General features: G+C 35.3%; 40 protein-coding genes, 1 tRNA gene and 1 pseudogene. 23 read left to right on the top strand and 19 right to left on the bottom strand.

The features are described from left to right. Nucleotides 1-120: 120 nt before the first annotated feature. Nucleotides 121-1,047 (bottom strand): 50S ribosomal protein L3 N(5)-glutamine methyltransferase, encoded by a 927-nt coding sequence (gene prmB, locus ERCILAFE3058_RS00205; protein WP_157989498.1) that lies wholly within the window; start codon nt 1,045-1,047, stop codon nt 121-123. A 1,538-nt stretch (nt 1,048-2,585) separates the two neighbouring features. On the opposite strand from prmB, the gene rsxA reads away from it, so the two are divergent. From rsxA to rsxG, 5 genes and pseudogenes are all read left to right on the top strand, one after another. After that, nucleotides 2,586-3,167: an electron transport complex subunit RsxA gene (gene rsxA, locus ERCILAFE3058_RS00200; RefSeq protein ID WP_157989497.1), complete on the top strand. Its 582-nt coding sequence runs from the start codon at nt 2,586-2,588 to the stop codon at nt 3,165-3,167. Further along, complete coding sequence (gene rsxB, locus ERCILAFE3058_RS00195) at nt 3,167-3,754, top strand: electron transport complex subunit RsxB (RefSeq protein WP_157989496.1); 588 nt, start codon at nt 3,167-3,169, stop codon at nt 3,752-3,754. The genes rsxA and rsxB overlap by 1 nt, the downstream gene beginning before the upstream one ends. After that, nucleotides 3,738-5,141 (top strand): annotated as a pseudogene (rsxC, locus tag ERCILAFE3058_RS00190) (electron transport complex subunit RsxC); the annotation flags it as partial. The gene rsxB and the pseudogene rsxC, both read left to right, overlap by 17 nt. Before the next feature lie 463 nt (nt 5,142-5,604). Then, nucleotides 5,605-6,675, top strand: a complete 1,071-nt coding sequence (gene rsxD / locus ERCILAFE3058_RS00185) for an electron transport complex subunit RsxD (protein ID WP_157989494.1) — start codon at nt 5,605-5,607, stop codon at nt 6,673-6,675. Next, nucleotides 6,675-7,307, top strand: a complete 633-nt coding sequence (rsxG, locus tag ERCILAFE3058_RS00180; RefSeq protein WP_157989493.1) for an electron transport complex subunit RsxG — start codon at nt 6,675-6,677, stop codon at nt 7,305-7,307. The genes rsxD and rsxG overlap by 1 nt, the downstream gene beginning before the upstream one ends. 580 nt (nt 7,308-7,887) lie before the next feature. Here the strand turns inward: rsxG and gntU are convergent. Together gntU and gntK are read right to left on the bottom strand one after the other, a co-directional pair. Next, nucleotides 7,888-9,228 carry a gluconate transporter gene (gntU, locus tag ERCILAFE3058_RS00175; RefSeq protein ID WP_157989492.1) on the bottom strand — a complete coding sequence of 447 codons (1,341 nt, stop codon included), beginning with the start codon at nt 9,226-9,228 and terminating at the stop codon, nt 7,888-7,890. Next, complete coding sequence (gene gntK / locus ERCILAFE3058_RS00170; protein ID WP_157989491.1) at nt 9,225-9,773, bottom strand: gluconokinase; 549 nt, start codon at nt 9,771-9,773, stop codon at nt 9,225-9,227. The genes gntU and gntK overlap by 4 nt, the downstream gene beginning before the upstream one ends. Nucleotides 9,774-10,627: 854 nt before the next feature. On the opposite strand from gntK, the gene atpB reads away from it, so the two are divergent. From atpB to ERCILAFE3058_RS00130, 8 genes are all read left to right on the top strand, one after another. Then, the gene (gene atpB, locus ERCILAFE3058_RS00165) at nt 10,628-11,452 is read left to right on the top strand and encodes a F0F1 ATP synthase subunit A (RefSeq protein WP_157989490.1); all 825 of its coding nucleotides are present in this window, start codon (nt 10,628-10,630) and stop codon (nt 11,450-11,452) included. A gap of 96 nt (nt 11,453-11,548) precedes the next feature. Further along, nucleotides 11,549-11,791, top strand: a complete 243-nt coding sequence (gene atpE / locus ERCILAFE3058_RS00160) for a F0F1 ATP synthase subunit C (protein ID WP_157988749.1) — start codon at nt 11,549-11,551, stop codon at nt 11,789-11,791. Nucleotides 11,792-11,909: 118 nt separating this feature from the next. Next, a complete protein-coding gene (atpF, locus tag ERCILAFE3058_RS00155; protein WP_157989489.1) occupies nt 11,910-12,398 on the top strand; it encodes a F0F1 ATP synthase subunit B in 489 nt (162 codons plus the stop codon). Further along, complete coding sequence (gene atpH / locus ERCILAFE3058_RS00150; RefSeq protein WP_157989488.1) at nt 12,398-12,931, top strand: F0F1 ATP synthase subunit delta; 534 nt, start codon at nt 12,398-12,400, stop codon at nt 12,929-12,931. Before atpF ends, atpH begins: the two co-directional genes overlap by 1 nt. Nucleotides 12,932-12,944: 13 nt before the next feature. Next, complete coding sequence (gene atpA / locus ERCILAFE3058_RS00145) at nt 12,945-14,483, top strand: F0F1 ATP synthase subunit alpha (RefSeq protein ID WP_157990031.1); 1,539 nt, start codon at nt 12,945-12,947, stop codon at nt 14,481-14,483. A gap of 63 nt (nt 14,484-14,546) precedes the next feature. After that, nucleotides 14,547-15,416 carry a F0F1 ATP synthase subunit gamma gene (gene atpG, locus ERCILAFE3058_RS00140; RefSeq protein WP_157989487.1) on the top strand — a complete coding sequence of 290 codons (870 nt, stop codon included), beginning with the start codon at nt 14,547-14,549 and terminating at the stop codon, nt 15,414-15,416. Nucleotides 15,417-15,577: 161 nt separating this feature from the next. Continuing rightward, on the top strand, nt 15,578-16,963 hold the full coding sequence (gene atpD, locus ERCILAFE3058_RS00135; RefSeq protein WP_157989486.1) for a F0F1 ATP synthase subunit beta: 1,386 nt from the start codon (nt 15,578-15,580) through the stop codon (nt 16,961-16,963). Between the two features lie 73 nt (nt 16,964-17,036). Further along, complete coding sequence (locus ERCILAFE3058_RS00130; RefSeq protein ID WP_157989485.1) at nt 17,037-17,450, top strand: F0F1 ATP synthase subunit epsilon; 414 nt, start codon at nt 17,037-17,039, stop codon at nt 17,448-17,450. Between the two features lie 625 nt (nt 17,451-18,075). On the opposite strand, the gene ERCILAFE3058_RS03540 is transcribed toward ERCILAFE3058_RS00130, so the two are convergent. Then, nucleotides 18,076-18,207, bottom strand: a complete 132-nt coding sequence (locus ERCILAFE3058_RS03540) for a hypothetical protein (protein ID WP_269472439.1) — start codon at nt 18,205-18,207, stop codon at nt 18,076-18,078. A gap of 3,651 nt (nt 18,208-21,858) precedes the next feature. Here ERCILAFE3058_RS03540 and ERCILAFE3058_RS00125 point away from each other — a divergent pair. After that, entirely contained in the window at nt 21,859-22,161 is a 303-nt protein-coding gene (locus ERCILAFE3058_RS00125; protein ID WP_157989484.1) for a chorismate mutase, read from the top strand. A gap of 108 nt (nt 22,162-22,269) precedes the next feature. On the opposite strand, the gene ansA is transcribed toward ERCILAFE3058_RS00125, so the two are convergent. Next, entirely contained in the window at nt 22,270-23,301 is a 1,032-nt protein-coding gene (ansA, locus tag ERCILAFE3058_RS00120) for an asparaginase (RefSeq protein ID WP_157989483.1), read from the bottom strand. Nucleotides 23,302-23,431: 130 nt separating this feature from the next. Further along, entirely contained in the window at nt 23,432-25,294 is a 1,863-nt protein-coding gene (gene sppA, locus ERCILAFE3058_RS00115; RefSeq protein WP_157989482.1) for a signal peptide peptidase SppA, read from the bottom strand. A gap of 773 nt (nt 25,295-26,067) precedes the next feature. Here sppA and ERCILAFE3058_RS00110 point away from each other — a divergent pair. Beyond that, nucleotides 26,068-26,144 (top strand) — tRNA-Met (locus ERCILAFE3058_RS00110). Nucleotides 26,145-26,689: 545 nt separating this feature from the next. Here the strand turns inward: ERCILAFE3058_RS00110 and ERCILAFE3058_RS00105 are convergent. Continuing rightward, nucleotides 26,690-26,848 carry a hypothetical protein gene (locus ERCILAFE3058_RS00105; protein ID WP_157989481.1) on the bottom strand — a complete coding sequence of 53 codons (159 nt, stop codon included), beginning with the start codon at nt 26,846-26,848 and terminating at the stop codon, nt 26,690-26,692. A gap of 1,050 nt (nt 26,849-27,898) precedes the next feature. On the opposite strand from ERCILAFE3058_RS00105, the gene tcdA reads away from it, so the two are divergent. Next, a complete protein-coding gene (gene tcdA / locus ERCILAFE3058_RS00100; protein WP_157989480.1) occupies nt 27,899-28,693 on the top strand; it encodes a tRNA cyclic N6-threonylcarbamoyladenosine(37) synthase TcdA in 795 nt (264 codons plus the stop codon). A 742-nt stretch (nt 28,694-29,435) separates the two neighbouring features. On the opposite strand, the gene purN is transcribed toward tcdA, so the two are convergent. From purN to rpiA, 5 genes are all read right to left on the bottom strand, one after another. Continuing rightward, the gene (gene purN / locus ERCILAFE3058_RS00095; protein WP_157989479.1) at nt 29,436-30,092 is read right to left on the bottom strand and encodes a phosphoribosylglycinamide formyltransferase; all 657 of its coding nucleotides are present in this window, start codon (nt 30,090-30,092) and stop codon (nt 29,436-29,438) included. Continuing rightward, entirely contained in the window at nt 30,089-31,129 is a 1,041-nt protein-coding gene (gene purM, locus ERCILAFE3058_RS00090) for a phosphoribosylformylglycinamidine cyclo-ligase (RefSeq protein ID WP_157989478.1), read from the bottom strand. The genes purN and purM overlap by 4 nt, the downstream gene beginning before the upstream one ends. Before the next feature lie 261 nt (nt 31,130-31,390). Then, entirely contained in the window at nt 31,391-34,186 is a 2,796-nt protein-coding gene (gene polA, locus ERCILAFE3058_RS00085; protein WP_157989477.1) for a DNA polymerase I, read from the bottom strand. 1,050 nt (nt 34,187-35,236) lie between these two features. After that, nucleotides 35,237-36,112, bottom strand: a complete 876-nt coding sequence (lgt, locus tag ERCILAFE3058_RS00080; protein ID WP_157989476.1) for a prolipoprotein diacylglyceryl transferase — start codon at nt 36,110-36,112, stop codon at nt 35,237-35,239. A 221-nt stretch (nt 36,113-36,333) separates the two neighbouring features. Beyond that, entirely contained in the window at nt 36,334-37,026 is a 693-nt protein-coding gene (rpiA, locus tag ERCILAFE3058_RS00075; RefSeq protein ID WP_157990030.1) for a ribose-5-phosphate isomerase RpiA, read from the bottom strand. A gap of 1,218 nt (nt 37,027-38,244) precedes the next feature. Here rpiA and tadA point away from each other — a divergent pair. The 7 genes from tadA (at nt 38,245) to apaH (ending at nt 47,958) form a co-directional block, all read left to right on the top strand. Continuing rightward, entirely contained in the window at nt 38,245-38,736 is a 492-nt protein-coding gene (gene tadA / locus ERCILAFE3058_RS00070; RefSeq protein ID WP_157989475.1) for a tRNA adenosine(34) deaminase TadA, read from the top strand. A gap of 1,386 nt (nt 38,737-40,122) precedes the next feature. Next, nucleotides 40,123-44,013, top strand: a complete 3,891-nt coding sequence (gene purL / locus ERCILAFE3058_RS00065; protein WP_157990029.1) for a phosphoribosylformylglycinamidine synthase — start codon at nt 40,123-40,125, stop codon at nt 44,011-44,013. Nucleotides 44,014-44,269: 256 nt separating this feature from the next. Beyond that, nucleotides 44,270-44,539 (top strand): 30S ribosomal protein S16, encoded by a 270-nt coding sequence (gene rpsP, locus ERCILAFE3058_RS00060; RefSeq protein ID WP_157989474.1) that lies wholly within the window; start codon nt 44,270-44,272, stop codon nt 44,537-44,539. Further along, the gene (rimM, locus tag ERCILAFE3058_RS00055; RefSeq protein ID WP_157989473.1) at nt 44,536-45,081 is read left to right on the top strand and encodes a ribosome maturation factor RimM; all 546 of its coding nucleotides are present in this window, start codon (nt 44,536-44,538) and stop codon (nt 45,079-45,081) included. Before rpsP ends, rimM begins: the two co-directional genes overlap by 4 nt. 54 nt (nt 45,082-45,135) lie before the next feature. Then, nucleotides 45,136-45,918, top strand: coding sequence for a tRNA (guanosine(37)-N1)-methyltransferase TrmD (gene trmD / locus ERCILAFE3058_RS00050; RefSeq protein ID WP_157989472.1), 783 nt, complete (start codon nt 45,136-45,138; stop codon nt 45,916-45,918). Between the two features lie 29 nt (nt 45,919-45,947). Beyond that, on the top strand, nt 45,948-46,292 hold the full coding sequence (gene rplS, locus ERCILAFE3058_RS00045) for a 50S ribosomal protein L19 (RefSeq protein WP_157989471.1): 345 nt from the start codon (nt 45,948-45,950) through the stop codon (nt 46,290-46,292). Between the two features lie 847 nt (nt 46,293-47,139). After that, the gene (gene apaH / locus ERCILAFE3058_RS00040) at nt 47,140-47,958 is read left to right on the top strand and encodes a bis(5'-nucleosyl)-tetraphosphatase (symmetrical) ApaH (protein ID WP_157989470.1); all 819 of its coding nucleotides are present in this window, start codon (nt 47,140-47,142) and stop codon (nt 47,956-47,958) included. Between the two features lie 986 nt (nt 47,959-48,944). On the opposite strand, the gene rho is transcribed toward apaH, so the two are convergent. The 7 genes from rho to ERCILAFE3058_RS00005 all read right to left on the bottom strand — a co-directional run bounded on the left by rho (nt 48,945) and on the right by ERCILAFE3058_RS00005 (nt 57,590). Further along, a complete protein-coding gene (rho, locus tag ERCILAFE3058_RS00035) occupies nt 48,945-50,204 on the bottom strand; it encodes a transcription termination factor Rho (RefSeq protein ID WP_157989469.1) in 1,260 nt (419 codons plus the stop codon). 389 nt (nt 50,205-50,593) lie between these two features. Then, nucleotides 50,594-50,911: a thioredoxin TrxA gene (gene trxA / locus ERCILAFE3058_RS00030; RefSeq protein ID WP_157989468.1), complete on the bottom strand. Its 318-nt coding sequence runs from the start codon at nt 50,909-50,911 to the stop codon at nt 50,594-50,596. Nucleotides 50,912-50,957: 46 nt separating this feature from the next. Continuing rightward, nucleotides 50,958-51,098: a hypothetical protein gene (locus ERCILAFE3058_RS00025; RefSeq protein WP_162297979.1), complete on the bottom strand. Its 141-nt coding sequence runs from the start codon at nt 51,096-51,098 to the stop codon at nt 50,958-50,960. 247 nt (nt 51,099-51,345) lie between these two features. After that, the gene (gene eno, locus ERCILAFE3058_RS00020) at nt 51,346-52,644 is read right to left on the bottom strand and encodes a phosphopyruvate hydratase (RefSeq protein WP_157989467.1); all 1,299 of its coding nucleotides are present in this window, start codon (nt 52,642-52,644) and stop codon (nt 51,346-51,348) included. Nucleotides 52,645-52,736: 92 nt separating this feature from the next. Continuing rightward, nucleotides 52,737-54,380 (bottom strand): CTP synthase, encoded by a 1,644-nt coding sequence (locus ERCILAFE3058_RS00015; protein ID WP_157989466.1) that lies wholly within the window; start codon nt 54,378-54,380, stop codon nt 52,737-52,739. A 984-nt stretch (nt 54,381-55,364) separates the two neighbouring features. Beyond that, nucleotides 55,365-57,269, bottom strand: a complete 1,905-nt coding sequence (gene mnmG, locus ERCILAFE3058_RS00010) for a tRNA uridine-5-carboxymethylaminomethyl(34) synthesis enzyme MnmG (RefSeq protein ID WP_157989465.1) — start codon at nt 57,267-57,269, stop codon at nt 55,365-55,367. A gap of 144 nt (nt 57,270-57,413) precedes the next feature. Further along, entirely contained in the window at nt 57,414-57,590 is a 177-nt protein-coding gene (locus tag ERCILAFE3058_RS00005) for a hypothetical protein (protein WP_197730474.1), read from the bottom strand. Nucleotides 57,591-57,671 lie beyond the last annotated feature (81 nt).

The raw sequence follows: 57,671 nt of genomic DNA, 5'->3' as shown, positions 1-57,671 counted from the left end.
AACACAGATTGTTACAATGATAATCTTAATACAACAATCAATAAAAAGTATATTGTCTAGCCTTAGAGAGATCTTCTGAAAGGTTTCATTAGTTATATTTCATATAATATATATATCAATCTACTGAGAGTTTTTTAACAAGTAAACCTCCATCATTTGCTTTTTAGTCATCATAAATACTCCCTCTCCACCTTGATCTAATTGTAGCCAAGTAAAAGGTATCGTTGGATGATTTTTAATCAAATTGACCATACTATCGCCCACTTCGCAAATCAGCACGCCATGCTCACTAAGATAATTAACTGCTTGATTGATAATCAGTAAAGATATTGCTAAACCATCCTTACCACCTGCTAAGCCTAATCTAGGTTCATGATGATATTCATGTGGTAAATTATTGATATCATCATCACTAACATATGGCGGGTTTGCAACAATTAAGTCATACTTTTTGTGGAGTAAAGCACTAAATAAATCAGAGCAAACAGAGTGCACCCTTTTCTCTAGACCATACGTACATATATTTTTATTACTGACCTCCAATGCAGCGCTAGAAATATCTACTGCATCAACCGCTGCGTTTGGAAAAACAAGAGCACAGGCAATGGCTATGCATCCGCTACCTGTACACATATCAAGGATATACCGAGGTTCACTCTGAAGAATTCCAGAAAATTTATGACTAATTAACTCACCAATAGGTGAACGAGGCACCAAAACACGCTCATCAACATATAATTCACAACCACAAAACCAAGACACGTTTGTTAAATACGCTACAGGAATACGCTCACGTACACGACGATGAACACGTGCAATAATACGATGCCTTTCGCTAGGTGTCAGTCTAGAAGCTAGTATACTTTCTGGACTCTCCATTGGCAGATAGAGGGTAGGCAAAATTAATTGTATAGCTTCGTCCCAGTGATTATTACTACCGTGGCCATAATATAAATTAGAGGAAGCAAAGAAGCTCACAGACCATCGTAACACATCATTAATTGTCTTTAATTCATTGACTAACTCGTTAATAATACTTTTATCCACACCCCCCCCCACCAGGTATACTATTAGCTATCTTGAATTATCAGCTCCTATTTTTGCAAAAGTATAACACTAAATACCGTGCGTGTACTGATACTTCATGCAGTCTAATCACTACTGAATAATCACACATATGAAACGCTTGAGTGAACCCTTATACATATCTAAAACTACCACTATTCCATCATTAGCCCCTAATATTAGAGATATAAATATTAAGTATATCCTTTGTCGGCATCAATCACTTGAATGTTTTAATCACTAATAACTCTACATGCTATCACATGATAACTAATAGCATTATGATTTGTTGCTATGTATTTTAATATATTAAAATTACTTGATATATTTTAGATACACGTACAATTGCAAGAAAAAATAACATCTCCATGCGATAAAAACGATCAGCATGAAGAGTATAAAATATACTACATATATTCTACTGTATAACGACTGCGTAACGTTACAATATCTTTAACATACAATGACCTTCATCTGTACAGTTAGCAAAAAATCCCACTTCTATGATCCACAAACAAAGAGTACAAATTATATATATACAGTAACTGTTAAAGATATCTTTACTTATCCGCACTATAACTTTAAAATATTTGATATGACGCAAGTCTGCAATACCAGCTTTTAGTGCGCAATAAGAAACAAAAGAGAGAAAAATAGCATCATTGTAATGAATATATTAAAGAGTGGTGATTTACATGAAAAAGCCTCGCAAAAAGACACAAGATTCTATTCCCTTAAATAGAAATTTCTAATCTAAGCATATACTGCAGCACATCTATAGCTATAATGCAAACCCTTTACCGCCATGAAAATTAGCACAATATGATTTCATCCTATATGATTATATAGGGTGCTACCAAACATCTTTTCACAAGACATATACATTTTCAGTTCATAAAAATGCACGTAAAACATACAATATCACACCTTAGCTTTTGCAAAGTCAAATTAATGAAAAACCGCACCTACAAAAATGATATAATTTATCTTTTGAGGAACATAGCATGATAAAGATAGGTGTCACTATTATCAGTCAACAAAATACTGTTAGATACCGCATATATACATATAATGTATAATCCATATTAATTTAATTATAACTCAATTAGCCAGCATGCATATAGCATATATGTTTATCTATGTCTATGCTCTATTCATTTTATGTCATATCACTCTCAATAGACTAAATGTTCTACAAACTACTATGCATAGAAAATATTGCAATGACAAAGCAAGCATACACACACTCTCTCGAAATATGTACTAACTCTCCGACTGCCATTAATCTTTTGAATACATTCAAATACCAGACTTATACGCTAAATCACTAAACACAAAACCTAATACACGCTCATGTGCATCCCTCGACCACAATAGCGCTACTGTAGTATCTAAATACTATGTTCAATGAAACTATTAAGATCATAATATAGGTGTGGTACCATGTAATACATAAGTCGCTCCTGTTATGTAAGAATATTAAATATACTAGCTTCATCTTTCTCTTTCTGGTTCACATAATGACTAACTACTTGCTACTGTTTATAAGTACTGTACTAATAAATAATTTTGTATTGGTAAAATTTCTTGGTCTCTGCCCTTTTATGGGAGTCTCTAAAAAACTGGAGACAGCAATTAGTATGGGTTTTGCTACAACATTTGTAATTACCCTCGCTTCCATCTGTTCTTGGTGCGTAAATATTTTAATTCTAGTACCGCTAGATCTAGTTTATTTGCGTACTACGACATATATTCTATTGATTGCTTCTGTAGTTCAATTTACTGAACTAGTAGTACACAAAACTAGCCCACATCTTTATCGACTGCTTGGTATTTTCCTTCCACTCATTACTACTAACTGCGCAGTGCTAGGAGTACCTCTATTAAGTGTACACCTTCATCATACGTTTATGCAGGCAGCTCTCTATGGATTTAGCGCCTCGATGAGTTTTTTACTAGTTATAGTGCTGTTTTCCGGTATGCGAGAACATTTAGCGCTTGCGAACGTACCAGCACCATTTAAAGGGTCATCGATTACCCTCATTACTGCTGGTTTAATGGCAATGGCATTTATGGGTTTTACTGGACTTATTAAAGCTTGATGAATACTATCTGGACGGCTATTACTATTTTAAGCATCATTAGTTTAATTTGCGGAGGTTTATTAGGGTATGCCTCGCACACGTTTATGGTAAAAGATGATCTTCTTATTGATCAACTTGATACCGTTTTACCACAAAGTCAGTGTGGACAATGCGGATATCCAGGATGTAGACCATATGCACATGCTATTAGTAAACACAATGAAATGATCAATAAATGCGTCCCTGGTGGGGAGCCAACCATGCTCAAAATAGCAGAAATTCTCAATATTGAGCCACAATCCCTTCGTGACACATCTATGCGCACACCTAAGCATAAAATCGCATGGATCCGTGAAGAGCACTGCATTGGTTGCATGAAATGTGTTCATGTTTGTCCGGTAGATGCTATTGTTGGTGCCAAACGCACGATGCATACAGTAGTCAGTGACATCTGTACCGGATGTGATTTATGCGTGTCTTCTTGTCCCACCCACTGTATTGAGATGCACATCACATCTACTACAACTGTTATACCTCACGGAAATTTCAACTACATTCCTATAGAACGAGTGATCATGGTACCCCCCGATGTTAAAAATATTTAATAAAGTAAAACAAAATAAGATCTGGAAGTTTAAGGGCGGAATTCATCCACTAGATATGAAATCTCAATCTAATAACACGCCACTACGACGATTACCGCTACCAATAAGTTTTATTTTACCCATTCAACAACATGTAGGACCAGAAAGTGAAATTAGCGTTCAACCAGGTGATAAAGTCTTAAGGGGTCAAGCTCTTACCTTTGGTAATGACCAGATGTTACCAATTCATGCCCCAACTTCTGGTACTATTACCAAAATAGATAAACATATGACAGCTAGTGCCTCTATGTTAGAAACATGCTTATTTATTACACCAGACGGAAAAGATGAATGGCAAAAGACACCACGATTAAGTAACTATCGTAATATCGCCCACTCTCAACTTATAGACATAATACATCAAGCTGGTATAGCAGGTCTTGGTGGGGCGGGGTTCCCAACCGCGCGTAAGATTCAGTACGGGATTCATAAGGTAGACACATTAATTATTAATGCCGCTGAGTCTGAGCCCTATGTAACAGCCGATGATCGATTAATGCAGGAGTGCGCTGAGGAAATTGTAGAAGGAGCTCGTATTTTAGCCTGGGTCTTACAAGTACGTGAAATATTTATTGGCATTGAAGATAATAAGAAAAAAGCTATTCGAGCGCTCCAGAAAGCCCTCAGTTTCTCTTCAGATATTTGTATTCGTATAATACCAACAAAGTACCCCTCGGGGGGGGCTCAACAGCTAATATACATACTTACTGGTAAAGAGATACCTCACGGTAAACACGCTTCTGACATTGGTATAATCATGCAAAATATCGGTACTACTTTTGCAGTCAAGCGTGCGATAATGAATGGCGAATCACTCACTGAACGCGTGGTAACAATCACTGGTGCGTCCGTAATAAACCCCGGTAACATTTGGGTCAGAATAGGTACGCCCATTAGTTACTTGCTGCAAAATACTGGTTTATATCAAAAAAATCAGCAAATTATAGTGATGGGAGGGGCGCTCATGGGTGTAACCATACAGAGTGATTGCATTCCAATAACAAAAACAACTAATTGTATTATTGCGTCGTCTACGAAAGAAGTAAAGAACAATATGCAAGAAGAAAACTGCATTCGCTGTGGTCAATGCGCTGATGTATGCCCAGTCTCCTTACTTCCACAACAACTATACTGGTTCAGTCAAGGCCGTGATCATATTAAGGCTCGTGCATATAACATTGAAGATTGCATTGAGTGTGGTGCTTGTGCATATGTCTGCCCTAGCCATATACCACTCGTGCAGTATTATAAAAAGGAAAAAGCTTTAATTCAGGCACTAGATCTGGAAAGCCAACGCTCTAAACTTGCTAAGTCTCGCTTTGAAGCAAGGCAAAAAAGATTATTACGCACAAATTCCAAAACGATTAATGCATGCATGTCAAAGCATGCATAATAAAATTATATATTTTCTGCGATATGACACTCTGTGGTACCCACAACTTATTATATACAAAATGTCATCATAGGTTTACAGTACATAACGCTATCACTATGAGACTCGATATACTCACCATCAAACTTGTTTTAAAAGTGCAAAATAATAAAAACTCATCTGGGTTAGCAGCACACTGCGCTGGAATAGATAAATAACGATGTCTTACAATGTAAGAAAATCAGCCTCATAAAATAGTGGTACAACCACACATAGGAGCATTATCAATCCGTAATATACACATCGTAAACTCTAGCACAATTCAATACAGATAACTTCAGATACGAGGGAATCTATACATCTATATATCCCATATAGAGCATACTTAATATTTTTAAAAAAATCATAATACATAGATAACATACGAAGAAGAAATTATATGATTTTCCCTATATCCTCTCCTCCTTATATACATAATAATAACACCACTGGTCATATTATGATGTTAGTGATAATCGCTATGACCCCGGGAATAGCGATACAGTATTACTTCTTTGGTTTAGGCACCCTCGTGCAAATATTAATTGCTATAAGTGTAGCCCTAAGTACTGAAGTCATAATTCTCAAAGCCCGGGGTTATCCCATAGTCAAGACTATAAAAGACAACTCAGCACTACTTACCGCCATTATACTAGGTACCAGCATCCCTGCACTCTCCCCTTGGTGGATCACCACAATTGGCACAATGTTTGCCATTATTATTGCTAAACAAGTATACGGTGGTTTAGGCCATAATCCCTTTAATCCAGCTATGGTCGGTTATGTCGTGTTATTAATATCCTTTCCCGTGCAAATGACTAACTGGCTCCCATTTAATGAAATCAAGAACCGTAATCTTACTGCTATGGAAACGCTCCACATTATCATATACCACCATACTCAACCTCGCTTCACTCCTTCCACACTAGATTTAGATATTGATGGAATTAGTCAAGCGACGCCATTAGATTATTTTAAAACCAGCCTACATGAAGGTCAGGCAGTAGAGAAAGTTCTAGCACAACCTATATATAAAAACTACCTAACACACAGTGCTTGTTGGCGATGGGTAAATGCTGGATTTCTGATAGGTGGCATATTTCTATTAATTACGCGTACAATCCGCTGGCATATCCCTGTGGGTTTTCTCGTCTCATTAACCTTTTGTTCAAGTATAGGTTGGTTATATGCTCCGTCTTACCTACTACCACCTACCCTTCACCTATTTTCTGGTGCTACAATGTTAGGTGCATTTTTTATTGCCACTGATCCCGTCACAGCCTCTACTACTAATAATGGTCGCTTGATTTATGCTGTAATAATTGGCCTACTCACATGGTTAATTCGTAGTTATGGGGGTTATCCGGACGGGGTGGCCTTCGGGGTATTACTAGCAAATATCTGTGTACCGCTCATTGATCACTACACGCAACCGCGCGTATATGGACACATAAAAAGGAGCATCTTCTAATGCTAGATGTGATCAAAAAAAACAGCATAACTCTAGCGATCTTTGCTGCGATCACTACAGGTCTCACAGCAATAATTCACGTAGTTACTCAACCAGATATTCAGTTACAAATGACACTTAAACAACAAAACATCTTAAATGAAGTGATCCCACCAATACTATATAATAATAATATACAATCATCGTGTTACAGTGTGTCTAATCCCGCTCTAGGTGATACTGAAAAACACCGTCTCTATGTAGCAAAAAAAGATAATAAACCTATAGCTATAGCCATTGAAACCACAGCACCAGATGGATACGCTGGTAACATTCAGATTATCATTGGTGCTAATTTTGATGGATTAATATACGGAATACGAGTGGTGGAACATCATGAAACCCCGGGGCTAGGCGATAAAATCGAATTGCGTCTGTCTAATTGGGTTAATAGTTTTCAGAATCAAAAAATCATAAGCAGTAATTTAGATGAATTTGCAGTAAAAAAAGATGGCGGACATTTCGATCAATTTACTGGTGCTACTATTACTCCTCGCGCAGTAGTGAACGCAGTAAAGCGTACCGTTCTATATATTCAAACCCTACAAAAAACACTTGCTGCACTCCCCCTCTATAACATGTCTGATAAATAAAAAATACCGATACTAAAAAAAAATATTATTGCAAAAAGTATGAAATGTTGTTGCATAATACCTAAAAATAAAGAATAACCAATTCTAGAAACAGAAATTAAACATAGGAATATGGAATGGACTACTGTGGTACACTGTAAAACCACAGAACAAACATCTATACCGTACCGTATGAAATGGTGCACATATAAAGAAATAAAAACCACCTAAAAGAATTCTATACGACCTTAGTATAAACAATAGACGTGCATGACCCTCACAAGAACGATATCATCAATAACAGCTCAAATAATCTTCTCATGCATGACAGGATATGTCTATGCATCATAATATGATACTTGAAAGGCAATGATATGCAGTATCACACTCTTATTTGCAATCAAAGACTATAAGTACTGTACTAAAAACCTTAAGATTTAATATACAAAAATCTATTGTAAAAAATATACGTCAATAATAGTACCATGCATACCATCATGATATTGGCTCAGATGCTCCATGCACACCATAAAATACCACGCATTATATACACAGTAGTATTGATACCATATCACTCCATTATTTTAAATTTATATCTTGATTATGATAAAAACATAAAAGATATTATTCCGATTGTAGCCCCCACAGTTCCCAAAATTGTTTCCATCAGAGTCCATGTTTGTAATGTCTGACCTTCAGTTGCACCGGTAAAACGACCAAATAACCAAAAACCAGCATCATTCACATGACTACAAATAATTGAACCACCAGAAATACAAATCGATAACGCGGCTAATTGTGCGCCAGAATAATTTAGTGACTCAATCATTGGCATAACAAGACCCACAGTAGTTAAACACGCAACAGTAGCTGATCCCTGAATCACTCGTATTGCGCTCGCCAATATAAAGGAAGTCACGGCCACGGGTAAACCACAGCTTGTTAACATTTGCCCTAACGCCGCACCAATACCAGAATCTACTAACACCTGCTTGAATACACCACTTGCCCCAATGACTAAAAGAATAATCCCCGCAGGCTGCAACGCTGCAGCACAAAGCTGCATAATACGTTCTTTATCTATACCTTGAGGACGAGCAATACCATAAATTGCTACTAAGCAAGAAAATAACATAGAGATAAATGGGTGCCCCATTAATTCTAAAAACCCATATAGACTTGTCCCTGGACCACTAAAAAATACGCCAATAGTTTTTAAGCCAACTAAGATAAGAGGACAGAGAACTAATAGCAGACTCACAGGAAATGATGGAATATTTCTACAATCAAATTGCGGCTCAATGTCTTCAGGAAGCCTTTGAAATTTAATATATTGACTAATAAAACTACCAAAAATTGGACCGGCAATAAGCATACTAGGAATAGCTGCAAATACGCCTAATAAAATCATCCACCCAAGGTCTGCATGCATCTGCAATGCTACCAGCATCGGTGTTGGACCCGGTAAAAGGAAAGCAGATGCTGCCGAGACCCCTGCAAACAAAGGTATCACTAACTTTACTAAATTATTGCCAGTCCGGTGTGCTACTGAAGACACAATAGTAATCAATAACACAACTGCAACCTCAAAAAATAACGGTAGCGCACAAATAAGCCCGGCCATCCCAATGGCATAAGTAGCACGACCTTCACCAAACATCTTTAACATACCGGTGGCTATTTGATTAACCACACCAGTTTCATGCAGTATTTTTCCAAACATTGCTCCAAGCCCAACAACAATAGCAAGAAAACCAAGAGTGCCCCCCATACCCTTTTGCATAATAGAAGCAATATCTTGTAATGGTATACCAGCAATGATAGCTGCAAAGATAGAGACAAGAATTAAGGCTACAAAAGCATGCATGCGTGCTTGTATTACTAAAAACAACAACAAACACACAGAACCTACTGCTGTAATCATCAAGGTTAGAGTATTCATACAACCCCCATAATATTTTTTTTAACTCCTTCGATAACTTTTAAAGTCGCAGTTAAAACATTTTGTAACGGTTGATTAATATCGATAATCCATACATCTTTTTCATCTTCATCGGGGTTTTCTAATATTGTAAACTGCGTTTCTAACATATTAGATTGAAAAAAATGCCCTTTACGTGCTTGTAATCGTGCTTGAATAGTCTCAAAATGACCCTTAAGATAAATAAAAGAAACGTTAGAGTTACCATTTCGTAAAATATTACGATAAGTTTTTTTGAGAGCAGAGCAAACAATCAGTGATAACTCATTAGTACGCTGCATCGCAAATACTGCATCATTAATAGCTTGTAGCCATGGTAGCCGATCATTATCATTTAATGGATGCCCAGAGGACATTTTGGCAATATTGACACGAGGATGTAAAAAATCTCCGTCGAGCAGAGCAGCATTTAACTGGTGTGCCACCGCAGTAGCAACAGTAGATTTACCGCTACCAGACACGCCCATAAATATAAATACACGATGAGGTGGATAAGATCTATTCATCACTTTTACACCATGAAAGATTCACATACAACTGAGGAATATTCTCAACAGGTTTTTGTCTACAATCTAAATAAAAACAAGAAAGTCACCCCATCTTTATTAACCATCAAATACCAAGATTACAGAGGTTTTAAAAACTACACACATGTCTTATAGAGATATTCTGAACATATAAAACTCTGTTATTTAAATAAAAGTAAACAAACAATGTCAGCCAGAACAGTTTCAAAAAAATATATTAATAAATGACACTCGATAAATAATAACAAAACAAAAAAAATAAAAATGCCCTTAGTAGTAATGTATAGTATACATATATGTTACCAATTGCATTGCTCAGTGAATGGAGTATAATAATATATAAATGCTCTTTCTAAAGAGCACATCTCTTATAATTATTATAGTATTATATTATACAATGCGCATTACATAATAATGCACACCCCTCAGAGGGATAGAAATACGTATTAAGAATATGCAAGTACGCTAGTTGTATACATCAAAATATTATCACTATCCAACATTAAGGCACGCCCTTCTAAGGTTTGAGATGATAAAGACTATCATTTACAAAACTCTCGCTATAAGTTATATAAAAGTACTGCGACAGCTTAAGGAGCGCAATCATATTTGATATAGTATTGATTATAAGATTTATTATGGAGCATACGTTCTATGTGCTTCTAAATATCAAGATATTATTAAACTCGCTTACATACGGAGTATAAATTTAAAAAATAAAAAAAGTTTCATGATAATAAATCATCGCTCTAAAGTATGATTGTCATCTGTATTACTACTAATTTCACATAACAGTATCCTCCATAATTACGTACATAAGGATAAAAGATATCATGGCGGTAGTAGGAGATGTGTTATCACCAAAAGTATATATTGGCCATCATCTAAATAATCTACAACTGAATCTTCGCACTTTTACTCTGGTAACAAAGGACGACACTCCAGGAAATTTTTGGATTTTAAATATTGATTCTATCTTTTTCTCTGTAGTATTGGGGTGTATATTTCTGGCTATTTTTCGTATAGTAGCTAAGTCCGCAACTAGTGGTGTGCCAAATACATTACAGACTATGGTAGAACTGGTGATTTCTTTTACAGATCAAAATGTCCGCGACATATATCATGGGAGCAGCAAAATTATAGCTCCGCTCGCTCTAACGATATTTGTGTGGGTCTTCCTTATGAATATGATGGATATACTACCTATTGATTTACTGCCTTACATTGGAGAACATTGCTTCTTAAGCCTTCCAGCATTACGGGTTGTACCTTCTGCCGATGTGAACATCACTTTATCCATGTCGCTCGGGGTTTTTATTTTAATACTTTTTTATAGCATAAAAATAAAAGGTTTCAGGGGATTTAGTAAAGAACTTATGCTGCAACCTTTTAAACATCCGATTTTCATACCCCTTAACCTTCTTCTCGAGGGCGTCAGTCTGTTATCTAAACCCATCTCCCTCGGTCTACGGTTATTTGGAAATATGTATGCAGGCGAGCTAATTTTCATCCTTATTGCCGGTCTTTTACCGTGGTGGTCACAATGGCTGCTAAATGTACCCTGGGCTATTTTTCATATCTTAATTATTTTTCTACAGGCGTTTCTATTTATGGTATTAACTATTGTCTATCTGTCTATGGCATCAGAAGAGCATTAATCTCTCTCAGAAGCTATTCAGCTTATCTTTATTATAGACTTATAAATTATTATAGTAGTTACTTTGTATGCTTAATTCACAAAACGGAGACTTATGATGGAGCATCATAATATAGATCTATTATACATGGCTGCCGCTGTCATGATGGGTTTAGCGGCAATCGGTGCAGCAATTGGTATTGGCATCCTAGGAGGGAAATTTTTAGAAGGCGCAGCTCGTCAGCCGGATCTAGTACCTCTTCTAAGAACACAGTTTTTTGTTGTAATGGGTTTAGTAGATGCAATCCCGATGATTGCTGTGGGATTAGGGTTATATATCATGTTTTCTGTTGCATTATAAGGAAACACTGTTCACAAAATCTGATGCTTGGATACTGTGAACAGTTAGACATCATTGATAAATGCCGCGTCAATGTTTTCCTTAATAAGAAAATTGACTTCATAAGAGATACTGTAATATGAATATTAATGCCACTATACTCGGCCAAGCTATTGCATTTATCCTATTTGTCTGGTTCTGCATGCGCTATGTATGGCCTCCATTAATCGCCGCGATAGAAGCACGTCAAAAAGAAATTGCAGACAGCCTCTCTTTCGCTGAACGTACCAAAAAAGATGTAGAAAATTCAGAATTAGCTGCTAATACTTATCTTAAAAAGGCTAAAAAAGATGCTCACGCTATCATTGATAGAGCTAATAAGCGCTATTTAGAAATTATAGAAGAAGCAAAAGCCATGGCAGAAAAAGAACGTAAAAAAATTATGACTCAGGCAGTCATTCAAATTGCTAATGAGCGCCAACGCGCACAAGAGGATTTACGTAAACACATTGCAATACTGACTATCGCTGGTGCCGAAAAAATAATTTCACGTTCAATAAATCCAGATGATCACAGTGATATTATCAATACGTTAACCTCTTCCTTAGCATCACGAGGTACAGTCTAATGTTTACAGATATCACCATTTCTCGTCCATACTCAAAAGCAGCATTTCAATTTGCTGTGGCGAATAAAGTTGTTTCCAAATGGCAAGAAATGCTCATGTTTGCAGCTGCTGTTTCATTACAAGTACAGATAAAAAGTCTAATTGCAAGACATCTCGCACCGGAAGCTCTATCGGCAAAATTTATACAAATTTGTGGTAATCAACTTGATGTTGCAAGTACAAATTTTATCAAAATCTTAGCCGAAAACAAACGATTATCTATGTTACCGACAATTCTAGCACAGTTTATCAAATTACGCGCCACACACGAGTCAGTCTATGATATTGAAGTTTTATCCTCTGTACCATTAACTCATCAACAACTCATGTCCATCAGAAGTATTATGGAAAAACGTCTAAAATCTAATGTTAGACTACATTGTAAGGTAGACAAATATATCATAGCAGGCGTTATTCTTAAAGCAGATGATATGGTTATTGATGGCAGCGTACGCACACGACTCAACAGGCTTGCCAGCGTCATGCTATCTTAAGGAAAACACAGATATGCAACTAAATGCCACTGAAATTAGCGAACTCATCAAAAAGCGCATTGCTCAGTTTGATATCGTCAATACCCAATATAATCAAGGTACTATTATTTCTGTTAGTGACGGTATTATTCGTATTCACGGATTATCGGATGTCATGCAGGGTGAAATGATTGCCCTACCGAATAACCTTTATGCTCTTGCACTTAACCTAGAACGTGACTCTGTGGGAGCGGTGGTCATGGGTCCATATACAGATCTAACAGAAGGAATGTCCGTGCAGTGTACTGGCCGAATTCTTGAAGTGCCAGTAGGCCGAAATTTACTAGGTCGTGTCGTCAACACCTTAGGCTCCCCGATTGATGGAAAAGGTGAGATACACCATGAGCTCCTAGCACCAATAGAAGTCATTGCACCTGGGGTTGTAGATAGAAAATCTGTTACTCAACCCCTTCAGACAGGTTATAAATCTATTGATGCCATGATTCCCATTGGTCGAGGTCAACGTGAGCTAATTATTGGCGACAGACAAACTGGTAAAACCACCATGGCTATCGATGCAATCATTAATCAAAAAAACTCTGGTATTAAATGCATCTATGTAGCAATTGGACAAAAAGCATCTACTGTGGCCAATGTAGTGCTTAAACTAGAAGAGCATGATGCACTGTCTAATACTATCGTAGTAGTCGCTACTGCATCTGAACCTGCAGTGCTCCAATATCTAGCCCCTTATTCTGGTTGTACAATGGGTGAATACTTCCGTGATCGCGGTGAAGATGCACTAATTGTTTACGATGATCTATCTAAACAAGCCGTAGCTTACCGTCAAGTGTCTCTTCTACTCCGTCGACCACCAGGTCGTGAGGCATTTCCCGGAGATGTTTTCTATCTACATTCTCGATTATTAGAGCGTGCCTCTCGAGTCAATGAGAAATATGTAGAACGTGCCACAAAGGGGCAGGTACAAGGGAAAACAGGTTCACTGACCGTATTACCAATTATTGAAACACAAGCAGGAGATGTCTCGGCATTTGTGCCAACAAATGTTATTTCCATCACTGATGGTCAAATTTTCCTAGAAACTAATCTATTTAATGCTGGTATTCGTCCCGCAGTCAATCCTGGTATCTCTGTATCTCGAGTTGGTAGTGCCGCGCAAACAACCATTATGAAAAAACTATCCAGTGGCATTCGCACTGCATTAGCGCAATATCGTGAACTAGAAGCATTCTCTCAGTTTGCTTCTGATTTAGATGAAACTACTAGAGTACAACTCAGATACGGGCAAAAAGTAACTGAAATACTCAAACAAAAACAGCATACGCCTATGTCTATCGCTCAGCAAAGTCTCATATTATTTGCTGCTGAAAATGGCTTTCTCAGTGATGTAGAACTTGTTAATATTAGACAATTTGAAACCGAACTACTTGATTACGCTCATCATAATTATACAAAACTCTTAACATTAATTAATGAATCAGGTAGTTATAATAACATTATTCAACAGCAGCTCCATCATCTACTGAACGAATTTCAAGCCCAACAATCCTAGTAATCACGTGGATGTATACTACGTTTTACAACATAAAAGATCCGGAATATTACAGAGACACTTATGAGTAGTGAAAAAGGGATACGAAACAAAATTTTTTCTGTACAAAATACGCAGAAAATCACAAAAGCAATGGAAATGGTATCTGCGTCTAAATTAAGAAAATCACAAGACCGTGCAGAAATTAGCAGACCTTATGCAGAAGTTATGCGTAAAGTTATTAATCACATGGCTCTAGGTAATCTAGAATACAGACACCCCTATTTTGATACGCACAAAGCAAAACGTATTGGATATCTGATTGTATCTACTAATCGCGGATTGTGCGGATCTTTAAATGCTCACCTTTTTAAAAAAGTTTTACAAAATATGCATACCTGGTCCAAGGAAGGAGTCAGTAGCGATTTATCTATTATAGGCTCGCAGGGTATCTCGTTCTTTAGAACTATTGGCAGTAACATAGTAGCGCAAGTACATAATATGTGTGATAAACCTGCCTTATCTCATGTGATAGGCTCTGTGCAAGTAATGCTGCAAGCGTATGATGCAAAACATATCAGCAAGCTATACATTGCTAGTAACAAATTTGTAAACACGATCTCCCAATTACCACTAATTGTACAAATTCTACCTATATCGCCAGAATATCACTCCGTAGATTCTACTCTGAAAAATAACTGGGATTATCTATATGAGCCTGATCCGAAAACACTTTTAGATATCATACTACGACGTTATATTGAATCTCAGGTTTACCAAAGTGTTATAGAAAATCTAGCATGTGAACAGGCTGCTCGCATGATGGCCATGAAAACAGCTACTGATAATAGTGGAAACCTCATTACAGAGTTACAGTTAGCGTGTAATAAGGCTCGTCAGGCCGCCATTACTAGAGAATTAACGGAAATTGTCGCAGGCGCCTCTGCAGTGTAATCCCGCATGATCAATGCCATGCCAAAGAAACAAGCCATACAATATTCTCAATCAGAGAGTAGAACGCCACTTGAGTTATAACTATGTGCATAAGCTACATTCCACTAAAACTCTAGCATCATATAACCGTAATTACTTAGATGGAGATACAGGAAATAACAATGACCACTGGAAAGATTACCCAAATAATAGGCGCCGTCATCGACGTTGAATTTCCTCAACATGCCGTTCCAAAGGTATATCATGCACTTGAGGTAACAAATACAAATCATCGCTTAATCTTAGAAGTACAACAGCAAATAGGTGGAGGAATTGTACGTACTATTGCGATGGGTCCTTCTGAAGGTCTAAAACGTGGACTCACGGTACTAGATTTAAAACATCCTATTACAGTTCCAGTGGGTGTGGAGACGCTAGGACGCATGATGAACGTATTAGGTGAACCAATTGACATGAAAGGAGAAATAGGTGAAAAAGAACGTTGGGCAATTCATCGTCCAGCGCCTTCCTACGAAGATCAGTCCAGCTCTCAAGATCTTCTAGAAACTGGCATTAAAGTAATCGACCTTATGTGTCCTTTTGCCAAAGGAGGTAAAATTGGTTTGTTTGGTGGTGCGGGGGTAGGAAAAACTGTCAATATGATGGAACTGATTCGTAATATTGCAGCTGAGCACTCTGGTTTTTCGGTATTTGCAGGCGTAGGTGAACGTACACGTGAAGGTAATGATTTTTACCATGAGATGACTGAATCAAACGTTCTTAATAAAGTATCTTTGGTTTATGGACAAATGAATGAACCACCTGGCAACCGTCTACGCGTTGCATTAACTGGTTTAACTATAGCCGAAAAATTCCGTGATGAAGGCAAAGCGGTGCTCCTCTTTATTGATAATATATATCGTTATACTCTGGCTGGTACAGAAGTGTCTGCGCTTTTGGGTCGTATGCCTTCTGCAGTTGGATACCAACCCACTCTTGCAGAAGAAATGGGTATCCTACAAGAACGCATTACTTCGACAAAAAAAGGTTCTATTACCTCTGTACAGGCTGTGTATGTTCCTGCCGATGACCTATCTGATCCATCTCCAGCCACAACTTTTGCTCACTTAGATGCCACTATAGTACTAAGTCGTCAAATTGCCTCTCTGGGGATTTACCCAGCCGTTGACCCACTAGCCTCAACTAGCCGTCAACTAGATCCAGTGATCGTTGGTCACAATCACTATCAAATAGCGCGAGAGGTGCAATCTGTCCTACAACGTTATCAAGAACTTAAAGATATCATCGCTATTCTTGGTATGGATGAATTATCAGAAGAAGATAAACTCATAGTTACACGAGCACGTAAAGTACAGCGTTTTCTATCCCAACCTTTCTTTGTAGCGGAAGTATTTACTGGATCTTCAGGAAAATATGTGCCGTTATCAGAGACAATTCTTGGTTTTAAGGGGATTATAGAAGGTGAATTTGACTCACTCCCAGAACAAGCTTTCTATATGGTAGGATCTATTCAAGAGGTAATAGAAAAAGCTAAAACACTAGCATAAAATAATTTAATAATATGTTTATAAAATGAAGTAAACACAGTTATAATCTGTCAAGAAAGGTGAATTATTAACTATGACTTTTTATTTAAATGTAGTCAGCGCAGAAATACGAATCTTCTCTGGATTGGTACACAGTATTCAAGTATCAGGAAGCGAAGGAGAGCTTGGTGTCTACCCACATCATACTCCCCTTCTGACTACGATTAAGCCTGGTATGGTATCTATCATACACACAGATAAAAAAAAGGAAATCATATTCCTCTCAGGAGGAATATTAGAAATACAACCATTAGTTGTTAACATCCTAGCAGACACCGCTATTCGCGGTAGTGAATTAGATGAACGCCTGATATTGAAAGCAAAAAATGCAGCTATCGAGCGTTTAAATAAAAAACATGATGAAATAGATTTTGTACTAGCATCATCAGAATTATCTCAAGCACTAGCTAAATTACGTGTAATAAATTTAATGAAAAAAACAGTATAAGTGGTAGTAGGATGTAACATGATGGAGATGAGACATATACATTACAGTATATATGCATCATGTGGAATATGGTATATATCATCTATGAGAAAAAAAGTACTTTATCATTAGTATAGAATATCATTCTTTTTGAATACAAAAACCCTAAACCTGTGATGGTGGACATACCAACTATAAAGAAGTGTTTGAATGTACCCTTGATAATATCCATTCCTCCATCATCATATAGTAATAATTCAGACATCATTCAACCCTATATTAATAGTGATGTATGCTTCAATAAACTAGCCTCTTCTCTTGGTTATATTTTTATATATAATACTCATTAAGAGAGCTATTGTATTCATTAAAATATTATTTTTGATAACTATTTAAGAGGATTTGTTTTCCTGACTATACTATAGCGACATATCAAATACATTGAGTCACTTATACTACCATTAGACATAAGAGGGCGGCGTCTGTGTTGAAAATAAAGATGAAGAAATAGTAGCAGCTATCACGATGACAGTATGTTGGTATCTTCTGTGTAGAATACATACATATAATCAATATTATACGTATCGTTATTTTTAATCATGATGCAACGTTTAGGCAATAATACATACATTAATACTCGTATTTCTTAATAGGTACGTATATCTTTTTTTCCATAGAAAATAATATCTATTACCATTATTGTATAATGCAACTGATTATAAATGCCTCTTTGGCAGAGACATATTGGTGCGCGTTCAATCCCTAAGCTATAGCTCATACATGTTTTTCCCTATAAAAGCACTTGCTTTATAATACCAATATTTAACAAAAAAAACAAATATTATGTCTTGTATACTAAGGAAAGGAAATATAATGCATATACCCTTATAAACCTACCTATAAAATAATTTTATGTGCTATGGTACACATCCTCCTCTCGCATGAGAGGCACCTTTTGTGTATAAAATAAATAAAAATACCACTACTACCTTCTTTCATCACTCTAAGCTTCATAATATATGTATCATCATAAAAAACATGATGCCAACCTTACCATCGGAGAAAATAAAAGCCATGACATAAATGAGAGTCACTAATCCTAAATACAAAAACTCTATTCAAACTATGTACATCGACACTCACTATTATAGAAGTCTTCTTATCATTACTTCGCGCCCTCATTACACAAATCCCATTATACTACACATCTGTTAGACCTCCTTACACAAATAAAGAATGCTTATAGCCAAACCCTACATGGAGAAGTTTTCTGACCATTTCTCATATGTAATAAATTCCACACACATATAGAGCATGCATGGTGCGATTTTTGCACTAATAAAGATCATAGATGTGAAAGATGAAAAGTCTCCCTACATTTTTATTCTTCTCATCACAATATCTTCGGTGGTCATAAATAGAAAATACGTAAATAAGGTTGTGATAACCCCACGAAGTTAACGATGCTCTCATCATATCTCCACATATCCATGTTGGCATACAAAGAAACATTGCTTCCTACTTATTTTCTCTCCAAAAAGAAAATGTACATCAACTAATACAAAAACACTACACATGATACCCGCATGCTAGAATCAGTATCATCCCATGTAGTACAAAATACTTTTTATAACGATATTTTTGTACTTACAGAGAAATAAAAATAAACTTTATTCCTCTAAGGAAAGATAAATATCTTATACAAATCTCACATATCTCAATATAAAGAGATTCCTATTTTAGGGATCATCCTTAAATAATCATCGATATATTTAGAAAAGACTCACAATAAATCGCTCGTTCTGCTCAATAATGCATCTATGATATATTTTAATACACGCTATCAAACGATATGATAACTACAACTTTGTACGTATTTTCTAAGATGATCAGTCATAAATGAGATATACAGTAACAATCTATATGAAAACCATTGCCAATAGTTTATATGTATAGTACCCGCGCTGGTTAGTCTCAAACAATTTCTTCTGCTATCTTCTTGATTTACAATATAAAAATAACGATTGATAATACCAATACCATAAAGTTGTTAACAACCACAGACTATATAATATATCGAGAATAAAAAACGAAAATACTATTGACATGGCATATTAAGAATATGTACTACAAAAACTATATTTTGTATAAAAAGATAGATTAAGTTACACAACTAAAAATTATTGCATCCTACTCAACAGATAACGTGCACTCGATGATACAAGAATAGATAAATTTAAATAGAAGAAGTAAATCGCAGTAAAAAACACTGCTACTAGTGCATCGAATCATGAATGCTCTAATGATAGATATGAAGAAATAATAATTTAGATAATCAACCTGCCATCAAAAATAAGAACATTAGTGATACAAATATTGTCTGATTATTAAATATGATTTAATGTATGATTTTAAAAATAATAAACATATATAAACCAATGAGAGATCCGCCTTGTCATAACAATACAATAGCAAAAATCTAAAATTTAGAAAATACGCAGAATACTATAAAATATATTTATTAGCACAAGCACAAAAGCTACAGTTGAAGGACCATAACCTCATTTTAGCAACAGTGTTAACATTATTCGTGGCACTAAAAAACAGAATTTTGCTATATTACGGATACAGTATGTCAATCGTAAAAGAAAGAGATTTCTCAATAAAAATAATAAGACGCATACCAATAGTATTGGTTTGTAAAAATATACTAAAATCAATAATTATGTACCAGACGATCACCTCTAGCATGAAAAATATTTTTACACGCCTTCACCTAGCGTGCATAAAGAACAGAGTAAACATATGATGCAGAGATATCAAAAAACAGAATATAAATTCTTTATGCTTTATAAGTATCTCGATCTCAGTATAAATAAAATCTCTACTATCTATGATACGACTATAGATGCACTTATTGTCTAGAGATCATATTGAATAACAAACATGCATATCATGATGATAAAACACAAATATATCTAAAGATCAGTCATATATTCAAAAATATGAAAGTTTACTACTAGACATCCACTGCCGCACTATACTCAAAAAACAAAAAATAAAAAATTCCAGCCACGCAAATTTCATCAATGATTTGATATAGGAAGTGATCTAATATGTATAATAGCTTGCATTTTTAGTAGATGTAGAGTAGATACTGAATGAATATATCATATTAATGATAACCATGATCCTACACAAATATAGCGCAAATATCTGAATGCTACATAGTCTATGTACACATTACCATTACATACAACTCAAGTATTAATACTTACTTCTAAAAAATATATTCCAAGTATTATTATTACTATGTACACAGATAATACATAATATCTGATATTATCAACATAAGTCGAAAATATATAATTCAAAAACATAAGACATTCAATAGTTGTAACATGTATCGTAAATAATATAACAGTTCTACTACATACGCTTACAGAATACGCATATTATAAATAAAATCGCTTACATTTTTATACAAATTCCAATATTATTTCTGGTGATAGGTAGAACAACTAATAAAACCTAGTACAGTGATCTAATATCTTCATAGAAAACAAGAGCAATAATAACCCACAAAAAAAAAGAAAAATATATATTTGATATATCCCTTTCTTATCTTAAATGGACAGGGAAGCTGGTGTAAAAACCTCCGATCCGTTATAAAATAAAATATCCATATTATATGTAAGATAATCTATTAGAATATCATTCTACTGCATAGAACATTAACATACCCCGAGAAAACCAAATAATTGTAAATTGATCACTTATGCAGACAGGTAAAGACATCGTTTATAAAAATAATATAATAAAAAAAGATAATAGTCTATATTACTGGGATGTAACCTGAAGACCTCATGATTTTTACCACTGCAATCTATGATGTCATCTTATATTTTTGCCGATATTCAACAAATAATACCTGCTTATCAATATATTCTCATATAAAGCATATATAGATGATAAACTGAATAATAGCATTAGATGAAAGATATACATAAAGTATGAAATGCTATACTCTTCTTTATATATTCTATAATAACAGTCACAGATACGTAAAATACAATATATTAGACATTCTGAATATAATCTAATAAAATTACAATGGATGTAATCCTACACATAATAAAAATGTATTATTATTCAACACTAATCCATGTTTTTGACATATTTTATAACTAGTATCATTGCAAAAATAATAAATGACATCATTGACTATATATCAATAGATAACCTCATCATTACATTTATAATAATCCATAAGACAGAGAGTGAATATACAATGTTTCGTGTCTATATATATAACATTCATTAACGTTGCGTAGTGACATAAAATACGTTCATCACTAGTAATAACTACTCACTATGAATAATACCTATATATTATTTTCACTTTCACACCGTCATAAGGATAGCTCTCATGACACCTAAGATAGATCGCCTACGAAAAAAAATTGATGAACTGGATAAAAAAATAATCCGCTTAATAGCAGAAAGGATAGAACTAGCATCCACTATAGCCGATATAAAAAATCAACAGGGGATACCTCTTTATTCTCCAGAACGTGAAAAACTAATCATCAGTTCATGCCGAAAAGAAATAGAGAACTTAGGAAGAAAAAATATGATGGAAGATATCGTAAACATCATGCGTTATATCATGCAAAAATCATATAATAAAAAGATAAAAAAAGTACACTTGATATTAAATAAAGTATTATAAATCAAAGATAATCTATTATGTTTCACTAGTCTCTAAAATATATTATATATAATACAATGTTTTTAAAAAATCCACAGTAGCTATACACGGCGTGTACCACGCCGTGTATTATAACATCTCTATTTCTTTATCCATAGTAAGCTCACCGCGTAAGTTCTTTTGCATAAGATAACGCATGTCATGGATGGCTAAATTCTTACTAAGAAGATAGTATAGTTTTGTTAGTGCAGCTTCCACGCTAAGATCTGTTCCACTCACTACACCTACGTTTTTTAACGCATGACCGGTAGTATACCCATCCATATTTACTTTGCCAGACAAACACTGCGTTAAGTTCACCACCAAAACACCACATTTTGTCATCTCTTCAACTACTTGCAAAAACTCTTTATTTTGCGGTGCATTACCAATTCCATACGAACGAAGAATTAATGCTTTAATGGGTTTTTGAATAAAATTACGTAAAAGCGTCGCCGAGATACCTGGATAGATAGTGACTAATCCAATTTCCTGATGCGTAATAGTATGTACCACCAGTTCGCCAATACCAAAAGGAGCCGGAGGGGTGTTAAGAACCCTGATATTCGTTCCTACTTCTAGTAAAGGCGCTAAATTAGGCGAAGCAAAAGCATTTAAACCATTGGCATGGACCTTAGTAGTACGATTTCCGCGATATAGTATATTATTGAAAAATAATGTCACTTCATTAATGGGATATCGAGCCGCAATAAATAGTGAGTTTAGCAAGTTCTGATGACCATCAGAACGCATCTCCGCAAGCGGAATCTGAGACCCAGTCACAATAACAGGTTTTGCTAAGTTTTCTAATATAAAAGAAAGAGCCGAGGCAGTAAACGCCATAGTATCAGTGCCATGTAGAATAACAAACCCATCATAAGCATCATAATGACTCTTAATGTCATCCGCGATTACTTGCCAATCATATGGTGTCATGTCTGCAGAATCAATGAGAGGTTTATACTCATGAAGAGTAAAATGAGGCATCTCTTCCCTATGAAATTCTAACGTATTAGATAGCTGATGTTGTAGATATCCTGAAACTGGAATAAAACCATTTCTGGACTGCTGCATTCCAATAGTTCCACCAGTATAAGCCACATAAATATTTTTTTTTTGCATAGATAAAACTCAAAAATAATAAAATTTTTTCGTATTCATAGTACGAAGCTGGTATATATTCAGGAGAACAGTACGTGAATCTTTAGTGCAGAAAAACGTTACATAATAATTTATTATGTAACGTAAAAGATTATCTGATATCACTACAACTTAGACATAAAGCATAACGATGATTAGGATCTAGTACATTCTCTTCCATTACACCTGGTTGTTTTATTATATCTGAAAGAAAATCTAGTATTGGACGAGGTAACCAAGTCTGCATAACTCTACTTCGAAGATCATTATGTGTAGTACCAGAAAGTTGATCAAAAAAAGCATCTAACATACAAGGTGTATCCTGGTACCATTTTAAATGCGGCACATGTATATGGGATAACTCTACAGCTTTAGAAATAGCATCATCAAAGTCACCAAGATCATCCACTAAACCATGAGATTTTGCATCACGACCCATCCAAACACGACCCTGAGCCACCTCCTCAACATCAGAAAAAGTCTTGTGACGCGCTTGTGCGACTAATCTAATAAAAGTTTGGTAACTATGATTAATACTCAATTCCATAATTTTTTGTGCATCTTCGGAAAGAGGCTTTGTCATAATAATGTCTGATAAGTTTGAAGTCTTGACACCATCAGCATGAACACCAATGGCATCTAGAGAATTCTCTACAGTATGTATTACACCAAAGATTCCAATAGAGCCAGTTAAGGTATTTTTATTGGCGATAATATAATTTGCAGGTGTTGAGATCCAATAACCTCCTGATGCAGCCATACCGCCCATAGAAACCACAATGGGTTTTCCTGCGGCTCGCACAGCTTCTAATTCTGACCGAATAATCTCAGAAGCAGTTACACTACCTCCAGGACTATTAACACGCAGAATAATTGCTTTAATTGCAGGATCAAGACGAGCCGACCGAATTTCTAAGGCAGTCGTTTCACATGAAATATGACCCTGATTTTGTTCGCTATCTGTAATAGCACCGCTAACAACTATCACTCCTATATTTTCCATACCATGACGATCATTTAACTTATAATCATACATCATGATACTATTATAGTTCTTTGTGTGCTCATTCCACCCAAAAATATGAACTAAGTCTTTTTCCGCTAATGCTGGAGAAGCTAATTCATCTACTAACCCACTCTCTTTAGCATACTGCGCAGCATCACCATGAAGTTCTTGTAATTTCGCTATAATATTTTTTTCGCCAGGAAAAATCTGCGTAGTACTGATATTTCTGTTTTGTGCTATAGTTTGAAGATAATTCCGCCATAATTCCCCAACAACCTGACTACTGGAATCACGCGCTTCTTGCGACATGTTATCCCGCAAAAAGGGCTCTACTGCTGACTTATAGGCGCCCACTCGAAATACATACGAGCTAACCTTAAGCTTATTTAACAATGTTTTATAATACATGCTATTGATAGAAAAACCCTGGAGGTCCACTTTACCTTGCGGAGAAAGATAAATCTTATTCGCAAAACTAGCTAAATAATACTGCCCTTGACTATAGTTTACTCCAATCGCAAAAATTGGTTTACCACAATGACGAAATTCCTGTAATGCTTTACCGACATATTCCAGAGAAGGTTGATCTCCACCTATAAAATGACGTAAATCAAGTACTATACCAGTAATATTATCATCATTCTTGGCTTGACGTATGATGTGCACTATATGAAAAAGAGCATTCTCTTTTGCAGATTCACTACGGCATCCTAATAGTTGATGACTAAACTGATTAAAAAAATTATAGTTATTTGCTGGTTGATCTACTATTTTACCATGCAAGTTAATGATCAATGCACCCTTGTGTTTCTCCCCTACTAAATTGATTTTGTCGTTCTGAAACCAAATAAACACACCAATTACTACTAGTAAGATAAAAAGTAAATTTACAATACATTGACGAACTAAAGTTAATCCTCGCCACACTCCAGATAAAATCGTAATTATCACTTGCCATAATACGTGCATAGACTCTCCATTAATGACATTTATATTATCTAGGCCTGAACCCTTATGCTAAGAAGAGAAATCTAATCAATTAAAAATAAACAATACATCACCCGCACAATTTGTATTAATTATGATCTATAACTAATATACATTTCTTTGCATGAAATGATTGATTATAACAGATTTATTATGTTTAGATTATTATCTAATACATTTTTCATATTCTAACTATGCAGACCTTCTAAATAAAATTGTGAAAATCAATACCATAATTCAGAAAAATTTATTGCCGGATATATAATCAGAATCACTCTCTAACTAAAAACTCTGATTATTGTACATCCGATCTTCTTGAACGTGCTACATCTATTAGCATTCACGTATACACGGAACACTGCAATACAGAAAATGATAATCAGTAACCAGTAAGATACCGAAATACTCAATTTATACTACTGCGCAGCACTTTCTAAACGCCACACATAACAAATGAGAACTACAATAAATTTCTATGTTCTGTTAATATCTCTACCAATCTAATCTTGTCTACATATAATCTTGTCTACATAAAAGTCATAATTTTTCTTATACTAACAAGGAATACATAGTTAACGCAATACTCAAAGATATAATCAAGATTCCAAGGGTCTTTTGCTTATTGATACATACTGTATACTAAAAAAATTACCATAACACCCATATTAAGTGTATAATGATACTAAATATGTAGTGATTTTCACTATATCGTGGTACTATAACATCATTATATCTAGTGACGTGCATAGACCAAACGCGGGATGGAGCAGCTTGGTAGCTCGTCGGGCTCATAACCCGAAGGTCGTTGGTTCAAATCCAGCTCCCGCAACCAAACTATCATCACTCTATAATGATGATATCTAAGATACATTTTTTAAAATTTGTCATTCAATGAATTTAATATTGATACGTATATTTTATTTTCTTAATATCGCGTTCATCTCTAAAAAAGCAATATGTATTTATACACTCTCATGAAACTAGGTACATCAATTCAGCATAAAAATTTTTATATAGGTATAGTATAATGCACTAATGATAGTGCATGTGTTCTAAAGACAAGAAGAATTATTCATCCTACAAGAAAAGAATAAATATCTACATACCATACAAAATATTAACTTTGTTCAAAGTATCTTTGCTATCATAAAATAATGGATTTCTTTCTGCGATCCAGAAAAAAAGAATAGTAATGTGATCATCCTAATATGATATCTGTAAGTTACACAATAACGACATCCGTAACAAGTAGACGCTCATTCTATCTAGCATTACTTACAGCTTTTAATTAATAGAAAAATATAAAAAAGTCAATATTTAACACTCTCTATGGTAAGCATACGCCTCAATCATATCGCAAAAATTAGTAAAACATAGTCAGGAAAGGTTGTTAGCATCTAGTGCCTGGATCACAGGAAAGGCATGTACAAAGATGTCGTGTAAATTAAACCCTGCCTTTGCTAAACCACACACAGATAAGAAAAAAACAAAAAACTTCTCATATATAACTGTATAATCCTTTTTAGACAGACACATATAACTCACCATTAATACCCTCTCGATCAAATTTATATCACTGAATGAGATTGCACATATACCATCTATTATATATAATAATATATATATAACAGATTCATCAGCATCGCGTATCGTAAACATATTTATCTTTAATAGATTATTTCAATAAACAGCAAGTATTTCAGATACACATTCAGACATATATAAAATTATATACTCATATTTCATATCATATTCTGCATAAAAACCATTTTCTATACATTCTATAAGTGGCATGTCATTGACGCACACCTCTTCATCATTATCAACAATAGCCTTTGCATACAAAAATAAAAGCATTAATCTATCAACTGCTTAGTGACCATATCATAAATGGCCACTAACAATACAGTACTCGTACAACCATTCGCATGCGTGCACGGTATATAGTTAAAGCTACAAAATACATACATAAAATCAGCAACCTTTTATCAATCTTAAGCACATGAAATCATGTATCTATGAGAAACACTTAATACTACCTGCATAACTACACGCATCACAATACTGAACACATATTAAGGAACATACCAGAAAATATGCCATCTCTATTATAAATTTATGAATTATGCTATCATTAATAACATTGTTAGTATTCCACATAGTGCTTCATTCTATCCTTTTTCTCTTAATAAACATAATGAACAAAAAACTTATTAAGCCATTTTATGTACAATACTCTTGACACATCTATGAAATAGCATAAATATATGTGTAGATCTATCTAGAGATAAATAAAAATAAATATAGAATATAATTCTATTATAGAAAACCATACAGGTGACATGATTTATGAAAATCCCTCTAATATGAGATATGAGATATAGATAAACTCCCCTACACATATAGTCTATAGAAGACTTATGTCGCTCATTTTGCAAATTATGTACAGCTCTTATCTGATGTGGTAATTCGATCCAAAAAGAATGCCTATTTTCTTTCTGATAAGTCACTGACTAGATCATATAGTATCACATGATCATATCATCAATCATCACTATTGTACTTTTATGCAAGGAAAATATTATCATGCAGGAGCTTTCTGCGAAATGGAGACAACGCTTTAGCGGTATATCACGTATATACGGCCAACTTGCGTTGTCACTCTTTGCTCAAAAACATATATGTATTGTAGGGATTGGCGGGGTAGGTTCATGGGCAGCTGAAGCATTAACACGCAGTGGAATTGGTATCCTGACTTTAATCGATATGGATGATATCTGTATCACTAATACTAACAGACAAATTCATGCCACGAAAACCAGTATAGGACAGCCTAAAAATACAATCATGGCAGCACGTATGAGAGAAATTAACCCAGAATGCTACGTACACTGCATTGATGATTTTCTTACCCTTCAAAACATTAATACATTACTAAACCATAAATTCACCTATATCATAGATGCAATTGATAATGTAACAGTAAAGGCAGCACTGGTATCATGGTGTTATTATAATCACATTCCACTAATTACTATTGGTGGGGCTGCTGGGAAAATTGATCCAATGCAAATACAAGTATCAGATTTATCAAAAGCAGTACACGATCCGTTATCTACTGCATTACGCAGGCGACTAAGAGATAACTTTCAAATAATCAAAAACAAAAATGGTGAGCTAAATATTGATTGTGTGTTTTCTGCTGAAACTACATTATACCCACAAACAGACGGCTCAGTCTGTAGATCACGTCATAAAGCTCATACCCTAGAACACCTTGACTGTGACAAAGGATTAGGATCTGTCACCATGGTGACAGCCACATTTGGTTTTATCGCTGCTTCGCACGTTTTACAAGAAATTCTAAAAAACAACCTTTAATAATCTGTTTTTTGCTACTTCCATTTATTTTAAGCCTAAATAAATTAGTGTTTAAATCAAATCTCATGACTTTTTTGTTGTTCTTTAACAGATTGTTATCACATCGTAAAAGTTATTATCATTATTTTTATGGTGATCTCGCTTCTATGAACAATAAGGCATGCATGCTTAACTCCTGACTATAGAAATTAACATGTATCGTATACATATAATTTTACCACCACGTACTATATTTGACCCTGTATTTTCTGCATTTTAATGTACAGGAGTTACTATACATATATAAACATATCATGTTCTGCTAAATATTAAAGACAGTGCGGTTCCTCTACTAACCTATATCTATGATTATATATAAAATAATAATGAACAATCCACAAAATGCCGAATCATCTATAGAACTCATATCGCCAAGAACTGTCAAATGTATATTTTTTCTCACTCTTGCTATTTTATATCCATAGTTAAAAATCTAGCAGAATAAAAATAGACCACGAGTTAATAATATTTATTATATTGCTATTTCTCCATTGAAATACATGAACATCAAGGGATATGTGTACTCTAATTCTTAGTTTTGTTTTTCATATACTCATCCACAATACCGTAAAACAAAGATATTACTACATGCTCCATATTGATCATGATAATGATGATGTTTGATAAGATATTATTTCAAAAAGATGATCAATGGAATTTTTAAAATAGCACGGTCTAATAGACTCTCATAGAGATAATTCTATTAGAGACTCCTCTCAATGACATCTATATACCCTGACTGAGGCAGTCTATATCCATCTAACCAAGCTGCATTGTTATGCATCTTAAGACGGCCTTCTGTAAACCATTTTACTGCTAGAGGATAAATACTATGCTCCTGCTCTTTCACTCGCATCGAAAGAGTATATTCACTATCATTATGAAAAACAGGCACCCTCGCTTGCACAATAACTGGACCTTCATCTATTTTGTCTGTCACAAAATGTACAGAAGCTCCGTGCTGAGCATCACTGTTTTGTATTGCTTTACGATGTGTATACAATCCCGGGTATTTTGGTAACAAAGATGGATGGATATTAAGTATCCGCCCAGAGTAGGATGCAACAATGTCTGCATTCAAAATCCGCATATAACCGGCTAAAATAACTAAATCTGGAGAATACAAATCGACTACTTGCATTAACTCCTGATTAAATATATGTTCTTCTTTATGCAATGGTGCCGGGACTAACACATGAGTAGAAATATGAGCTACACGCGCGCGCTCTATCGCAAATGCTTGACAATTATCGCTTACAACAGCCACTATTCTGCCGAATATTTCCTTTTTTTTACAAGAATTTAAGATCGCCTGAAAATTACTACCGTCACCAGAGACAAGTATCACTATACGTTTCATGGGTGCATTACAACACGATGATGACTATCTGAAGTCTTTATCACGCCAATCTTCCAAGCTACTTCACCGCTTTCATTTAGTATTTTTACAGCCTTGTCTGCTACATTTTTATGTACAATAATTACCATGCCAACACCGCAATTAAAAGTATGATACATCTCAGAGAGATTAATATTTCCTATATCTTGTAACCACTGAAATATTTTAGGCCACTCCCAACTAGACTCATATAATACTGCTTGAGTCTCGTCTGGTAAGATACGTGGAATATTATCCCAAAAACCCCCACCCGTCATATGAGCGATAGCATGTACATCGATTTGTCGTATTAAAGTGCGAATAGCATGAACATAAATTTTAGTAGGGGCCAAAAGATGATCTGCTAACGACTTATCGTTTAAAAAAGTAGTATTTATATTGATATTACTATATTCTAATACTTTATGCACTAATGAATACCCATTAGCATGAAGGCCGTTAGAACCCAGGGCAATTAATACATCACCATCAGTTACCTTACTACCATCAATAATCTCTTTTTTTTCTACCACTCCTACACAAAAACCTGCTATATCATAATCTTGGCCCCTATACATACCTGGCATTTCAGCGGTTTCACCACCAATTAACGCACACCCTGCTTCTAAGCACCCTTCTGCAATACTGCGAATAATACAAGATGCGATATCGACCTTTAACTTACTAGTAGCATAGTAATCTAGAAAAAAGACTGGTTCTGCTCCTACAACCACTAAATCGTTTACACACATAGCCACTAAGTCAATACCAATTGTATTATAGCATTGTGTCTGTACTGCCAGTCTCAGCTTAGTCCCAACTCCATCCGTGCTAGATACCAAAATTGGTTCATGATAGTTTGTTGGCAAAGCACAAAGAGCTGCAAAACCACCTAACCCACTGATCACTTCTGGACGATATGTTTTTTGTGCTATTTTTTTTATACGCTTAACAAAAACATTGCTAGCATGAATGTCTACTCCAGAATCTTTATAGCTTAAAGAATGTATATGAACCACTATGTAATCCTTATCCAATATATATAGATAAAAGTAAACAGAATACAATAAAAATCAGCGCACTATACAGAAAATATGCTCACAGTTTGTCTTGTTCTCGATACCTCTTACAATCAATGCTGCACATATATTATCGCACCTATTTTGGGAACGCAATTAAACAACAATAGAACAAAATAGATGAAATACGTTCATGAATTCCCTGGACTCTCAAAAATATAAAGATATCAAAGTGCTTCACTATTAGATAGTGTATTGACGTTAGTGCGCCTGGTCCCAATTCTCTCCTATACCAATATCTACGCGTAATGGCACGTCCAAATGTATACAACCTTCCATTAAAGCACAAATTTGCATGGAGGCACCTGCTATGGAATGACTCTTCACCTCGAACACTAACTCATCATGTACTTGCATAATCATTCTAAATAATGGAAATTTTTGTTGCGCTAACCATATATCGATCGAAATCATAGCCAGCTTCATAATATCTGCCGCAGTACCCTGCATTGGAGCGTTGATTGCCGCACGCTCAGCTGCTTGACGACGTATACCATTCCTGGCATTAATATCGGGCAGGTACAAGCGACGTCCATGTAATGTAGAGACATATCCTTGTTCCGCAGCTTTTTTACGCGTATTTCTCATGTAATGCAGTACACCGGGATATCGTCCAAAGTAACGATCGATATATATCTTAGCCTCCCCGACTCCAATACACAGCTGACGTGCTAAACCAAAGGCACTCATTCCATAAATCAAACCAAAGTTAATAGCCTTAGCGCTTCGTCTTTGCTCTTTAGTAACCACGGGTAAGTCTACGCCAAATACTTCTGCTGCTGTAGCGCAATGCACATCTTGTTCTTTCGAAAACGCTAACAACAAACCTGCATCTTGTGAGAAATGCGCCATAATACGTAATTCAATTTGCGAATAGTCTGCTACAATGATAGAATATCCCTGAGGTGCGACAAAAGCTTTTCTCACCCGTCGACCTTCATTATTACGTACAGGAATATTTTGTAAATTTGGATTGCTAGAAGAAAGACGTCCCGTGACTGTTACTGTTTGATGATAAGATGTATGCACACGTTGAGTATCTGGATGTATCATACGAAGAAGCTTGTTAGTATAAGATGATTGAATTTTTGAAAGACATCTGTGTTCTAAAATCACTTTTGCTAATGGATAGTGCAGTGATAATTGAGATAACACTTCTTCACTAGTCGATAAATCACCCCCCGGTGTTTTTTTAGTTGACTTTATGCCGTGTTTTTTAAACAAAATGACTTGAAGCTGCTTCGGTGAGAATAGATTAAATGATTCGCCAGCGAATTCATGTGCTTGTAATTCTAAGTTTGTTAGACGAGAACTAATTTCCTTGGAATACTCACTAAGAAACTTTTTATCAATTAAAACTCCATTCTGTTCTATGCGTGACAAAACAGGAACAAGAGGCATATCAATCTCTTCAAAAATGTATTTAAGATCCCTTTTTTGCTCTAACTGTGTCCACATCTTTGTATGTAACTGTAGTGTCACATCAGCATGAATCGCTGCACAATAGTTATTTGACCCAATTAACACCGGATGACAAACTGGCTTATGTCTCTTTTTTCTAACAATATGAGTTAACATTGCCAAATCATAATGTAACCATCTTTCTGCTAATATATACAAATCACGACAATTTCCAATACTATCTAACACGTAAGACTCAAGAAAAACATCAAAACAAAGTCCTTGCAGGTTAATATTATACTTCTTTAAAATCTTGTAATAAAATTTAAGATTACACCCAATCTTTACGAGATTCATATTTTCTAGCACTGGTTGTAGCATTTCTAAAATATAAAAACCATCTAGTTGAGTGGATGAAGTCTTTTTACTAAAAGATACCGGTAAATAAACAGCTTTTCCTAGCATTGTTGAAAAAGACAATCCAACAATATTAGCTGTAAACACATCCAACGAATCAGTTTCTATATAAAATGCACAATATTTACTATTTTTTATATTTTCAATCCAAGTGCTGAATGTAACTTTATCTAGGATATCTAGGTACGTAGTGGGTTCAAACGTATTTATTGCCCCCTTTTTGTCTTCTCGCTCTTTTTCTATTATGATCCTTTTCTCTATAATATGCCATGCCTTACAATGCCAGCGCCACCATGTTTTATTTTCTAAATGAGATAGCCACTGATTGAATTCATATTTTTTTAATAATTCTAGAAGATAAGATAAAGTGGGTGTCGTATAAGTTAACTGATTACTAGTAAGTGAAAGCTGTACATCTGTCTTAATCGTAGCTAGCTCATAGGACAAAAACGCCATACCTTTATTTTTTTCTAGCTTTAGTGCTATATTTTTAGATCCTCTAAATGGTAGCGAAGCCACTTTATCAAGGTTCTTGTAAATAACTTGAATGCCCCCCAAACCCTGTAATAACGCTTGCGCGCTTTTTTTTCCAACACCTGCTACACCTGGTATATTATCCGATGTATCACCAACTAATGCAAGTAAGTCAATGATTAAAGAAGACGGAATACCGTATTTTTCGAAAACCTCTTGAGGCCCCATCATCCTATTATCTATGCTATTAATAATATTAATATTTTGACTAACTAATTGTGCCATATCTTTATCGTCTGTGCTAATTAACACAGTTTGACCCAATTTTTCCGCTTCTAACGCTAGAGTACCAATGACGTCATCTGCTTCAACTCCAGGAATCACTAAAAGAGGCAGACCAAGAGATTTGATGATTTCCTGTAGAGGTTCCAGCTGTATTTGTAATTCGTACGGCATTATTGGGCGATGCGATTTGTATTCTATAAACAATGCATCACGAAACGTTTTACCAGGTGCATCAAATACTACAGCTACATGGCTATGTTGATACTTGAGTAACAAACTCCGCAACATATTTAGCATGCCATACATAGCTCCAGTTGGAAAACCAGAATCAGTTGTAAGACGGGGGCAAGCATGATAAGCGCGATATAAATATGAAGAACCATCTACTAAAATCAAAGACTTTTCTGTAAAATACATCATTAAAGAGCACTCACAACATTCTAGCATTGACTTAAAAATTATCTTCCATCATAAAAATAGATATGCATCTATGTTAATATGTATAACGATGTTTTTTATGATAAATGTATTACATTATATACATACACAATTCTTTAAAATCATTTTTCAGTGTAGTTAGGTGTAATGCATTATTTTCTCTATCAACTATTTCTCATTCTTATAAATATTTATAATAGGAGTGTATAATACAATATTTCTATTTCTGGCACTAAACGTATTCATCTACAATATTCATTGGTGCAAAGATATATCAAACATTACCGATATACTATATGCATATATGTGATCGTATTACTAATATCTAGCTATATTCATTTACCTATGTGAGTTTTTAATATTTACTTTTAGATAAAATACTCATAATATGTAGTAAATATAACATATCAATCTAAGATTATAAATTCATCTAATAATTAATGACTCCATAGTTTTTCGATTGCTTTAAAATTGAGTTACCATTATAATGGTATGCTTTGATAAACATCAAAGCTCTCTGATAATCCATGTCAGATCACATATAAAAATAAGTGCGCCACTCATTACACTATCATCAATAATATTGATGTCATAGATAAAATAGGTACGTAGTACACATGTCATAAAAATTACTTGCTCTAGTATATATGCTACAGCATCATGTCATCCTCACACTGAAGCTCTGTTGCAATTACTATCACAACCTCCACCAGAGAACCACCTGTTAATATATATACCACATCACTCATTGATTTTTCTTCTCTGCTTTACTATCAGAGTTCTGTACTTTAAATGTTACGGAGCCTACACTAGCTATCAATCGCAACAGTCACCCCAATCGAAAAATGCAGTAGACCTCTTTCTAATAAATACAAATAAATACTCTCTATAAAAGATCATAGTCGCTTGCTCATATTTATGCTTTCTATCCTATATTATTAACTCATAGTTAATATGATATTTGATCCATATGCATTATCATATATACAAATAAGCATTAAGAACTGCATTATATTTGTATTGTTTCCTCATTTATTCGCCCTTTGTTACTGGAGTTCTCTGATTGTATACTACAAGCATCAGTATAATTCCTGCAATACACATCGGCACTGAGAGAATCTGTCCCATACTAATACCATAGAATAAACCAATCTGCTGGTCGGGTTGCCGAAAAAATTCGACAAAAATACGAAAGACACTATATAGTATTAAAAATAAAGCAGAGACAGCACCAACAGGACGTGGTCGATGGAAAATAAAGAAATGCAATACAATAAATAAAACAAAACCTTCTAGAAATGCTTCGTACAACTGCGAAGGATGACGCGGTAAGACTCCATAAGTCACGATCATCTGTTGCCATTCTGGATCATTTGCGGCTAACTTAATGTCTTCGCTATACGAGTTTGGAAATAACATCGCCCAGGGTAAATTAGGATCCACTCTTCCCCATAATTCACCATTAATATAATTACCTAAACGACCCGCACCTAAGCCCAATGGAATCAGCGGCGCTATAAAGTCAGAAATGACAAAAAAATTACGCTGAGTACGATGAGAGAATATCCACAGAGCTATTATAACACCTATGAATCCACCATGAAATGACATTCCACCTTTCCAAACGTGAAAGACATATAAAGGATTATGGAGAAATACAGGAAAATTATAGAATAATGCATAACCTAACCGACCTCCGAAAACCACCCCTAGAAATCCTGAATATATTAAATCATCCACCGCGTCCTTATTCCAAATTCCACCATATTTATGAACTCGACGTCTTGCGATCCATCGTACTAAAATAAAACTAATCACATACATCAACCCATACCAGTGTAATGATACTGGTCCAATGGAGGCAATAACTGGATCAAATTGAGGAAAGACTAGATAAGCATGATGCATTGCACTATGATATTACCATTCTGTTATAGTTAGTGTTTACGTATGATCCCTATAATAAATAACCACCTTAAGTATAAAGTAATGTACGCACACACATCTATCATACTTTTGAGGAGTACATTAAATAACGGCAGATCAATTTAAAACTTACACGCAAGAAGACACTCTCTTTTTTAACATCTTATCACTATCAATCAACCAAATAACTTAAAACTTTTCTCCTATAAGAAAGTAATTGCATTAGGTACTAGAGGGTCTTTGTTGATTACTTGTACTCCATGAGTGGTACCAATGAGTGCTACATCCGCTCCTCTATTGGCAAATAATCCGACTGTCACAACACCAGTTAAAGCATTGATAGCTTTTTCTAGCTGAATAGGATTACTCATATTAAGATGATGTACATCGAGAATAATATTCCCATTATCAGTAACAACATTCTGACGATACTTTGGACTTCCACCTAACCTAACAAGCTGACGAGAAACATAGGCACGTGCCATAGGAATCACTTCCACTGGAAGAGGAACACGCCCTAATATATTAACCTGTTTAGAAGAATCGACAACGCAAACAAAGCAATCAGAAACCGCTGCAATAATCTTCTCTCGAGTTAAAGCCGCTCCTCCTCCTTTAATCATTTGTAACTGATTATTTATTTCATCCGCACCATCAACATACAGAGAAAGAATATTAACATCATTCAGATCAAAAACAGGAATACCGTATGCTTGTAATCTTGCGCTTGATGTCTCTGAACTAGACACCGTGCCAATAATCTCATTCTTAATCGAAGCTAATGCATCAATAAAATATGCAATAGTTGAGCCAGTACCCACACCAACAATAGTGCCTGACATCACGTATTCTAATGCAGCCCAACCAACTTTCTTTTTTAAGTCATCATGCATTATGATAGATTTCCAACTTCTACTGATATACTTGATCTTGAACATCATATTAAAGAGAGCTGAGAAAACTTGAGGAATACCTCTGTTAAGATTACCTCAAATGACATTATGCTAAACTATGTGCTTATCTTGTATACAAAAAATACAAGAAAAATATGTTTCTGGAAAATCATCTTTTACACAACAGTGACTTCGAATCTCATCAATTAAAATTGATACCGCACAATATAAAAAAGACATACGACAAATCACACCAGAGACCTCTATATATTATACCGTACTATCTCTAAATATCCAAGAGACTCATGACCATACAACCGATGCTATGAATAGTGCATATTATAGCATCTAGTTAGAAAATAATCACTATTACACCCGCGTTCTATGCGGACAAAAAATAACCACATGATATGTCTACAATCATGCTCGCTAAGATATAAAATCACTATATTTAATTTTATATGAAGTGTGTGAATCACATTACTCTATATTATTTTATTATGGGCTGTATATAGTTACATACGCATACATTTAGTATGCAACGCCTTAACAGCTATCGAAGAGAGATTGCAAAATAAAGAAAAGGTGGTAGCAGCTTATGAAATATGACCCAGCAGCCATCACAATATGAAGTCTTTTACATAATACGCATTGTTCTGCAGTACACGAAAAGATAAAATATCAGTAATATAATCTGTATCTGTCATATATTTGGATAAAAACTATTCTAGAAAATTTAGCACGTATGATATAAATCAACTGCCTTATTAAATACCTCCTTATGTTTCATCAAAAATGCAAAGATGACATACGCATCCCGTAGCTGCAATATGAATATTAAAAAATCTATACTTAGAGTATCTTTTATCTTTAAAAGTATAGATGATGTCTATGAGTTAGGCAAGATCTAATATCTTACATCATATGACATATGAGGGTATCTGAATATGTCAGAATACTTCTCTATAATATAGCTATAGCAAAATATTCTAAAATTCACGTTTGCTCTTCATCCCAAAGACAGCCAATCATATGACCAAGTATTTGAAAAATAGCAACTTCTTCTTATTTCCCCCAATTTTATTTTTATTTTTATATCAAGCGTACGAAAACTCACAAAAATGTTAAAATTATTCATGATTAAATTCTGTTACTTTATAGAGCTCTATACGCACCATAAAACAGAATATTACAACTATCTATATCACCGGAGGTTTTGTATTGACACGCAATAACGACGAGCGCTGGATGCATCATGCTATCGTGCTTGCATATTACGCTCAAAATCAAGGCGAAGTTCCTATTGGCGCAATATTAGTGCTGAATAATAAAGTAATTGGTAAAGGTTGGAACCAACCTATTGAGTCTCATGATCCCACAGCACATGCTGAAATCATAGCATTACGACAGGGTGGGAAAGTTCTACGTAATTATCGTCTCACAGAGTCTGTGCTCTATGTCACTCTTGAACCTTGTGCTATGTGTGCTGGTGCAATAGTTTATAGTCGTGTTAGTCGACTGGTATACGGAGCTCGTGCTTCTAAAGATGGTACAATAAATACCTGTCTGCATACATTACGAGATACAAGAACAAATCATCATGTTCAGGTTAACGGCGGTGTGCTTAAAACAGAGTGCTCTAATATACTTACTCACTTTTTTTATCAGAAAAGAGCAGAAAAAAGGATTCACGGCAAAACCATTCTATCTTAATTTAATCTACTGTCATCTGACATCAGTCAATATTCTATTATTCATCTAAAAATCGATGTATATAGTGAAAAAAAGTAATGATATTATATAACTTATATATTGGTCAACCATAATCCTATATGCACCTTGTATAGGATAGCATTTTATTAATACAAAAACGTGTACTATAGTTACACATCGAGTTATCAAAATGTCCATCGATATCTGATATATACATATAAAATTGATAGTGACGTATCATTTGCATATCATCACTGCGCACATATGTTAATATTTTAATGTTAAACTATCTTTATAAAAATAAAATTTTATTAAAATAAATAAGATGAACATGAATCACATCAAGGGTGAGATGAAATGTAGCTCTATCTTCAAGTATCAACAAAAGCATAATATCCATATTGCTACAATTCCAATAATTATATTGAATAAGAACCGAAGGGAATAGAATTCATTATTCTTATTAAGATAAATTTTATATTTATTCATACTATATCGATGGTTTTTTAGAATCAGGGTGATTCTTAAGACTAAAAATCCCTATATAGCTATGTTATGTATAGATGCAGATAGTTAAGAAATGATGCCGCGAAGGCACTATTTTTTTACATATTCCCCAGTAAATGAAGTATATTACCAATAAAGAATAAGAAGAAATATATCAAGCGTGACCCGTATATGATATATTAAATAGGATCCTAAGAGACTTATAGATCAACTTAAAATCAATGAATATTTTACGAAAATATATTACATTCATATTACAGGCTACACCCAGTCTATCTACTATCAATTACTAGTGCGTAATACTTTGTATTATATCGCCATACACATACAATACTTATTTTGTAATAAAAATATTTTGCTGTCTTGTTATATATAATATTTTGTAAATTATGCTATGCTGTTAGCAGTAAAAAACACCAACTAAAAATTTACAATGATATGGATGGGAAAAACTTGTGTTCTAAACTCAAAAGAGCCTTTCATTCAAAATAAAAAACAAAACGATTCAATTACCTCTAAAAAGATTTACTCGGATACTTATCACTATCACATGTATGCATGTGAATCACATAGTAACGTAAAATTAGTAAAATAGATAATCTCTCACGAGATATCTTTATGAGATATCCAAAAAGCACCTAAGTAACAACGTCCTAGTAGTTTTATTTTATTGTAATATCGACTCCAATCTTTATCCAAATTTTTATCTTTTTATTGGTGAAATACTAAATGGTTTATATATGTCCCTGCGACAACTTACATCCATAAAATTTCATACACTTATTTTAAAAAAAAGAAACGGTCATAACAATCTGTATTTCCTAAAATCTAGTAAATATAGCCACCTATTGGCGCTAAAAATTATAGAGACCTTTCATGATGATGGAAATACTGCGTGGTCCACCCGCACTGTCGGTCAGTAGGATTAGAGCGTTACTCAATAGCTTTCAGATAGAAAATCTCCCAGTGCGTAATATTTATGCTGAGCATACTCATTTTGTAGATATCAGCGAACCTTTGAAGCACGATCAAACCATTCTACTAAAGCGTCTCTTACAATATGGTCCTACTCGAGATCAGTACATCCCAGAGGGTCGAGTATTGCTTGTAGTTCCACGACCTGGTACCCTCTCGGCATGGTCTTCCAAAGCAACTGAGCTTGCCCACAACTGCTCATTAAATACCGTTAAACGCATAGAGCGTGGAAAAAAATTCTATATCACATCTGAACCTTTAAGTGAAAAACAATGGAAAAAAGTAGGTACATTCCTTTATGATCGTATGACAGAAAGCATCTTCACTGACCTACAAGAAGCTAATGCCTTATTTATACATCAATACCCAAGACCTCTAGAATATATTGATATACTGTATGGAGGGAAAGAAAAACTAGTACAAGCTAACATAATGCTTAATCTTGCACTTTCAGATAGCGAAATTAACTACCTCATGACAGTGTTTCAAGCCCTTAAACGAAATCCAACAGATATAGAAATCTATATGTTTGCACAGGCGAACTCTGAGCACTGTCGTCATAAAATCTTTAATGCTGACTGGATCATTGATGGAAAGAAAATCAATACATCACTCTTCAAAATGATTCAACATACCTTAAAAGCCACTCCAGATTATATTCTTTCAGCTTATCAAGATAATGCAGCAGTAATGGAGGGATTTACAATTGGCCGCTTTTATGCTAATCAAAATGGTTTCTATACCTTTCATCAAGAAAAAACACATATTGTTATGAAGGTAGAAACACATAATCATCCAACAGCTATTTCCCCATGGCCAGGAGCAGCTACGGGTTCAGGCGGTGAAATTCGTGATGAAGGTGCCACTGGGCGCGGAGCTAAACCTAAAGCTGGATTATCAGGTTTTTCCGTATCTAACTTGTGTATTCCAGGATTTAAGCAACCATGGGAAGAAGATTTTGGTAAACCAAACAATATTAGCAGCGCGTTGGATATCATCATTAATGGATCATTAGGCGGATCTGCATTTAATAACGAATTTGGTCGGCCAATTATTAGTGGATACTTTCGCACTTATGCAGAACGCATTCAAAGCCATAATGGTTATGAAATACGTGGCTATCATAAACCAATCATGCTTGTGGGTGGCATTGGAAATATCTATGCGGATCATGTAAAGAAACGCCAAATTATGGCAGGCGATAAAATTATTATTTTGGGTGGCCCGGCGATGAAGATTGGTGTAGGTGGAGGCGCGGCTTCTTCAGTGACCACCGGACAGTCTAGCGCAGATTATGATTTTTCATCCGTACAACGTGACAACCCAGAAATGGAACGCCGATGTCAGGAAGTAATTGATCGTTGTTGGCAATTGAGGGAAAATAACCCTATTTTATCGATTCACGATATAGGTGCTGGTGGAATTTCTAATGCGTTACCAGAAATGCTACACTATGGTCAGTGCGGCGGTGTATTTAACTTACGTAACATTCCTAGCAATGAAAAAGGTATGAGCCCATTAGAAATATGGTGTAATGAATCACAAGAACGATATCTGATAGCAATTTCTAGTGACCATTTATCACTCTTTGATATGATATGTCAGCGTGAGCGTACACCATATTCCGTGATCGGCGAAGCTACTGCAGATAAACACCTATTACTTTTTGACAACTATTTTAATACAACATTAATCGACATTCCCATGCATTTCCTTTTGGACCATACGCTAAAGCTTACGCGTACTGTCTCTAACTCAAAAGTTAAACACATACCGCTAGTATATAATCATATATCTCTTTCTGATGCAGTATATCGCGTACTACATTTACCTACAGTAGCAGAAAAAACATTCTTAATTACAATTTGTGATCGTTCTGTTGGAGGGATGGTAGTTCGTGACCAAATGATTGGCCCATGGCAGATTCCTGTTGCTGACTGCGCAGTAACAAGCGCTAGTTTAGCGCGCGATTGTTATTACGGTGAAGCGCTCGCTCTAGGAGAACGCACCCCAGTCTCCTTAATAAACTGTGCCGCTTCTGGCCGCTTGGCAGTTGGCGAGGCGCTTACTAACCTTGCAGCAACACAGATTGGCACAATAAATCGAGTAAAGTTATCAGCAAACTGGATGGCAGCCAGTTGTCATCCTGGCGAGGACGTTGGTTTATACGAAGCAGTTAACGCAGTAAGCAAGGAATTATGTCCAGCACTCGGCCTTACTATTCCAGTAGGAAAGGATTCTATGTCTATGAAAACACGCTGGAATGAAGATAATGAAGAACATGCAGTCACCGCTCCTTTATCTCTAGTAATTACTGCATTTGCACGCGTAGAAGATATTCGTAAAACTGTAACACCACAACTCAAAACTTGCGATAATGTCCTCCTTCTCATTGACCTTGGTAATGGGCACAACGCACTTGGCGCTACGGCTTTATCACAGGTTTATCGTCAGTTAGGAGACCAACCTGCAGACATTAGAGATGTACAACAATTAGCAAATTTTTGGAAAGCTATTCAAACATTACTATCTAAAAATCATATACTGGCCTATCACGATCGTTCAGACGGTGGGCTACTCGTTACATTAGCAGAAATGGCTTTCGCAGGTCACTGTGGTATTGAGATCGACATTACCACAATGAGTAATGATATCCTTTCCGTCTTGTTTAATGAGGAGCTAGGCGCGGTCATTCAGGTAAGATCTGTCGATCTAAAAGCGGTACAACAAGTGTTAGAAGACTATCAACTACTGTCCTGTATACATATACTTGGCAAGGCTGCTCCAGGTGACCGATTTATCATCTCGCGGAACCAATCAATAATATACGATCATAGTCGTATATCGCTACGTCTCTGGTGGGCAGAAACTACTTGGAAAATACAACGTATGCGAGATAATCCTACATTTGCAGATCAAGAACATACACGTAAAATGGATAACAGAGATCCAGGACTGAATGTGACCCTCACCTTTGATCCGCAAGAAGATATCGCTGCGCCATTTATAGCGAACAGCCCTCGACCAAAAGTAGCAATATTACGTGAACAAGGGATTAATTCTCATGTTGAAATGGCAGCGGCTTTCCATGAAGCTGGTTTTGACGCTATTGACATGCATATGAACGATTTACTATCAGGGTCGCGTAGCTTAAAAGACATCCATATGCTAGCCGCATGTGGAGGTTTTTCCTATGGCGATGTGCTAGGAGCGGGCGAGGGGTGGGCAAAATCCATTTTGTTTCATCATCGCCTGTATGATGAATTTTCAACATTCTTCCAACGTCAACAAACTTTAGCACTAGGGGTATGTAACGGATGCCAGATGCTATCTAATTTAAGAGAGCTCATCCCAGGAAGTCAAGATTGGCCTCGTTTTGTACGTAATCAATCGGAATGCTTTGAAAGTCGATTTAGTCTTGTGGAAATATCAAATAGCGCCTCTCTACTTCTAGAGGGGATGATTGGCTCCAAAATACCTATTGCAGTGTCACATGGCGAAGGATACGCAGACATCTCTCACAACATACAACTCCAAAACTTAGAAAGAAAAAAATTGGTGGCAATACGTTTTATAGATAACTTTGGTAATGTTACTGAACAGTATCCGTTTAATCCCAACGGTTCACCGCATGGAATTGCAGCAGTCACCAATGAGAGCGGATGTGTTACAATTATGATGCCACATCCAGAGCGGGTCTATCGGACTATTACTCATTCATGGTATCCAGAAAAATGGGGAGTCGATGGTCCATGGATGCGTGTATTTCGTAACGCTCGTAAACAATTAGGTTGAATTAGAGAATCTCTATATAGAATACAAAAAGTATATATTGCATGTTTAAATAAACACTAATATCAATATCTTAATATTATTTAAAATCGCAGCAATAATGGATGTTATCCTATTTATATTACAAAACAAGCAATCTATACTACCTATTATCTAATACAAAAACGTTATCAAATACATCATTCACTATTATTTTTCATTCCGAGCATGTAATCTTGTTCTTTGATCAAGATCATTTCTTTTAACTAAAGAGGATTTTATGGTAAAAATTCGTTTAGCACGTCATGGCGCAAAAAAGCGTCCATTTTATCAAGTCGTTGTTACAGACAGTCGCAATGCACGCGATGGTCGTTTTATCGAACGAGTGGGATTTTTTAATCCAATCTCTGCTGGTTATGCCACTCCCCTGCGTTTAGATATAGACCGTATTGATATTTGGGTAAAACAAGGCGCTGTTCTATCTAACTGTGTCAAAAAACTCATTAAAAAAGCAAAAAAACATAATCATATATTGCAAGCTTCTACATGAAAATACCACTCCCGCAATGGGTTCCAGTTAATTCATTGATTATAGGTATCATGGGTGCTCCATATGGTACGCATGGTTGGCTCAAAGTATGTTCTTATACTGAAGTCAACACTAATATTTTTAGGTATTATCCCTGGTTTGTGAAAATAGCAGATAAATTGGATATTATAGAAGTAGCGCGATGGAAGACATACAACCAGAAAATAGTGATCAAGATTAAAGGTATAGATTACCCTGAAATCGTAAGGGAAAAATTAACCAATCAGGAAATCATCATACATACCAACCAACTTCCTCCTCTGTCGGAAGGGGAATACTATTGGAAAGACCTCATAGGATGTCAAGTTATTAATATTAAACATATTGTGTTGGGTGTCGTGATTCAGATACTCGAAACTGGTTCAAATGATGTGCTGATTGTACAGACGAATTTAAAAGTGCGTGGTAGAATGAAAGAAATATTAATTCCCTTTCTTCATAACAAGGTGATTAAAAATATAGATCTTGCGAATCAGATAATTTATGTACATTGGGATAAATAATTCTGAAATCGTAATTTGACAACTTTATATCAATGTTATTTTTTAGAGATCAATATGTGGATTGGTGTCATCAGTCTATTTCCTCAGATGTTCCGTGCTATTACTGATTATGGAGTCACTAGGCGAGCAATACAGAACAACTTGATTCAATTGCATAGCTGGAATCCACGTGACTTTACACATGATAAACATCGTACCATTGATGGACGTACATATGGCGGAGGTCCAGGAATGTTAATGATGCTCCAACCATTACGAGATGCTATTCGCACGGCTCAAAAGACAGTGGGTCCCAACCATAAGGTGATCTATTTATCACCTCAAGGGCGCACGCTGGATCAAAATGGTGTATATGAATTAGCAAAACATCCAAACCTTATTTTAGTATGTGGTCGCTATGAAGGTATCGATGAACGAGTTATTCAACATGACATTGATGAAGAATGGTCTATTGGTGACTACGTGCTCAGCGGGGGGGAATTACCAGCTATGACACTCATTGATGCAGTAGCAAGATTCTTACCCGGTGTGCTAGGAAAACAAGATTCCGCTATGCAAGATTCTTTTTTTAATGGTTTATTAGACTACCCACACTATACTAGGCCAGAAGTACTAGAGGGAATCCACGTCCCTTCTGTTTTATTGTCAGGGGATCATGATAAAATTCGTCGTTGGCGCCTCAAACAGTCAATCGGTCGTACTTGGCTACGTCGACCAGAACTGTTAAAGAAGCTTGTCTTAACTGAAGAGCAAAAATCATTACTGACTGAATTCCAGAGTGAACACTCTGTAATGCATAAAAAAATACAAGGACTAGACAGCTCCTCGTGGTCTTAACTTATCTACCCACTATCAGAGATAAAGTAATGAGTAATATAATTAAGAAAATTGAAGAAAAGCAACTAAAACTAAATATTCCTATATTCCGTTCTGGAGATTCACTAGAAGTAGTGGTATGGGTATTTGAAGGTATAAAAAAACGCTTACAAACATTTGATGGTATTGTGATCGCTATTCGAAAAAGAGGATTAAACTCTGCATTTACAGTGCGTAAAATTTCTAATGGAGAGGGCTTAGAGCGTGTCTTCCAGACTCATTCCCCTATGATTCATAATATCACTATTAAACGTCATGGAGCAGTACGCAAAGCTAAATTATACTATCTTCGTAAACGTACTGGTAAGGCGGCACGAATAAAAGAACGTTTGTAATAAAAGATGTCTTATCTCATTCTATACATAAGATGCAATCTTTGTACCGTCTTATCCGTTGTACATGGAGATATATAGTCAAAGATGTCAATCAAAACATGCATAAACTATAAAACACAAAATATGAGAAAGTAGTACCTATGCACGCATAATAGGCTCAATAAAATTTAGTCTGATTTAATCTACAGTACGCTATGATAATCCTTAAAAGGTGACGTCAAAAATATACTCACCATTAATTCATGGCATATGAGAAGTATGTCTACTAAAGATAGTATTATCCTATTCATCATTTGACCTGTGCAGCAAATGCATATGCATTTGCTGATAAGCACAACATAGATCAATTATACTCTAGGTATAAAATATTCATGCTTGTGAGATTTCTTCAAAATCACTGAATTTTCCAAGACCTATAGAAATTAGCATTAGCTGGAATTTGAGTATAATATCAGTAAAAATGATGTTTATATGTAGACGTTACATATTCACTTTCCATATAAATAGCAAATTTCTTGTCAATATATATTGATATTTATCGTTATATCTCTTAAAAACCTTTTCTGCGATATCAGATTCTCAAGTTAATATATTCTTCCATTAAGAATCATAACTATATTAAACAGATAAGATCCGATATACCTATATGTAATATATTCATTAGTATGAATATTATGTATAGAATAGCAGTGCGCAAAATAAAGATAAAACACACCATACATAATTACTGCTTTCATCAAAAAACCTATATAATAAATATACGCTATGATCTTTCATCGACTATATTCATACGATGGATATATACCGCACACGCCTCCCTATTTATTTTGTCTTTAGTGGTGTATTGATGAGCACATATTTAGTTGGTGACATCCATGGATGTTATAACGAATTACAATTATTACTTGCGAAAGTAAAATTTAACCCTGATCAAGATAAATTATGGTTAACTGGTGATTTGGTCGCTCGTGGGCCGCATTCCCTTGAAGTCTTACGTTTATTATATCAGTTAAATAACTGCGTAAAACTAGTCTTAGGTAATCATGATCTGAATCTATTGGCTATGTATGTCGGAAAGAGTCGCAAAAAACCAAAAACTCCTCTGAAAAACTTGTTAGAAGCGCATGATATACAATCATTGATCAATTGGCTAAGAAACCAACCTTTATTGCAAATAGATGAAAAAAATAAGATTATCATGTCCCATGCAGGTATCACGCCTCAATGGGATCTCAAAACAGCACGTACATGTGCATGTGAAATGGCAGAAGTATTAAGTGGTGAGTCTTATTTAGAGTTTTTTGAATCTATGTATGAAAACACTCCAAACAACTGGTCACCAGAATTAACCGGCCTCGAACGATTACGTTTTAGCACTAATGCCTTGACACGCATGAGGTATTGTTTTCCTAATGGACAGCTAGATATGGTTGCTAAAACACTACCAAATCGCACCCCTTCCCCACTAAAACCTTGGTTTAGTATACCCAGTCTCATTACAAAAGATTATACAATCATATTTGGCCACTGGGCGGCATTATCCGGAAAAGGACTCCCAAATGGAATTATTGGATTAGATACAGGGTGTTGTTGGGGTGGACATCTAACAGCGCTACGCTGGGAAGACAAAAAAACATTTATACAAACTTCTCTACATATAAAATAAGTTTACATGACCGCGATGGTTAAAATGCTCTCTATATAAAGCATCCCAGTATTGTATTAAATGGAATTACGTAATCTTATTTTATAATTCCTTATAAAACATACGATAAGATTAATAGTATTAATACTATATATGCTTTAATATATTCTTTTTGATCGGTGCGGCTAGCATCATAACTCAGAGGGAATGAAATACCATAAATCATCATACTTATACAAATATGGTTTGATAGCCTTCTTGTCTAATGTGGCCACAGAAAAATAAATATTAAAGTTAAATCATGTCGGTAACAGTAGTATAGACACCTCTCTCTTGTAAGAGTCTTATTAATTATCATTAACTCATACTACAAATAATTTTTATTATATATTATCTATGCTCAATGCATTAATGAGTCAAAGTAAAAACTATATTTAAGTGTTTTTAACCAGCAATATGCTCTTAACAGAGTGAATGATTTTTATCAAAATATACTACTTTTCCTAAACACTGAAGTATATGATAACCTGCTATCCCCTTCTAGTCTCATATAACCTAATTGCTCTTTTACAAGATGCTATTCAATTACATATGGAACGAGTTGGCGCGCTATTTACAATAGAGTAAATATAGCGCATCTCTATAAAATAGAGACATTATTTTAATAAAAAAATCTATGCACAGGTATCCTCGTGTTCAGCGATATTATAGTGAAAAACGTGTGTTTCAGTCACATATCTCTCATAGAATATTTTTTTGTCATTAACACACCTTTCTTCGCTAGAGGACCCTTCCTATAAAATATCACAAGAAGAATCATTATCTGCAGATATACAATATACTCAGTTATTTTATACGCACTCAGTTAGTATAAAATACTCGGATGATCTTATGATGTATAGACACCTAAAGGTTCCAAATGAAAAATAATGATATAAAAACGAACATGTAGACTATATACGATAAAAATTTTTCTTGTAGTACTAAAGGAAACAAATTTTTATTAATTATGATCTTTTCATCATATCAAAAAACTCATCATTCGTTTTGCTCATAGACAATTTATTCATTAGAAATTCCATAGCATCAATTTCACTCATGGGGTGAATAATTTTGCGCAGTATCCACATCTTTTGTAATTCTTCTGGAAAGGTCAATAACTCCTCTTTGCGAGTGCCAGAGCGATTATAATCAATAGCAGGAAATACGCGTTTCTCAGAAATCTTGCGTGCTAAATGCAGTTCCATGTTACCGGTGCCTTTAAATTCTTCATAAATAACTTCATCCATTTTTGACCCAGTATCTACTAACGCAGTAGCAATAATAGTTAGACTACCACCTTCTTCCACATTACGCGCCGCGCCAAAGAAACGTTTAGGGCGATGCAAGGCATTAGCATCAACACCCCCCGTTAAAACCTTACCTGAAGCAGGGACAACAGTATTATATGCTCGCGCTAGGCGCGTAATAGAATCTAATAAAATTATGACATCTTTTTTATGCTCCACTAAACGTTTAGCTTTCTCAATTACCATTTCAGCCACTTGCACGTGACGTGATGCGGGTTCATCAAAAGTAGAAGCGATCACTTCTCCTTTCACCAAACGCTGCATCTCAGTAACTTCTTCTGGGCGCTCATCGATTAGTAAAACCATTAAAACACACTCGGGATGATTATAGGCAATACTTTGTGCAATGTTTTGAAGTAATATAGTTTTGCCTGCCTTAGGCGGAGCAACAATTAAACCACGTTGTCCGCGGCCGATAGGTGCAGCTAAATCGAGCACACGCGCAGTTAAATCTTCAGTAGAACCATTACCACGTTCCATACGCAAACGCGAATTGGCATGTAATGGCGTTAAATTTTCAAAAAGAATTTTATTACGTGCGTTTTCCGGCTTATCATAGTTAACTTCATTAACCTTTAATAATGCAAAATAGCGTTCACCCTCTTTTGGTGGGCGAATTTTACCGGAAATTGTATCGCCAGTACGAAGATTAAATCGTCGAATTTGGCTAGGGGAAACATATATGTCATCAGGACCAGCAAGATAAGAGCTGTCGCTAGAGCGTAAAAAACCAAATCCATCCTGTAGTATTTCTAGAACTCCATTTCCAAAGATATCTTCGCCGCTTTTTGCATGCTGTTTGAGTATAGAGAAAATAATGTCCTGTTTTCGAATGCGGGCCAGATTTTCGAGACCCATATTCTCACCAAGAACAATTAGGTCAGAAACCAGAGTGTTTTTTAAGTTGGTAAGATTCATAATGGTGGATTCTTGTTTCTTAAGCTTGGGGTATATATTGAGTAATTAGTCATCAGTAGCTAGATTTAAAAATCTATGCCTGTGTATTTTATGAGTATGAATTCTCAATTTGAAGTCCGCTCAACGATAGCGTATAGAAAAGTACATATCTAAATAATGAGGCAACGGTCAGAAAATAAAGAAAAGATAGCACACTCCAACCGTCAAATTGCTGAATGTTAGTCAAATTTCAAATGGACAGTCTCTAAGACTAGAGTTTGTCGCACATGTGCAATACAAATAAAGATTACGTCGTACGATGTAAGTAACAATAACACGGTTCGTACTGACCGTCTAGCGGTCAGAGAAAAATTTATTTGATTGTTAGAGGGTTATGGCATACAAGCATCTTACCCACAATGTTCTTGTAGAAAGCCCCTTAGCTGACCTTTCGAAGCAGCACCAACTTTAGTAGCAATCACGTGACCATTTTTAAATAGCAGCAAGGTGGGTACGCTACGAATGTTATATTTTAATGTTACGTCAGAGTTTTGATCAATATTCAATTTCACAACTACGAGTGTTTCCTTATATTCAATAGCCAATTCATCCAGTATAGGAGCAATCATTTTACAAGGATTACACCACTCTGCCCAAAAATCCACTAATACAAGGCCTGTTGCCTGAAGAACCACTCTATCAAAATTTAAGTCAGTTAAATCAGTCATTTTACGCTCCTATGGGCTTAAAGTATCTATGCTACTCCATCAGGGACTATACGAGAGCATCCAATCTAGCATATCTTACTGCCTCCATACCCCTTTGAAGATCAGTATGATGAGGCGATGATGAAGAAAATTTAACAGCGTAGCCAGCATGAGTATCATTAAAATATTGATTAATAGTGAGACACATCAGTGATCTACTCCACTATAGTACATTGTTTAATATTAATAACATATTCAGAGATATAAATTTTCATTGTTAAAAACTCGCATCTTTTAATCAGTGCATCTATTGCATGTGTTATTACAGCAGTAAGTCTACGACTACATGTAGTTTATCACGAAAAAATTAACAGATATAAAAAATCACGGAGATAGGGATGAAAAACCTACCTATTACAAACGAAATAGGTACCATTCACACTTATGAAAATCAATTATGACTGATTTTTAACTTCTTTGACACCATAAAAAGGCGCACGGTTACCTAATGCTTCTTCAATACGGATCAATTGATTATACTTAGCAACACGATCAGATCGACTCATAGAGCCCGTTTTAATCTGACCAGCAGCCGTACCCACTGCAAGATCTGCAATCGTTACATCTTCAGTCTCACCAGAGCGATGAGAGATAATGGTAGTATAACCCGCATCTTTCGCCATTTTAATCGCTGCTAAAGTTTCAGTAAGAGAACCAATTTGGTTAAATTTAATAAGAATAGAATTAGCGACACCTTTCTTAATACCTTCTTGTAAAATTTTTGTGTTCGTTACAAAAACATCATCCCCGACTAGTTGAATCTTACTACCTAAAACTTGTGTCTGGTATGCAAAACCAGACCAATCAGATTCATCTAAACCATCTTCAATAGAAATAATAGGATATTTACTAGCAAGATCTGCAAGAAAATGTGTAAATTCAGCCGAAGAAAAAGCTCTACGATTCTCTCCATGTAGTATATATTTACCATTTTCATATAACTCAGATGCTGCACAATCTATTGCAAAAGCGATATCACGACCCAATTGATAACCTGCTTCTTCCACCGCTTCAGAAATTATATCTAATACATCAAAAGTATTTTTTATGTAAGGAGCATAACCACCTTCATCTCCAACCGTAGTGCTCATGTACTTCAAACGTAATATCTTTCCTAATGCATGAAAAACTTCAGCGCCCATACGGACTGCTTCTTTTAATGTTTTTGCACTAACGGGTTGTATCATAAACTCTTGTATATCGAGATTATTATTGGCATGCTTCCCTCCATTGATCACATTAATCATTGGTAAAGGCATAGAAAATTTTCCAGGCGTGCCATTTAATTCTGATATATGCTCATAAAATGGCATTCCTTTAGAAGCAGAAGCAGCCTTAGCTGTCGCTAAGGAGACGGCAAGGATAGCATTAGCTCCTAACCTAGATTTGTTTTTCGTACCGTCTAGATCAATCATCATACGATCTATATTATCTTGATCTTTGGCATCGTGACCTTTAATAACCTTAGAAATAAAAACATTCACAGCATCAACAGCTTTCTTAACACCTTTCCCTAGAAAACGTGACACCTCGCCATCACGTAATTCTAATGCTTCATGTATACCAACGGAAGCACCGGAAGGTGCAGCTGCAAGTCCTACAAAACCACCCTCTAAGTGTACCTCTGCTTCTACTGTCGGATACCCACGAGAATCAATAATTTCTCTAGAGAGCACTTGAATAATTTTAGACATGCTTACCCCTTCATGCGTATAAGAAAATCAGTGATAACGTATTTTCCACTATGGATACATCATACAAATATGGAGAATTCTTACAGCTATATCTAAAAAGTGTCATTTTTTTGTTTCTGATATAGCATAGCAGCTGTAACAAAACCAATAAATAACGGGTGACCTTCTCTTGGCGTAGAAGTAAATTCTGGATGGAATTGACATGCCAAAAACCAGGGGTGAGAAGGGAGCTCAATAACCTCCACTACCTGATTGTCTCCAGAATGTCCAGTGACATATAATCCAGCTTCTTTAATTTGTGTTAAAAAAATCTTATTTACTTCATACCGATGACGATGACGCTCGATAATGCTATCAGAACCATACAGACGCCGTACTAGGCTATGATTTACTAACTGACACCTCTGACTACCTAATCGCATTGTCCCACCTAGATCACTTTGTCCAGTACGGCGTACGATATTTCCTTTCGAATCATGCCATGAAGTAATTAAATCCACTACAGGGTATCGACAATCCGGTACAAATTCAGTAGAATTAGCATCTTTCATATAGAGCACATTACGCGCAAACTCAATTAACGCCACTTGCATCCCTAGACAAATTCCTAAATAAGGTACTTTATTTTCACGAGCATATCGTGCTGTAATTAATTTACCCTCGACACCACGATACCCAAAACCACCAGGAATTAAAATCGCATCTAAATCTTTTAAAAGATTGACACCGTGAGATTCTATATCCTGTGAATCTATAAGTTTAATATTAACCGTCATACGAATTTTTAATCCGGCGTGTTTAAGAGCTTCAATAACTGACTTATACGCATCTGGTAATTCAACATATTTCCCTACCATGCCTATACGTAGCTCACCATCAGGATTATCCTCTTGGTAAACCACCCGCTCCCACTCTGATAAATCAGCTATTGGCGCATCTAAATGAAAACGTTTACAAATATAATCATCTAACCCCTGCGATTGTAACATACCTGGAATTTTGTAAATAGAATTCACATCTCTTAAAGAAATCACAGCTTTTTCAGATACGTTGCAAAATAGTGCAATTTTAGCACGTTCATTAATTGGCACCGTAAAGCTAGAACGACAAATAAGAACATCTGGTTGAATGCCAATTGATAGAAGTTCTTTTACTGAATGCTGTGTGGGCTTTGTTTTTACTTCACCTGCAGCTGCCATATACGGTACTAAAGTTAAATGAATATACATAGTATTCGAACGATCAACATCAACCGCCATTTGCCGAATAGCCTCTAGGAATGGTAATGATTCAATATCACCAACGGTGCCCCCAATTTCTACTAGTACTATGCCGTAACCCTCACCTCCTTCAATAATATGCTCTTTAATAGCATTGGTAATATGAGGGATAACCTGTACAGTGGCTCCTTGATATTCTCCACGCCTTTCTTTATGTAAAACACCAGAATAAATACGACCAGTGGTACAATTATTACGACGACCCATTCTTGTACGAATAAAACGCTCATAGTGTCCAAGATCCAAATCAGTTTCCGCACCATCACCTGTGACAAATACTTCACCATGCTGTGTTGGACTCATGGTCCCTGGATCCACATTAATATACGGATCTAATTTTATAATAGTAACTTGTAAACCACGTGCTTCAAGAATAGCAGCTAATGAACCTGCAACAATACCCTTTCCTAAAGAGGAGACTACCCCACCAGTTATAAATATATAATGTGTTGTCATGCTTAACCTAAGAATAATAATTCAATCTATATCCAGAAAAAATAACAGTATATATGCAAACTATGAAGAATAGCTATTTCTCTTTGACGGACCTCAACGAAATTCAATTAAGATCATTATCTTTGATGCTTTACCCTAAATAGCCGAATCCTTAACTATAAATGATGGTAAACAGATATTATAAACTAAGCATATTAATTATGTATCCTCAAAAATTTTCCTTTAATTACAAATATGATGTAATAGTTACCGTAAAAGAATTGAAACATGCAATACACTTACTTTTCAACCTCAATACAGATATGTGACAAAAACAAGAACTAATAGACAGTGATAATATATAAATCAATATCAATATACCTACTCTTCGAGAACCTAAAATTCTCACGACTATATTTTCTATAATATCATATATTTTCATTAAAAATGCATATTCTATAGTGCAATCTTTCCATTCAAAAAATAATCCATCATATAAAAAAATAGAATTATATTTTCGTATACCAGTAAAAATAAATCAAAATACTCTAATATTTAGAGTTAATGGCATATACTATAAAAACTTTAGCTTTGTTAAAGAAGGCATCATTAATTAGGATATAGATTAACCAACATTATACGATAGCATCATTATGTCAGATAAATATAATACTATTTACAATATGAGAGGAGTTAATACCATGAGATATGCATTATTAATTTTACATAATGATAAAAATTACTGAAAATAATTAAAAAGCATAAATGAGAATTTAAAATAAAACATTCTGTTAATTTCAGATTTATTTCATCAACTCTTAAAAGTATTTATTTTAAATAAAATTTAATAAATACTAAAAACTAAATAATCAATAAAATTCTTATAATGAAAATCTTCTACTCAAGTAATAATTTTATTAAAACAATATATATAAACTACGAAAATTTCATGTATAAAAATGCAATAGCATCTATACGCTCTATCTAATAGATAGATTGAGTATTTCAAATCTTAAAAGTATGTAAAGCGTTTAAAAGACCTCTTTTTTTTAAAAAAACAATTAAAATAGAAATCGCTGCCGGTGTAATACCGGATATACGCGATGCCTGACCAATTGACTCAGGACGATGATGCTGTAGCTTAACCAATACTTCATGAGAGAGGCCCCCTACTTGATGATAATCGATATTAATAGGGATTAACGTATTTTCATGTTGGATATGCTTAGCGACTTCTTTTTGTTGACGTACAATATAACCCTCGTATTTTACCTGAATCTCTACTTGCTCCATAGCCTCTATATCAGATAACCCACAAAAAAAATTATCTATATGATTTACTAGCTTTTTATATGTCACATCTGGATATCGTAATAACTCTTCACCATTTACCTCCTTAACTAATGGAGATCGCATAAAAGTATTAATTTGAGATGCGTCAAGAGAACGAGGATGTACTCTAAAATCTCGCAACCTCTGACGTTCTTTTTCAATATTTTCTAATTTTTCATTTAAACGTCGCCAACGAATATCACTCACTATACCCAATTGATAACCAATAGAAGTTAAACGTAAGTCAGCGTTATCTTCACGCAAAATAAGGCGGTACTCGGCACGTGCCGTAAACATACGATAAGGCTCAGTAACACCTCGAGTACATAAATCATCTACTAAAACACCTAGGTAAGCTTCATCACGCCTTGGAACCCAACTATCCTTGCCACACACAAATCTACCAGCATTCAGGCCGGCTAATAAACCTTGGGCAGCAGCTTCCTCATAACCAGTAGTACCATTAATCTGTCCAGCAAAAAACAACCCTTGAATATGCTTGCTTTCCAATGTTTTCTTTAAGCCGCACGGATCAAAAAAATCATATTCAATAGCATAACCTGGACGAGTAATAGTCGCGTTACTCATACCATATATCGAACGTACAACTTGAATTTGTACATCAAAAGGGAGGCTAGTAGAAATACCATTGGGATAAATTTCACTACTTGTCAGCCCTTCCGGTTCCAAGAAGATCTGGTGCGCATTGCGATCAGAAAAACGCATAACTTTATCTTCTATTGATGGACAGTAACGTGGCCCAGTGCTCTTAATAGATCCATTATATATTGGACTATAATCAAGACTATCACGAATAATTTGATGAGTCTTCTCATTCGTGTGTGTAATATGACAAGGTACTTGTTGTGGATGCTGCGAAATACCCCCTAAAAATGAAAAAACAGGTAAAGGAACTTGCCCAAATTGCGGAGTTAATATGTTAAAATCAATGCCTCTCATATCAATACGAGGCGGAGTTCCAGTTTTAAGACGACCCACTCGTAATGGTAATTCGCGCAAACGACGAGAAAGCGAAATGGACGAAGCATCTCCCGTGCGACCCCCAGAATAACTCTGCATGCCAACATAAATTTTACCATCTAAAAACGTACCCGTAGTAAGAACAACCGCGTTAGCGCGAAATTTAATTCCCATTTTAGTAAGTACACCAATAACATTGTTCTTCTCAATTAATAGATCTTCTACCACTTGCTGTAATATTAATAAATTTTGTTGTTTTCTTAACGATTCGCAGACTGCCTGACGGTATAATATACGATCAGCTTGCGCTCGAGTAGCCCGTACAGCAGGTCCTTTGCTAGCATTAAGAATTCTAAATTGAATGCCGGATTTATCAATAGCCGCTCCCATTAAACCACCTAGCGCGTCTATTTCTTTCACCAAATGACCTTTGCCAACCCCGCCAATGGCAGGATTACAAGAAAGTTGCCCTAAAGTATCTATGTTATGAGTAAGCAATAGCGTTTTTCTTCCCATTCGTGAAGAAACAAAAGAAGCTTCGGTCCCAGCATGACCACCACCAACAACAATTACATCAAAAGACTCTAAATAAAACATGGCACTCTACTCTCATAGGCCTCAGTAGCATGGGTGTACTATTATCAAAGCATATCCATTACATATTAGCATTCAGTAAATGTAGCACACAAAGGACTCCTCTTGGCAGCACCATGCTTCAAGAAAAGACGATAACTCACACCTCTATTTTAAACATACTACCATAAATACTTCCAACGGAACAAACATCATTGCTAATGTCACTAATGTCACTAATGTCACTAATGTCACTAATGTCACTAATGTCACTAATGTCACTAATGTCACTAATGTCACTAATGTCACTAATGTCACTAATGTCACTAATGTCACTAATGTCACTAATGTCACTAATGTTTAGTTAGGTGTTAATAAAAGAATAAAAATTATTATTATAATAATGCATCATTTTTCTGTGGATAA

It is taken from the genome of Candidatus Erwinia haradaeae, from assembly GCF_900698955.1.
GTDB lineage: Bacteria > Pseudomonadota > Gammaproteobacteria > Enterobacterales > Enterobacteriaceae > Erwinia_E > Erwinia_E haradaeae_G.
The sequence above is the reverse complement of the archived record's forward strand: the minus strand, read 5'-3'. Positions and strand labels throughout refer to the sequence as shown.

Coding starts and splice junctions, on each gene's coding strand:
- apaH (WP_157989470.1), top strand. CDS start 47,140: ATGAGCACATATTTAGTTGGTGACATCCATGGATGTTATAACGAATTA.
- ERCILAFE3058_RS00105 (WP_157989481.1), bottom strand. CDS start 26,848: ATGTGTCTGTCTAAAAAGGATTATACAGTTATATATGAGAAGTTTTTT.
- rsxA (WP_157989497.1), top strand. CDS start 2,586: ATGACTAACTACTTGCTACTGTTTATAAGTACTGTACTAATAAATAAT.
- atpE (WP_157988749.1), top strand. CDS start 11,549: ATGGAGCATCATAATATAGATCTATTATACATGGCTGCCGCTGTCATG.
- ansA (WP_157989483.1), bottom strand. CDS start 23,301: ATGCAAAAAAAAAATATTTATGTGGCTTATACTGGTGGAACTATTGGA.
- rplS (WP_157989471.1), top strand. CDS start 45,948: ATGAGTAATATAATTAAGAAAATTGAAGAAAAGCAACTAAAACTAAAT.
- ERCILAFE3058_RS03540 (WP_269472439.1), bottom strand. CDS start 18,207: ATGAGCTATAGCTTAGGGATTGAACGCGCACCAATATGTCTCTGCCAA.
- gntK (WP_157989491.1), bottom strand. CDS start 9,773: ATGAATAGATCTTATCCACCTCATCGTGTATTTATATTTATGGGCGTG.
- lgt (WP_157989476.1), bottom strand. CDS start 36,112: ATGCATCATGCTTATCTAGTCTTTCCTCAATTTGATCCAGTTATTGCC.
- rsxB (WP_157989496.1), top strand. CDS start 3,167: ATGAATACTATCTGGACGGCTATTACTATTTTAAGCATCATTAGTTTA.
- atpB (WP_157989490.1), top strand. CDS start 10,628: ATGGCGGTAGTAGGAGATGTGTTATCACCAAAAGTATATATTGGCCAT.
- tcdA (WP_157989480.1), top strand. CDS start 27,899: ATGCAGGAGCTTTCTGCGAAATGGAGACAACGCTTTAGCGGTATATCA.
- mnmG (WP_157989465.1), bottom strand. CDS start 57,269: ATGTTTTATTTAGAGTCTTTTGATGTAATTGTTGTTGGTGGTGGTCAT.
- ERCILAFE3058_RS00025 (WP_162297979.1), bottom strand. CDS start 51,098: ATGTGTCTCACTATTAATCAATATTTTAATGATACTCATGCTGGCTAC.
- ERCILAFE3058_RS00125 (WP_157989484.1), top strand. CDS start 21,859: ATGACACCTAAGATAGATCGCCTACGAAAAAAAATTGATGAACTGGAT.
- rsxG (WP_157989493.1), top strand. CDS start 6,675: ATGCTAGATGTGATCAAAAAAAACAGCATAACTCTAGCGATCTTTGCT.
- ERCILAFE3058_RS00130 (WP_157989485.1), top strand. CDS start 17,037: ATGACTTTTTATTTAAATGTAGTCAGCGCAGAAATACGAATCTTCTCT.
- trxA (WP_157989468.1), bottom strand. CDS start 50,911: ATGACTGATTTAACTGACTTAAATTTTGATAGAGTGGTTCTTCAGGCA.
- eno (WP_157989467.1), bottom strand. CDS start 52,644: ATGTCTAAAATTATTCAAGTGCTCTCTAGAGAAATTATTGATTCTCGT.
- atpA (WP_157990031.1), top strand. CDS start 12,945: ATGCAACTAAATGCCACTGAAATTAGCGAACTCATCAAAAAGCGCATT.
- purL (WP_157990029.1), top strand. CDS start 40,123: ATGATGGAAATACTGCGTGGTCCACCCGCACTGTCGGTCAGTAGGATT.
- trmD (WP_157989472.1), top strand. CDS start 45,136: ATGTGGATTGGTGTCATCAGTCTATTTCCTCAGATGTTCCGTGCTATT.
- atpF (WP_157989489.1), top strand. CDS start 11,910: ATGAATATTAATGCCACTATACTCGGCCAAGCTATTGCATTTATCCTA.
- atpH (WP_157989488.1), top strand. CDS start 12,398: ATGTTTACAGATATCACCATTTCTCGTCCATACTCAAAAGCAGCATTT.
- purN (WP_157989479.1), bottom strand. CDS start 30,092: ATGAAACGTATAGTGATACTTGTCTCTGGTGACGGTAGTAATTTTCAG.
- rimM (WP_157989473.1), top strand. CDS start 44,536: ATGAAAATACCACTCCCGCAATGGGTTCCAGTTAATTCATTGATTATA.
- gntU (WP_157989492.1), bottom strand. CDS start 9,228: ATGAATACTCTAACCTTGATGATTACAGCAGTAGGTTCTGTGTGTTTG.
- rpsP (WP_157989474.1), top strand. CDS start 44,270: ATGGTAAAAATTCGTTTAGCACGTCATGGCGCAAAAAAGCGTCCATTT.
- atpD (WP_157989486.1), top strand. CDS start 15,578: ATGACCACTGGAAAGATTACCCAAATAATAGGCGCCGTCATCGACGTT.
- ERCILAFE3058_RS00015 (WP_157989466.1), bottom strand. CDS start 54,380: ATGACAACACATTATATATTTATAACTGGTGGGGTAGTCTCCTCTTTA.
- atpG (WP_157989487.1), top strand. CDS start 14,547: ATGAGTAGTGAAAAAGGGATACGAAACAAAATTTTTTCTGTACAAAAT.
- polA (WP_157989477.1), bottom strand. CDS start 34,186: ATGATGTATTTTACAGAAAAGTCTTTGATTTTAGTAGATGGTTCTTCA.
- sppA (WP_157989482.1), bottom strand. CDS start 25,294: ATGCACGTATTATGGCAAGTGATAATTACGATTTTATCTGGAGTGTGG.
- rsxD (WP_157989494.1), top strand. CDS start 5,605: ATGATTTTCCCTATATCCTCTCCTCCTTATATACATAATAATAACACC.
- rho (WP_157989469.1), bottom strand. CDS start 50,204: ATGAATCTTACCAACTTAAAAAACACTCTGGTTTCTGACCTAATTGTT.